The sequence below is a fragment of the Ferrovibrio sp. GW821-FHT12E11 genome (genome assembly GCF_058806975.1).
This window is the reverse complement of sequence record NZ_JBXAQG010000001.1, coordinates 3,003,646-3,060,198: the sequence shown is the minus strand read 5'-3', so window position 1 is coordinate 3,060,198 and position 56,553 is coordinate 3,003,646. Positions and strand designations below refer to the sequence as shown.

Sequence of the window (56,553 nt, the reverse complement as noted above, 5' to 3'; positions counted from 1 at the left end):
GGCGCCTTCACGCTGTTCGGGCTGCAGCTTGGCCTGAACCTCGGCTGGTCGGCGCTGTTCTTCGGGCTGCAGAAGCCGGGCCTGGCGCTGATCGAGATCGGCCTGCTGTGGCTGGCGATTGCCGCCACGATCCAGGCCTTCCGCTCGCATGAGCCGCGGGCGGCGTGGTGGCTGCTGCCCTATCTGGCCTGGGTCAGCTTCGCGGTCTACCTGAATGCCGGGATCTGGTGGCTTAATCGTTAAAGCGGCGCTGCATCGATTCAGGGCAGTCCGTACCCGTCCTGCCCGCGATGGATGCAGCGGCCCCGGCTTTTGCCGGTCTGTTCACGAGTCCGCGCCTTCGCCGCCATGGCACGAATCCTGCTGATCCTTCCCGTCAGTGACTGACAGAGGAGGATCTCGCCGTGAGCATCAAGCGTCCGCCTGTTTCCGCGACCCCGGCCGAAAAGACCGTTCGCGCCGCCAGCCGTTTCACCCGCCGCACCCTTTTGAAATCCACGGTTGCCGCCGGCGGCATCGCCGCCATGGGGCCGTGGTTCGTGCAGGATGCGCTGTCGTCGTCCGGCAGCCTGAGCCTGCTGCACTGGGATGACGAGCTGCCCGATCCGGTGATCCCGGATTTCGAGAAGAAGACCGGCATCAAGATCAACAAGACGCCCTTCTCGCAGAACGAAGAGCAGATCAACAAGCTGCAGGCCACCGCCGGCATGGGCTTCGATCTGTGCCAGCCGACGCGCGACCGCTCGCCGCAGTTCAAGGACCTTGGCCTGCTGCAGCCCTTCGACACCAACAAGCTGAAACTCGACGGGTTGCTGCCGGCGATGCTGGAAGGCTCGACCAGCGTCTGGACCTGGGACAGCAAGCTCTATCACGTGCCGCATTGCTGGGGCAGCGAGGCGATCTCGTGGCGCACCGACCTGGCCAAGCTGGATTACAAGACGCTGTCCTACGGCACGCTGTGGGACGACGAATACAAGGGCAAGGTGCAGGGCCGGCCGCATTCGCTGCTGCTCAGCATCGGCCTGTGGTGGGACCGCACCGGCAAGCTCCCCTCCAACCGCATGATGGACGCCTTCAAGGACGAGGCGAGCATGAAGAAGATCTACGACCAGATCCTGGTCTTCGCCATCAGCAAGAAGCCGTGGATCAAGCAGTTCTGGGATTCGGCCGACAACACCAAGTCGGGCTTCATGGAAAACGGCGTCGTCATCGGCCAGACCTGGGACGGCCCGGCGCTGTCGCTGAAGAAACAGGGCAAGCCGGTCTCCTATATGGCGCCGCAGGAAGGTGCGATTGCCTGGCTCGACGGCTGGGCCATGCCGACGGGCGCAAAAAACATCGCCCAGGCCTATGAGTGGATCAACTACCTGCATTCGGCCGAGGTCTCGGCCAAGGTGGCGGACGGCTCGGGCTACAACCCGGTGGCCAAGGGTGCCGATGCCCTGCTGTCGGATGTGGCGAAGAAGAACTTCACGGAAGCCTTCCCCGACGACGCCACCACCAAGCTGTGGCATCGCCCGCCGGAGCCCTCGTGGTTCGCCGAGCTGCGCACGCAGTATGCCGAGAAGTTCAAGGCAGCTTAAGTCCATGGCGCCGGCCGCAATGCCGGCGCCGCTTTTTTTCCGATTTGTGATCCGTCCCGCATGACCGCAGCCATAACCCTGGACCATGTCAGCGTCCGTTTCGGCGACTTCACCGCCGTCGATGACGCGTCGCTGGAGATCGCGCCGGGCGAATTCTTTTCCTTCCTCGGCCCGTCGGGCTGCGGCAAGACCACGCTGTTGCGCACCATTTCGGGCTTCGTCGATCCAAGCCAGGGCCGGGTGCTGCTGGACGGCCGCGACATGCAGGGCATCGGGCCCAACAAACGCCCGACCGCGCTGATCTTCCAGAACCTGGCGCTGTTCCCGATGATGAGCGTGGCCGACAACATCGCCTATGGCCTGCGCGTGCGCGGGCTCTCAAAGCGCGAGCGCACCAAGAAGGTCGACGCGCTGCTCGACCTGATCGCCCTGCCCGACCAGGGCAGGAAGCGCGTGGATGAACTGTCGGGCGGCCAGCGGCAGCGCGTGGCGATTGCCCGGGCGCTGGCGGTCGAACCCAAGGTGCTGCTGCTGGACGAGCCGCTCTCGGCGCTCGACCTCAAGCTGCGCCAGCATATGCGCAACGAGCTGCGCGCCATCCAGCGCCGCGTTGGCATCACCTTCATCTACATCACCCATGACCAGGGCGAGGCGCTGACCATGTCGGACCGCATCGCCGTGATGGATCGCGGCGTGATCCAGCAGGTCGGCGACGGCCGCAGCGTGTACGAGGCGCCGCGCACCGCCTTCGTGGCCAGCTTCGTCGGCGAGAACAACGCCTTCATCGGCAAGGTGGTCGCGCAAGAGTCCGGCATCGCCACGGTGGAAACGCCGCTGGGTCCGTTGCGCGGCCGCAATGCGCGCGGTCTGGTCAACGGGTCCGAGGCCGTGCTGTTCGTGCGGCCGGAGGTGCTGCGGCCCAATCCGCCGGCCGACCATCAGTGGATTCCCGGCCGCATCGCCGATATCGCCTATGAGGGCAACCTCACCCATGCGACAATGGCCGCCGGCGAGACGGCAAAAGTCGTGATGACCTTGGCGCGCGCCGATGCCAATGCGGTGCCGGCCATCGGCACCGAGGCCGCCATCGGCTACCGGCCGGAGGATGCGCTGGTGCTGCCGCGCGAAGGCTTCGGGGCCGCCTGACCATGCACGGCTCTCCTCATGCATAGCAGTGTCGGCCACAGCCTGATCCTGGCCCTGCCGCTGGTGGTCACGGCCGGCTTCGTGCTGCTGTCGATCCTGGAACGCCGGCGGCTCGGCGCGCTGGCGCCGGTATCCTTCTGGCGCCGCAACGGCATCGCCATTTCCAGCTACCTGGTGCTCGCCGTCGGCCTGTGGACCGTCATCATGATCGTGCTGCCGCAGCTCTACATGATCGATCTCTCCCTGCGCCCCAAGCTGCCGCCGGCGCAGACCGGCGGGCCGAAGGATGTCTACACGCTGGAGAATTACCGCTATTTCCTCTACGGCTCGACCACCTCGACGGCGAACTGGAACACCACGCATATCAAGGCATTTTTCCTCACCATCGGCGCCAGCACCGCGGTCACCATCCTCAACTTCATCATCTGCTATCCGCTCGCCTTCTACATGGCGCAGGTCAGCCCGAAGGCGCGCGTGCGGCTGTTCATGCTGCTGCTGATCACGCCCTACTGGGTGAATGAAGTGCTGCGCGCCTTTGCCTTCCGCGTGCTGCTGGGCAGCCAGGGCGCCATCAACATGGCGCTGCTGAAACTGGGCCTGATCGACCAGCCGATCGATTTCCTGGGGTTGGATGTCGGGCTCTATGCGGGCCTCGCCTATGCCTATCTGCTGATGATGATGTTCTCGCTCTACAATGCCATCGAGAGCCTGGACAAGAACCAGATCGAGGCCGCCCGCGATCTCGGCGCGCCCTGGTGGTATATCCACTGGTCGGTGGTGATGCCCCATGCCAAGCCGGGCATCGCATCGGGCGCCACGCTGGTCTTCATGCTGAATGCCGGCGCGCTGGCCGCCCCGCTGGTCCTTGGCGGTCCGCGCACCCTGTGGTTCACGCCGATCGTCTACGACCGCTTCTACCAGGCCTTCAACTGGCAGCAGGGCGCGGCTTACGCCTTCATCCTGCTGCTGGCCTGCGTGGTCTTCGTGCTGCTGGTGCTGCGCGTCTTCAAGGTCGGCCTGGGCGAGATCGCGCGATGAGCAGCCGCGGCATTATCAAGCTCTCTACTTGGCTCTACATCAGCCTGTTCTTCCTTTATCTGTTCGGCCCGCTGGCGGTGATGGGTGTCACCGCTTTCAACAGCTCGTCCTATCCGCAGATCTATCCCTTCGAGAGCTTCACGCTGAAATGGTTCGGTGGCCTGCTGAACGACGCCGACATCATGTACGGGCTGCGCAACTCGCTGTGGATCGGTTTTCTGGTGGTGCTGGTTTCCGTACCTGTGGGACTGGCCGGCGCCATCCTGATGACCCAGGTCTATGCCCGCGCGCGCTCGTTCTACTACCTGATCGTGGTGTCGCCGGTGCTGACGCCGGGCGTCATCATCGGCATTTCCACCGTGATCTTCTGGCGCGAGATGACCGGCGCCACCGGCACGCGCTTCCTCTATGACGGCACGCTGATGACCGTGGTGGCGCAGGCGAGCTTCATCTCGGCCTATACCATGCTGATCTTCCTGGCGCGGCTGCAGCGCTTCGACCGCGCGCAGGAGGAAGCAGCGCTGGATCTCGGCGCCAGCCATCCGCAGGTGTTCCTGCATATCCTGCTGCCCTTCATGCGGCCGGCGATCCTGTCGGCGGCGGCGCTCGCCTTCCTGTCGTCGTTCGAGAACTACAACACCACCACCTTCTCGATCCTGGCCGACAAGACGCTGACCACCGTGCTGGCCGGCCGGGTGCGCCAGGGCACCACCCCGGCGATCAGCGCGCTGGCGGTGCTGATCATCGCCGTCACCCTGCTGGGCGCCATCGCCTACGAGCTGGTGAAACGCCGGGAAGAGGCCGCCAAGGCCGCCCGCCTGCGGCTCGCCCAGCAGGAAGATGACCGCAGTCTGACCGGAAACCGGGCTTCCGCGGCGAACTGACCGGCAACACCGCCCGCCCGGCATTGACGCCGCCCCGGCAGGTTCTTAAGTCTGGTCCCATGATCCAGGAAATGAGCCAGCGCAGCCGCGACATCCTGCGGCTTGTGGTCGAGACCTATATGACGACCGGAGAGCCGGTCGGCTCGCGCTTCCTGTCGAAAAAGCTCGAACACCGGCTGTCGCCGGCCAGCATCCGCAACACCATGGCCGATCTGGAAGAGGCCGGGCTGCTCTACGCGCCGCATACTTCGGCCGGCCGCCTGCCGACCGAAAGCGGCCTGCGGCTGTTCGTCGACGGCCTGCTGCAGATGGGCGACCTGACACAGGACGAGCGCAGCTCCATCGAGGGCCGCGTCGCCGCCTCGAACCGCGGCTTCCAGGAAGTGCTGTCCGAGGCCACCGGCGTGCTGTCGGGCCTGTCGGGCCATGCCGGCCTGGTGGTGGCACCCAAGGTGGACACGCCGCTGCGCCATGTGGAATTCGTGCCACTGGGTCCGGGCAAGGCGCTGGTGGTGATGGTCTCCGACAACGGCCAGGTCGAGAACCGCATGCTGGATATCCCGAGCGGCTTCACGCCCGAAGCGCTGGCCGAAGCGGGGCAGTTCCTGTCGCAGCGCCTGAAAGGCCGCACCATCGGCACCGGGCGCAGCGAGATCCTGAACGAACTGGAGCAGCGCCGCGCCGAACTGGATCAGCTCTCGGCCCGCGTGGTGGAAGCCGGCCTCGCGGTCTGGGGCGGCGAGCCCGAGCGCGGCACCCTGATCGTGCGCGGCAGCGCCAACCTGCTGGACGACGTGGCGGCCATCGCCGATCTCGAGCGCATCCGCAATCTGATGGAAGAGCTGGAGAATACCGAGGAGATGCTGCGGCTGATCGAACTCACCCAGGGCGGCGAGGGCGTGCGCATCTTCATCGGCTCCGAAAACACCCTGTTCCGCCGCGCCGGCTGTTCGCTGATCGTGGCGCCGCTGCAGAACCAGCAGCAGCGCATCGTCGGCGCCATCGGCGTGATCGGGCCGACCCGGATGAATTATGCCCGCGTGGTACCCATGGTGGACTTCACCGCCCAGGTGGTCGGGCGACTTCTCGGTTAAAAAACGGCGGATTATACGCCCACCCCTTTTAAACCGGCCCAATCATCCGTATATCCGGGCCTTCGCATATGCAGGGGCCTCTAACGAGACGCCAAGATGAGCCAGAACGACAACGACCGTATCGAACCCACGCTGCACACCGGCCCCCAGTCCGGTGCCGCGCCGCAGAACACCGCTGCCGATTCCGCTGCCGCGCCCGACGACCAGCTCGCCAGGGTGCAGGCCGAGGCCGCCGAGCTGAAGGACCGCCTGCTGCGCCAGGCCGCCGATACGGAAAACCTGCGCAAGCGCCTGGACCGCGAGAAGGAAGATGCGATCAAGTTCGCCTCGGCCAAATTCGCCAAGGACATCCTGAGCGTGGCCGACAACCTGCGCCGCGCCCTGGAAAACGTGCCGAAAGCCGAAGCCGAGGCCAGCGAGCCGGTGCGCAACCTGGTGGCCGGCATCGAGGCAACCGAGCGCGAGCTGCTGAACGTGTTCGAGCGCCACGGCATCGCCCGCATCGATCCCAAGGGCCAGCGCTTCGATCCCAACCTGCATCAGGCGATGTTCGAGATCGAAGATCCGAGTGTGGCCAGCGGCACGGTGCTGCAGGTGATCGCCGCAGGTTACGTGCAGCAGGGCCGCCTGCTGCGCGCCGCCATGGTCGGCGTTTCCAAGGGCGGGCCGCAGCCCGATGCCCAGGCCGGCCAGACGGTCAACACGCAGGCGTAGTTCTTTCGCCGGCTTTTCCCGCACCCGCTGCTAACGATTGCGTCTGTCGTCACACCACTCGACAAATCGCGGCAAACATCCGCGATTGTCAAAAAAACGCAATCTGCCTGACCGATAGTCGCCCGGTGAAACCGGGGGACGGCAGTGGATATGTTCACATCCGAGGCGCTTGAGACGATCGGCACGGTTGCCGTGCCCTTGCCGCCTGTGTCGGCCACCATGCGCTGCGAGGATGTCGACCGCCGCTTCCAGGGCGATCCTGATCTCGGCGCGCTGGCGGTAGTGGATGGCACGCGGCCCGTCGGCCTCATCAACCGCTATGATCTGATCACGCAGCTCTCCCGCGATTACGGCCGCGCGCTCTATGCCAAGAAGCCGGTGGCCGACCTGATGGACCGCAATCCGCTGATCGTGGATGCCAGCATCAGCGTCGACAAGCTGGAGAGCCTGATCGCCGACGAGCATCAGAGCGCGCTTTTACGCGGCTTCATCGTCACCCGCAGCAACCGCTATTACGGCGTCGGCACGGCGCTGTCGCTGCTGCAGCTCGGCATGGCGCGCAGCGAGCGCCGCAACCGCGCGCTCGACCGCGCCCGCCAGCAGGCCGAGGAAGCGTCACTGAGCAAGACGCGTTTCCTGGCCAATATGAGCCACGAATTGCGCACGCCGCTGAATGCCATTATCGGTTTCGCCGAGATCATCCATAAGGAAATCTTCGGCCCGCTGGGCAACACCCGCTATGGCGAATACGTCAACGACATCCTGTCCAGCGGCCAGCATCTGCTGGGCCTGATCAACAACATCCTCGACATGTCAAAGATCGAAAGCGGTAGTTGGCGCATCCAGCCGGAAATGACCGATCCGGTGGAAATCATGGAAGCCTGCATCCGCACCTTCCGAGAACGCGCCGAAGGCCGCGGCGTGTTCATCTCCATGGCCGTCGATGCCCGGCTGTTCGAGGGCTTCGTCGACCGCCAGGCGCTGCGGCAGATCCTGCTCAACCTGATTTCCAATGCGGTGAAATTCACCCCGAGCGGCGGCCGCATCGAGGTCGGCGCGAAGCCGGCCGACACCGGCGGCTTCCATATCTGGGTCAGCGATACCGGCATCGGCATCGCGCCCGAGCATATCCCCACCGTGCTGGCGCCCTTTGGCCAGGTGGAAAACGACCTGACCCGGCAATACGAAGGCACCGGCCTCGGCGTGCCGCTGGTGAAATCCCTGATCGAGATGCATGGCGGGCGCTTCGAGATTCACTCCGTGCCGGGTGAAGGCACCACCATCCGCGCCCTGTTCCCGCCGCCGCCCGGCGAAGCGCAGGCCGGCGGCGTCATGGCGGCGCTGACGGGCGGGTCACCCGCCGCAAGGTGAGATTGATGCGGCCGCCGCCGGGCAGCAGGCGGCTGGTGCCCGGCATCACCCGGTCGATACCGTGATAGGCCAGCCGCGCGGCGCCGCCCAGCACCAGCACATCGCCCGATGCCAGCTTGAAGGATCGCGTTGGATCTTTCCGCGCCGTACCGCCGAGGCGGAACAGCGCATCGTCGCCCAGCGAGATCGACACCACGGGCGCCGTCATCGCCGCCTCGTCGCGATCCTGGTGCAGGCCCATCTTCGCCTGCCCGCCATAGCGGTTGATCAGGCAGCATTCCGGTGCATGGTCGTAATCGGCCACCGCCCACCAGATCGAGAGAATCTCGTCCGGGATCGCCGGCCAGGCCTGGCCGGTCTGCGGATGCTGCGGAATATAGCGGTAGCCGGCATCCTTGTCGGAATACCAGCCCAGGCTGCCGGCATTGCTCATCGCCACGCTCATCGCCTTGCCGGTTTTCGGCATCGTGGCGTGATAGGGCGGCGCGGCCTGCAGCAGCCCGAGCACGGCCTCGGTCAGCGCACGCTGGCGCGTCCGGTCAAGCAGACCGGGAAACAGGCGGAAACCATCAAGCGACTCGCGGGCGGGCATGCCCCTGAATCTGGCGCACGCCTGCCCGCTGTCTAGTCTCAGGCGAGGTCGGCCGACTGGATGCGCTTGACGCCGGCAGTCTTCATGGCGGTCCAGGATTTCGCCAGCGAGCCCTGGGCGTCGATGCCGCGGCAGGCATCCTCGATCACATAGGTCTCGAAGCCCTGCTTGCGCGCATCCATGGCCGTCCAGGCGACGCAGAAATCGGTGGCGAGGCCGACCACGAAGACGCGCTTGATGCCGCGATGCTTGAGATAGCCACCCAGCCCCGTCGTGGTCTTGCCATCGGCCTCCATGAACGCCGAGTAGCTGTCGACATCCTTGTGGTAGCCCTTGCGGATCACCAGCTGCGCATGCGGGATGGCGAGATCCTTCACCAGCGAGGCGCCTTCGGTGCCCTGCACGCAATGGTCGGGCCACAGCACCTGGCTGCCATAAGGCAGCTTCACGGCCTCGAAGGGCTTCTTGCCGGCATGCTGCGAGGCAAACGACACATGGTCGGCGGTATGCCAGTCCTGGGTCAGCACCACATTCTGGAAGCCCTTGGCGATCTTGTTGATCAGCGGCACGATCACATCGCCCTCCTTCACCGCCAGGCTGCCGCCCGGCACGAAGCAGTTCTGCACATCGACCACGATCAGCACGCTCTTGCCGCCAGCCGAAACCTTGCCGGCCGCAAAGGCCATGCCGCTCGATCCCAGCAGCCCGGCCGAGAGCGCCGCTCCACCCAGACCCATCATCATCTGACGCCGATTGACCATGACGCACCCCCGCGTTTGTTGCTTGGCTGGGCCTAGCAAACGCCGTTTGTATGTAGACGTCCAATGCTTTTTTCGCTGCCCGGTTTTTCGGCGGACTGCCCGCGGCGTCAGCCGTTTTTGCGCGCCATCCGCCAGGAATGCCCGCTGTAAACGAACAGCGCGCCCCAGATGCAGGCAAAGGCGACGGCATGCACCATGGTGAAGGCCTCGCCCCACAGCAGCACCGCCAGCAGGAACTGCAGACTCGGCGACAGATACTGCAGCAGGCTCATGGTGGCGACGCTGAGCCGCCGCCAGCCGGCCGCGAACAGCACCAGCGGCGCCGCCGTCACCGGACCGGCCAGCAGCAGCAGGACATGCGTCCAGCCATCGGCAACGCCAAACGTGCCGGTTCCTGCCGCGCCGAGCCAGAACAGGTAGCCCAGCGCCACGGGCAGCAGCACCATGGTCTCGACGGTCAGGCCGATCAGGCTGTCGACGGGGAAGCGCTTGCGCAGCAGGCCGTAGAACCCCCAGGTGGCGGCGATCATCAGCGACAGATAGATGGCCGAGTCGGCGGTGCCGACCAGCAGCACGGCGACGCCCAGGCCGGCCAGACCGAAGGCGCCCCACTGCACCCGGTCCATGCGCTCCTTCAGCACCACGCGGCCGAGCAGCACGGCGAACAGCGGATTGATGTAATAGCCCAGGCTGCAGGCCATCACCTGGTTGCGGTCGATCGCCCAGACGAAGATCAGCCAGTTGATCAGCAGGAACACCGCCGTGCCGGCCAGCACCAAGCGTAACTTTGGCGTAAACAGCACCCGCAGCCATTCGGCCCGTTTGCCAAAGGCCAGCACCAGCCCCAGGCAGAGCAGGCAGGACCACAAAACCCGATGGGCGTTGAGTTCCAGCGTGGGCACCCCGGCGGCACCGGCGGCCTTGAAATAAATGGGTGAAATTCCCCAGAGAAAATAACCACCTAGACCGCAGGCCACGCCGGCCCAGAGGCCAGGCGCGGCAGCCGGGGGCATGGCAGTGGTCGGGGGGACGGGCGGAATCGGCGCGGCGGTACTCTTGGACATCGGTTCCAGGGGTCTTTCAGGGTTTCCTCGGTCAGGGCCGGCGACCGGAAAACCCCGGCTGCGCCCTGTTTTTCTGGACATTTTTTCGGTCCACCCGTTGCGGGACGGGGGGGCTCCTCTTACATACCCCGCGAACGCTTGAACCAAAAGGGGTCCGCCCCGGCGCTTCCTGCCGAAGGCCGTCTCGGATCGCCGCATAAAGGAGTGAGACTATGGCCAAAGTCATTGGCATCGACCTGGGTACCACCAATTCCTGCATCGCCATCATGGATGGCAAAAATCCGAAAGTGATCGAGAACGCCGAAGGCGCGCGCACCACGCCGTCGATGGTTGCCTTCTCCAAGGACGGCGAGCGCCTTGTCGGCCAGCCGGCCAAGCGCCAGGCGGTCACCAATCCGGAAAACACGCTCTTCGCCGTGAAGCGCCTGATCGGTCGCGCCTACAGCGATGACGCGACCCGCCGCTTCACCGAAATGGTCCCCTACAAGGTGGCCAAGGGCGACAACGGCGACGCCTGGGTGGAAGTCCAGGACAAGAAATACAGCCCGAGCCAGGTCTCGGCCTTCATCCTGCAGAAGATGAAGGAAACCGCCGAGAGCTTCCTCGGCGAGACCGTCACCCAGGCCGTCATCACCGTGCCGGCCTACTTCAACGACGCCCAGCGCCAGGCGACGAAAGACGCCGGGCGTATCGCCGGCCTTGAAGTGCTGCGCATCATCAACGAGCCGACGGCCGCGGCGCTGGCCTATGGCCTCGACAAGACCAGCGATGGCAAGAAGATCGCCGTCTACGATCTTGGCGGCGGCACCTTCGACGTCTCGATCCTGGAGATCGGCGACGGCGTCTTCGAAGTGCGCTCGACCAACGGCGACACCTTCCTCGGCGGCGAAGACTTCGATCTGCGCATCGTCGACTATCTGGCGACCGAGTTCAAAAAAGAGCAGGGCATCGACCTGCGCAACGACCGTCTGGCGCTGCAGCGCCTGAAGGAAGCCGGCGAAAAGGCCAAGATCGAGCTGTCGTCGGCGACGCAGACCGAAATCAACCTGCCCTTCATCACCGCCGATGCCTCGGGTCCGAAGCATCTGGTGATGAAGCTGACCCGCGCCAAGCTGGAAGCCCTGGTCGATGACCTGATCCAGCGCACCGTCGAGCCCTGCAAGAAGGCTCTGAAAGACGCCGACCTGTCGGCCGGCGATATAGACGAAGTGGTGCTGGTCGGCGGCATGAGCCGCATGCCCAAGGTCATCGAGGTGGTGAAGCAGCTGTTCGGCCGCGAGCCGCACAAGGGCGTCAACCCGGATGAAGTGGTTGCCATCGGCGCTGCCATCCAGGCCGGCGTGCTGCAGGGCGACGTCAAGGACGTGCTGCTGCTCGACGTCACGCCCCTCTCGCTCGGCATCGAGACGCTGGGCGGCGTGTTCACCAAGCTGATCGAGCGCAACACCACGATCCCGACCAAGAAGAGCCAGGTCTTCTCCACCGCCGAGGACAACCAGGGCGCAGTGACGATCCGGGTCTTCCAGGGCGAGCGCGAGATGGCCGCCGACAACAAGATGCTGGGCCAGTTCGACCTGGTCGGCATCCCGTCGGCGCCGCGCGGCGTGCCGCAGATCGAGGTCACCTTCGACATCGACGCCAACGGCATCGTGCATGTCTCCGCCAAGGACAAGGGCACCGGCAAGGAACAGCAGATCCGCATCCAGGCCTCGGGCGGTCTCTCGGAAGACGACATCAAGAAGATGGTGCGTGACGCCGAGGAGAATGCCGCCGAGGACAAGAAGCGGCGCGAGGCTGTGGAAGTGAAGAACCAGGCCGAAGCCCTGATCCACACCACCGAGAAGACCATCGCCGATCTGGGCGACAAGGCTCCGGCCGCTGAAAAGACCGAAGCCGAAGCCGCCATCGTCGAGCTGAAGAAGGCGATCGAGGAAAACGACAGCGACGGCATCAAGGCCAAGGCGACAAGCCTGAGCCAGATCGCCATGAAGCTGGGCGAGGCCCTGTACAAGAGCCAGGAAACGGCCGGCGGCGATGCCGGTCAGCCTGGCAGCGAACAGCCGGCCGGCGCCTCGGCCGAACCGAAAAAGGAAGACGGCATCGTCGATGCCGACTTCGAAGAAGTGAAAGACGACAAGAAAAAGAAGTAACACCGGGCAACCGGAGAGCCGGGCGCCGCCAACCATGCGGCGCCCGGTTTCGCTTACGGGGCCATATGGCCTGTGGGGAATGGGCCTGAGCCCGGGACTGATTGAATGGCGAAGCGCGATTATTACGACGTCCTTGGCGTTGCGAAGACCGCCAATGCGGAAGACCTGAAAAAGGCTTTCCGCAAACTGGCGATGCGGCATCATCCCGACCGCAATCCGGGCGATGCCGAAGCCGAGCACAAGTTCAAGGAAGTCAGCGAAGCCTACGAAATCCTCAAGGACGACCAGAAGCGCGCGGCCTATGACCAGTATGGCCATGCCGCCTTTGAGGGCGGCCGTGGCGGCGGGCCGGGCGGCGGCGGCTTCGACTTCACCTCCTTCTCCGACATCTTCGACGACCTGTTCGGCGAGTTCATGGGCGGCGGCGGCCAGCGCGGCGGACGCGGCAATGCCAATCGCGGCTCCGACCTGCGCTACAATCTCGAAATCACCCTGGAAGACTGCTATCGCGGCAAGGCGGCCCAGATCCGCGTGCCCACCTCGATCTCCTGCGAGTCCTGCGACGGCTCGGGCGCCGAGGCCGGCGCGCAGCCGATCGCCTGCCCCACCTGCAAGGGCCATGGCAAGGTGCGCGCCCAGCAGGGCTTCTTCACCATCGAACGCGCCTGCCCCACCTGCGGCGGCGCCGGCCGCGTGATCGAAAAGCCCTGCAAGGTCTGCGGCGGCGCCGGCCGCGTGCACAAGGAAAAAACCTTAAGCGTCGACATCCCGCCGGGCGTGGACGAGGGCAACCGCATCCGCCTGTCCGGCGAGGGCGAGGCCGGCATCCGCGGCGGCGCGGCCGGCGACCTCTATGTCTTCCTGAGCGTGCAGCCGCACCGGCTGTTCCGCCGCGAGGGCCAGCATCTGCATTGCCGCGTGCCGGTCTCGATGACCACGGCAGCGCTGGGCGGCAGCGTGGAAGTGCCGACGCTGGACGGCGGCAAGGCCCGCATCACCATTCCCGAAGGCAGCCAGACCGGCAAGCAGTTCCGCCTGCGCGGCAAGGGCATGCCCTCGCTGCAGCAGTCGGGCTTCGGCGCCGGCCATGGCGACCTCTATATCCAGGTGATGGTGGAAACGCCGGTGAAGCTCTCCAAGAAGCAGCGCGAGTTGCTGGAGGAATTCGCCAAGCTGGACGGCGAGGAAAGCAGCCCGGAAAGCACCGGCTTCTTCGACAAGGTGAAGGAGATGCTCGGCGGCAAGGCCGAGTAAGCGGGGCCGAGTAGCCCCTCGCCTTTTGGCCTGCTAGACTGCCGGCCTGTTTCGCCAGTCTGCACGGGGAAGTCTCATGTCCGCAGTTCGCATCGGCATCGTCGGCATTGCCGGCCGCATGGGCCAGGCCATGGTGCGCGAGATCGCCAACACGCCGGGCGCCGAACTCGGCGGCGGCACCGAGCGCCCCGGTTCTGAATTCCTCGGCAAGGATCCCGGCCTGATCGCCGGCAGCGGCGCCACCGGCGTGGCCATCATCGACGATGCCGCCCAGATGTTCGGCACGGTGGATGCCGTGCTGGATTTCACCATCCCGGCGCTGCTGCCGCAGCATGCGGCTTTGGCGGCCCAGGGCAGGACCGGCTATATCGTCGGCACGACGGGACTGGAGCCCGAGCATTTCGAGGCGCTGAACAAGGCCTCGCATCACTGCGCCGTGGTGCAGAGCTACAACATGAGCCTGGGCGTCAACCTGCTGGCCGGCCTGACCCGGCAGGTGGCGGCCTCGCTCGGCGAGGACTGGGATATCGAGATCGTCGAGATGCATCACCGCATGAAGGTGGATGCGCCATCGGGCACCGCCATCATGCTGGGCGAGATGGCAGCCCTCGGCCGCGGCAAGCCGCTGGAACAGATCGCCGACCGCGGCCGCGACGGCATCACCGGCGCCCGCAAGAAGGGCGATATCGGTTTTGCGGCGCTGCGCGGCGGCAATGTCGCTGGCGAGCACAGCGTAATCTTTGCCGCCGACAACGAACGCATCGAGCTGACCCACAAGGCGACCGACCGTGGCATCTTCGCGCGTGGCGCGGTGCGCGCGGCGATGTGGACCAAGGGCAAGGCGCCGGGCTTCTACCGCATGGCCGACGTGCTGGGGCTTTAACGGCCGGACTGTTTGCGGCTTAGGCAGTTTCCAGCGGCCGCAATCCGGCATCAGGCGGCTGGCGCCAGCGCCACAGCGCCTCACGCAGCGCTTCCGCCAGCACCCGGCGTTCATGGGGGCTGAGGAACGCACCCAGCGTCAGCGCGCGGCCATGGCTCCAGACCCGCAGCTTGGCGCTGTCATCCTCGTCATCGCATTCGACCCGCAGCCAGTAGGGCTGCAGGCGCCAGATTTTCTCGCGGCCATGCAGGTCGGTGCGGCGGACCACCAGCGCCTCGCGTTCCAGCCGGATATATTCCCGCGCCCGGGCCTGGCGATAGCTGTATTTGAAAGCGAGCCAGACCAGCACGATATCGGCGCCGCAGAAGGCGAAGATCGGCCAGGCGCCGAGCAGCCAGAAGGCCAGGCCGGCGGCGAAATTCACCAGCGCGACAAAGGTGATGAGGATGATAAAGCCGCGCGGCCCGAGCGAGCGGTGCGGCTTCAGCATGATCTCGAAAACCGGCGGTTCGGCGGCCTGCGGCGTCTGCATGGGCCGCAGGCTAGCGCCAGCGGACCAATCCGCCAAGCGAAAGCCGAATGGATCGCCCGTGACCCTCGGGGCCGGGTCGATTATACTCGTGAAATCAACATCTTCAGGACCCTGCCCGCCATGACCAGCCTTGCCCCGACCGTTACGCTTGCCGATGTGCGCGCCGCCGCCGAGCGCATCCGCGGGGCCGTGGCGGAAACGCCCTGCCAGCATTCGCGCACGCTGTCGGACCTGACCGGGGCGCAGGTCTGGCTGAAATTCGAGAACCACCAGTTCACGGCGAGCTTCAAGGAGCGCGGCGCGCTGAACAAGCTGCTGCAGCTCTCCGAGGCCGAGCGCAAGCGCGGCGTGATTGCCATGTCGGCCGGCAACCATGCCCAGGGCGTGGCCTATCATGCGGGGCGTCTGGGGATTCCCGCCACCATCGTGATGCCGAAGATCACGCCCTTTGTGAAAATCCGCCATGTGCGCGCCTTCGGCGCCCAGGTGGTGCTGGAAGGCGAGACGCTGGCGGAATCCGCCGAGAAGGCCCATGCGCTGGCGGCCGAACAGAATCTGGTTTTCGTGCATCCCTATGACGATCCCGCCATCATCGCCGGCCAGGGCACGGCGGTGCTGGAGATGCTGCAACAGGCACCGAGCATCCAGGACCTGCTGGTGCCGGTCGGCGGCGGCGGGCTGATCGCCGGCATCGCCACCGCGGCGAAATCGCTGAAGCCCGATCTGCGCATCTTCGGCGTCGAGGGCGAGCTTTACACCGCGATGTACCAGCAGATGCACAACCTTCCCGTCAGTGTCGGCGGCATCTCGATTGCCGAGGGCATCAGCGTGCGCGATATCGGCCATGCGCCGATGGATGTGGCGCGCCGCCTGGTGGACGACGTGCTGATCGCGCGCGAGGCCGATATCGAACGCGCCATCGTGGCGCTGGTGGAGATCGAGAAGACCGTGGCCGAGGGCGCGGGTGCTGCCGGCCTTGCCGCGCTGATGACCCAGCCGGAACGGTTCCGCGACCGCCATGTGGGCGTGGTGATCACCGGCGGCAATATCGATACCCGTCTGCTGGCCAGCATCCTGATGCGCGGCCTGGTGCGCGACGGCCGGCTGGCCCGCATCATCGTCACCACCGACGACGCGCCAGGCCGGCTGGCGAAAGCCTCCGGCGTGATCGGGGCGGCGGGCGTGAATATCGTGGAGGTGGCGCATCAGCGCCTGTTCACCCTGGCCTCGGCCAAATCGACCGAGATCGAATTCGTGGTGGAAGCCCGCGACCGGGCGCATCTGGAAGACCTGCTGAAGGCGCTGGCCGCCGCCGACCTGCGCGCCAAGATCGCCGAGGCGGACTGACCTTTCCGTTAGGGCATATTTGCCCGCTCCCGCAAAACCCGGCTATCCTCCCGGCAAAGATAACAGGAGGAAGCCATGGCCCGCGTAGCCAACAAAGTCGCGCTGATCACCGGCGGTGCGTCCGGTCTGGGGAAAGCCACGGCCGAGCTGCTGGCGGCCGAAGGCGCGAAAGTCGCCATCGCCGACCGCAACCTGGATGGCGCCCGCGAAGTCGCCGACAAGATCGGCAAGAACGCCATCGCCATCAGCCTGGATGTCACCAGTGAGCAGCAGTGGATCGCGGCGCTGGATGTGGTGGACGCCGCGTTCGGCAAGCTGAACGTGATGGTGCATTCCGCCGGCGTCGGCGTGATGAAAAGCGTGGAAGACATCAGCGTCGAGGAATGGCATTTCGTCCATAATGTGAACCTGCACGGCCCCTTCCTCGGCATCAAGCACGGCCTGCCGCGCATGAAGGCCCATGCACCGGGCTCGATCATCATCATCTCGTCGGTCTCGGGGATCATCGCCGGCCATAACATGTCGGCCTACAACACCTCGAAGGCCGCAGCCCGCATGCTGGCCAAGACCACGGCGCTGCATTGCGCCAAGCGCAAATACGACATCCGCTGCAACTCGGTGCATCCCACCTTCATCGACACGCCGATGGTGCAGAGCATGATCTATGCCGGCGGCGACCCCGAGGAGCGCCGGCGCAAGCTGGAGGCGCAGGTGCCGCTCGGCCGTCTGGGCGAGCCGATCGACGTCGCCAACTGCATCCTCTATCTGGCCTCGGATGAATCGAAATTCGTCACCGGCACGGAATTCGTGCTGGATGGCGGCATTACCGCGCAGTAACTGTCCGAACCAACCGGGGTGACGGTGCCCTGTGGCCGCCGTCACGCAGAAGCATCTGGTCAGCGCTGGCGACGCGCGGCATAGTAAGACGCATGGATTCTGCCGCCCATCCTGAGTCGCCCGCCATCCTGGTGATCGTTCACCAGGAAAGCTCCGATCCGGGCCGCATCGGCGAGATGCTGCGCAGCCGCGGCTATCACCTCGACATCCGCCGGCCCTGCCTGGGCCAGGAGCTGCCCGGCAGCATGGACAACCATGCCGGCTGCGTGGTGTTCGGCGGGCCGATGTCGGCCAATGACGATCATCTGGATTTCATCCGCCGCGAGCTGGAGTTCATCCCCAAGGCGGTGGCGAGCGGCAAGCCCTATCTGGGCGTCTGCCTCGGCGCCCAGCTGCTGGCGCGCGCCGGCGGCGCCAAAGTGGCGCCGCATCCCGATGGCTGGCACGAGATCGGCTATTACCCGGTGAAGGCGACACCGAAAGGCCGCGCGCTGTTTCCCGAACAGCTGCATATCTTCCAGTGGCATGGCGAGGGTTTCGAGCTGCCGCGCGGCGCCGTGCGGCTGGCCGCCACCGGCTGGTTCCCCAACCAGGCCATGCGCATCGGCAACACCGCCTTCGGCCTGCAGTTCCACCCGGAAGTGACGCCGGTCGTGATGGAACGCTGGGCCAAGATGGCCGGCCATCGCCTGGTGCTGCCGGGCGCGCAGGCGCGCGACCTGCTGCGCGCCAACTGCGCCAAATACGATGCCGGCATCGCCGCCTGGCTGGACGGCTTCCTCACCCGCTGGCTGGATACCCGCTCAGGCGTCGCGCACAAGAACCGCGGCAAAGAAGCCGTCGGTGCCATGGCGGCCGGGTGACAGGCTGAGATAGGGCCCCGGCACCGGACAGGCACCGCCAATGGCCTCGGCCCAGGCCTGGGTCACCGACACGATCCTGAACTCCGGATGGCGCTTCATGAAGGCGTCGACCTGGTCCTCGTTCTCCGGCTTCAGCACCGAACAGGTGACATAGACCAGGCGGCCGCCGGGCTGCACCAGCCTGGCGGCGCGATCCAGAATCTCGGCCTGGCGCGGCACCAGCTCGTCGAGGTCGCGCTGCTCCAGCCGCCATTTGGCATCCGGTTTGCGCCGCCAGGTGCCGCTGCCGGTGCAGGGTGCATCGACCAGCACGCGGTCGGCCTTGCCGGCCTGGCGCTTGAGCCATTTGGTTTCCAGCTCGCGCGTCTCGGCATTGTGCACGCCGGCGCGACGCAGCCGCAGCTTGGCCTGGGTGAGGCGGCCGACATTCACATCCATTGCCACCAGGCGGCCGTTGTTCTTCATCGCCGCCGCCAGCACCAGCGTCTTGCCGCCGGCGCCGGCGCAGAAATCGACGACGAATTTCGCGTCTTTCGCATCGACCAACTGGGCGGCGAGCTGCGAGCCCTCGTCCTGCGGCTCGACCAGGCCATCGGCATAGCTTTGCGTGTTGTTGGCATAGGCGCGCGGCGACAGCCGCAGGCCCATCGGCGAGAAGGGCGTCGGCTGACTCTGCAGCCCTTCCGACTGCAGCCGGGCGCTGGCCGCCGGCCGCGTGGTCTTCAGGATATTGACGCGCAAATCCAGCGGCGCCGGGCGCAGCATCGCCGCCAGTTCCAGTTCCAGATCGGCGCCGAAACGCTGCTTGAGCAGCGGCATGATCCATTCGGGCACGCTGGCGCGCGCCGACTGCGGCATGTCGGGATGTTCCAGCGTATGGCCTTCCAGCCGGCGCAGCAGCGCCTCGATGGCGTCATCGGGCGGGAACAGCGGCAGCAGGCCATCGGTCTTGGCGCCCATCTGCAGGATGCGATAGGCGGCCAGCCGCAGATGATTGTCGGGCGGCAGCGCGGTTTTCCCCTGCGTGATCCACCAGTCGATGCGGCCGCGCAGGCGCAGCACATCCTCGCTCAGCTGGATCAGCGCATCGCGCTCGGCTTCGTCGAAGCCGCGATGATGCTCGCGCATCCATTTGTGGCGCACGCGGTCGGCCGGCTCGCGGCTGGACGAGATCGCGTCCAGCAGGGCGATGGCGCCCTCGGCCACCTTGCGGCTGCCCATCGGGCGCAGATTGCTGGTGCGGGCCGGTTTGCCGGCGCGCTCCGGACGATCCGGGCGGAAGGCCGAGCGCTCTTCCCAGCGACCCCGCTCTCCATGGCCCCGCTCTCCATGGCCACGGTCTCCATGGCCACGGTCTTCGCGGCCCCGGTCTTCGCGACGCGGACGCTCGTCGCGGGTCTCGCGTTCACCACGGCCATCATCGCGGGCGGGCTTGCCGCCGAAACTGCGGCCGCCCGGATGACGGTCGTCGGGATGGCGCGTATCGGGCTTGGGCCGTTTCTGCGGCCGGTCGGTGCGGTGGCCGTCGGTGCGCGGCTCTTCCACGGCACGCTGCGGCGCGGGTCGCTCCGGGCGGCGGTCGGGCTTCTGGCCCGGTTTGCCGCCGGGCTTGAAGCTGGCCGCTTTGGCGCCGGGCTTGAACCCGGCCTTGGCGCCAGGTTTTGCACCGGGCTTGCCGGGACGATCCTGGGCGGGCCGACCCTCGGCGGAACGGCTGGCGGACGGACGAGCAGAAGCCGGGCGAGCGGAAGCCGGGCGACCGGAGGACGGGCGGCTCGAAGACGGGCGGCCGGACGGAGGGCGACCAGAGGGCGGACGGGGCACGGCGAGGCTCTGTGTTGGGAAATTATGGCCCTGTCATAGGCCCCGGGCGGCCCCGCCACAAGCATCTATGCCGGCGGGCGCCCCATGCTAAGCTGGCGGCAACCTTTTCCCTTAACCCGTGTTCATCCCATCGTGACTGCCTCCCCTCGCCCGCGCAGCGGCTACCGCCTGGCCGACCTGACCTGGACCGAAGCCGCCGACCTGCTGGGCGACAATTTTCCGGTTGTGATCCCCATTGGCGCGGCGAGCCGGGCCCATGGGCCGCATCTGCCGCTGGGCACCGACCGGCTGGTGGCGGAGGCCGTGGCCGAGCGGCTGCTGGCCAGCCTGCCGGTGCTGGTGGCGCCCAATATCGGCCAGGGCTTCCATCCGGCCTTCATGGATTACCCGGGCAGCCAGCATATCGAGGCCGACACCTTCCAGGCGCTGGTGGTCGAGATCGTGGAAGGCTATCTGCGCCATGGCGCCGAACGCATCCTGATCCTCAACAACAGCATTGCCGCCGAAGCACCGCTGAAGCTGGCCGCCCAGACCATCCTGCAGCGCCACGGTATCCGCATCGCCACCGCCGACCTGCCGCGGCTGGGCAGCCAGATCGCCTCGACCGAGGACCTGGACGAGCGCGAGACCTCGCTGATGCTGGCGATTGCGCCGGCGCTGGTGCGGCTCGACCGCCTGGGCCAGACCGCGGACGAAGACGACGATGACGACGGCCTGGCCGAGGAACCGCAGCTGTTCAGCCTCCGGCTGCCGATGCGCTTCACGCCGGAAGAACGCCCCGGCGGCCTGCTGAACCGCACCGGCACGACCGGCGATGCGAGCACGGCCACGGCGGAAAAAGGCGAGCAGCTGCTCGCCGCCATCGTCGACGAGATCACCGTCGATATGCGCCAGCTCTGGCCGGACCTGTAATTTTAAGAATTCAGACGATGCGCAGGTTGCGCGCGTTGTTGCGCAGCTTCAGATCGTTGACCGCGACTTCCATCACATTGATGGCGCGCTTCACTTCATCGAGCTGCGCCTTCATCTCGGTGATGTCGCTCTTGATGTCGCTCAGCTCGCCATAGGTGAGCTGCGAGGCGCGTTCGTTCTCGGCGAAGAATTTGTTATAGGCGGCGAACTGCTTCTCGATGCCGCCCATGCGGGTTTCCAGCGTGATGCGGATCTGGCTGATGCGCTGTTCGAAATTGCCCAGATGCAGCAGCAGCCATGCGCCCAGCCAAAGCAGGATCACACCGCCACCCATCACATACAGCCAATCGTTCATGCATCACCTTCCGGTATCCGCGCTGCACCAGTATAGCTCCGGCGCGTTATCGCAGCGTAAACAGGATATAGGGTGAAAAGGTTTCCGCGCAATCGCGGGTTTTGCGTGGTTAACGGTCGCGCCGGGCCAGCGGCCGCCCGCCGAACACCACCTGGCGAATCGGATTGAGGCCGACCTGATAGGCCAGTGCCGCCGGGCGTTCGATATCCCAGACCACGAAATCCGCCATTTTCCCGGCTTCGAGCGTGCCGACCCGGTCGGCCATCCCGAGCGCCCGGGCCGCTAGGCGGGTGACACCGGCCAGCGCCTCGGCCGGGGTCAGGCGGAACAGCGTGCAGGCCATCGACAGCATCAGCAGGATGGAGGTCACCGGCGAGGTGCCGGGATTGCAGTCGGTGGAGATGGCGATGCCGACGCCATGGCGGCGCAAAAGCTCGATCGGCGGCAGCTTGGTTTCGCGCAGGATGTAATAGGCGCCGGGCAGCAGCACGGCGACCGTGCCGGCCTTTGCCATCGCCTGCACACCCGCTTCGTCCAGATGCTCCAGATGATCGGCGGACAGCGCCTGGAAGCCGGCAGCCAGCGCCGCGCCGTTCAGGTTGCTCAGCTGCTCCGCATGCAGCTTCACCGGCAGGCCGGCGGCTTTCGCCGCCTCGAAGACGCGTTTGGTCTGCGCCGGCGTGAAGCCGATGGTTTCGCAGAAGGCATCCACCGCATCGGCGAGGCCGGCCGCCTTCGCCGCCGGAATGATGGTACTGCAGACCAGATCGATATAGCCGTCGGCATCGTCGGCATATTCCGGCGGCAGCGCATGGGCGGCCAGCAGCGTGGTGGCGATGCGCACCGGATGCGTCTCGCCCATCCGGCGGGCGACACGCAGGCATTTCAGTTCATTGTCCAGATCGAGGCCGTAGCCGGACTTGATTTCCAGCGTGGTGACGCCTTCGGCCAGCAGGGCCCGCAGCCGCGGCAGGCTCTGGGCCAGCAGCGCGTCTTCGCTGGCACCGCGCGTGGCCGTGACGGTGGAGCGGATGCCGCCGCCGGCGCGCGCGATCTCTTCATAGGTGGCACCGTTCAGCCGCAGTTCGAATTCATGGGCGCGGTTGCCGCCATAGACCAGGTGGGTATGACAATCGATCAGCCCCGGCGTGATCCAGCCGCCACCAACATCATGCACGGCGGTATGGTGGCCGATGCCGGCACCAGGCAGATCGGCGGCCGGGCCGATCCAGGCGATACGGCCGTCCTTCAGCGCGATGGCACCGTTCCGGATGGTGCCGAACCTGTCGTCGCTGCCTGTCTCGGCCATGGTGGCGATGTCGGCACCGCGCCAGACGCTGTCCCAGGTTTCGGCCATCTGTCTCTCGTCCATCCTTGTGGGTCGCAGGCTACTCGTCACTGACCAGGGCCGCTACTTTGGCATTCAGCAGGCTGGCCAGGTCCGTTGGCCTGAGCCGAACCTGCAGACCGCGCTGACCGCCATTCAGGTAGACGAGGTCATGCACCAGCGCGGCTTCCTCGATCGCGGTGGGCGCGGTTTTCTTCTGACCGAAGGGGCTGATACCGCCGACGACATAGCCGGTCGCCCGCTCCGCGTCGACAGGCTTCATCATCTGCGCCGACTTGCCGCCGAACACGGCAGCCAGCTTTTTCATCGAGACCTCGCGATCGGACGGCACCGCCACGCAGACCGGCTTGCCATCGACCAGCGCCATCAGGGTTTTCAGCACCCGCTCAGGCCGCTCGCCCAGGGCTTCGGCGGCCTGGATGCCGACCTTGTCTGCGTCCGGGTCGTAGTCGTAGGTATGGACGGTGAACTGGGCACCCTTCTGTTTCAGGAACAGGGTTGCGCGGGTGGTCTTCGACACGTCAGCCTCTTGCGTCTTTCGGAACGCGGCGGTTTCTGCCAACTTATATATACAAGTTGGGAGACCCCGTCATGCCTCGCTTCCTGCTGCGTCAGGCCCTGCTGCCCGATGGCTGGCGCACCGATGTGCTGGTCACTGTGGATGCCGCCGGCCTGATCGCCAGCGCCGCCCCGGACTCGGCACCGGGCGATGCCGTCATCCTCGACGGTCCGGTGCTGCCGGGCCTGGCCAACCTGCACAGCCATGCCTTCCAGCGCGCCATGGCGGGCCTCGCCGAACGCGCCGGGCCGGATAATGACAGCTTCTGGACCTGGCGCGAGACCATGTATGGCTTCGCCGCGAAGCTGACGCCCGAGGATGTGGAAGTCATCGCCGGCCAGCTTTATGCCGAGATGCTGGAAGCCGGCTACACGGCGGTGGCGGAATTCCATTACCTGCATCATCAGCCGGACGGACAGCCCTACGCCGATCCGGCCGAACTGAGCCGCCGCGTGCTGGCTGCTGCCGATGCCAGCGGCATCGCGCTCACCCATCTGCCGGTGCTGTATCGCTATGGCGGCTTCGGCGCGAAGGACACACAGCCGCGCCAGAGGCGCTTCCTGCATGACAGCGATGCCTATGCCGGGCTGCTGCAGGCACTGGCGCCATACTTGCGCAACCGGACCGACCGGCGGCTGGGGATTGCACCGCATAGTCTGCGCGCCGTCTCGCCCGCGATGCTGCACGAAGCTGTCGCGGCGCTGAACCGCATCGATGCCGGCGCGCCGATCCATATCCATATCGCCGAACAGACGGCCGAAGTGGACGACTGCCTCGCCTGGTCGGGAAAACGCCCGGTGCAGTGGCTGCTGGACCAGGGCATGGTCGATGCCCGCTGGTGCCTGGTGCATGCCACCCATCTGGATGCCGATGAAACCCGGCGGCTGGCCATTTCGAAAGCCGTCGCCGGACTCTGCCCCACCACCGAAGCCAATCTGGGCGACGGGCTGTTTCCCGCCGTCGACTATCTGGCCGCCGGGGGCCGCATCGGCATCGGTTCGGACAGCCATATCAGCGTCGATGCGGCGGAAGAGCTGCGCCTGCTGGAATACGGCCAGCGACTTATCTCACGCAGCCGCAATGTGCTGGCGGGCGGGGCGGAGCGTTCGACCGGACGGCGGCTGTTCGATGCGGTCAGCGCCGGCGGCGCGCAAGCCATCGGCCAGCCGATGGGCGCGATCGCGCCGGGCCGCCGCGCGGATTTCCTGCAGCTCGACAGGGATGCGCCGGCCCTGATGGAAAAGCGCGGCGATGCCGTGCTGGATGCCTGGATCTTTGCCGGACAGCGGCGCGCAAGCATCAAAGACGTCTATGTCGCCGGCCGCCGCGTGGTGGAGAACGGTCGCCATATCCGTGCCGCGGATTTCGCGGCCGCTTACGCAAAGACGTTACGACGCCTGATCCAGGAATGAACGGCTGCCGGGTTCGCGGCAGAAGGCAATCAGGCGGCGCAGGAAGGCCTCGCCCTCGGCCACCTGGCTGAGTTCGATGAACTCGTCGGGTTTGTGCGCCTCGCGGATATTGCCCGGACCGCAGACCACGGCCGGCACGCCGCCGATATGGAAAATGCCCGCCTCGGTGCCGTAGGACACCGCATGGGTCTGGTTCTGGCCGGCCAGCTTGAGTGCCAGGGTCTCGGCCGGATTGCCCTCGGCCGGCAGCAGCGCCGGCGCATAGGCCACCATCTCGGTGTCGATGCCGGTATTGGGCTGGATGCGCTGCATCTTCGGCACCAGCTCGTCCGCCGCATAGCGTTTCACGCGGTCGAGGATGACGGTGTCATGCTCGGGCTTCACGCTGCGGATATCCCAGACCACCTTGCATTCTCGGGCCAGGATATTGCGCGCGGTGCCGCCGTGGATTTCGCCCACCGTGATGGTGGTGTAGGGCGGCTCGAAGCGGTCGTTACGATGTTCGGGCTGCTGGTATTCCACCTGGATGCGGTTCATCTCGGCGATCAGCTCGGCCGCCATCTGGATGGCGTTGACGCCCTGATGGGTGGCGGAGGAATGCGCCTCGAAGCCGCGCACCGTGGTGTTGCAGGCGCAGACGCTCTTATGGGCGTTGACCACCAGCATGTCGGTGGGTTCGCCGATGATGGCGAGCTTGGGTACCGGACCGCCGCGGTTGATGAATTCGACGATGCCGTGCACGCCGATGCAGCCGACTTCCTCATCGTAGGAAAAAGCGAAATGCAGCGGCACGCTGAGCGGCTTGGCCAGCATCTCGGGCAGCAGCGCCAGACAGAGCGCGATGAAGGTCTTCATATCCGAGGTGCCGCGACCGAACAGCCGGCCGTCTTTTTCGACGATCTTGAACGGATCGCTGGTCCAGGGCTGGCCGTCGACCGGCACCACGTCGGTATGGCCCGACAGCACGATGCCGCCGACATCTTTGGGACCAATCGTGGCGTAAAGGTTCGCCTTCTTGCCGGTGGCGTCGAAGATCTTGTCGCTGGCCACACCGTGCTGCGCCAGATAATCGGCGATGCAGTCGATCAGCTCCAGATTGGAGAGCCGGCTGGTGGTGTCGAAGCCGACCAGACGTGCGATCCAGTCGAGCGAGGCCTGTGAGGCGGGCGGTATCTGCGTCATGCTTCCGGTTTAGGGCCGGATGCCGGCGCGGTCAATCGTTGCCGCCACCCCGGCCGCCGCTGCCGATCATCGACAGGAATTCGTGCCGGGTGCGCGGGTCGTCGCGGAAGGCGCCCAGCATATGGCTGGTGACCATGGTAACGCCGTGTTTATGCACGCCGCGGGTGGTCATGCATTCATGGGCGGCCTCGATCACCACGGCCACGCCGCGCGGCTGCAGCACGGTCTGGAAGGTGTTGGCGATCTGGGCGGTCAGCTTCTCCTGGATCTGCAGGCGCTTGGCATAGACCTCGACCACGCGGGCGATCTTGGAGATGCCAACCACGCGCTTCTCGGGCAGATAGGCGACGTGGGCCTTGCCGATGATCGGGACCATATGATGCTCGCAATGGCTTTCCAGCCGAATGTCGCGCAGCACCACCATCTCGTCGTAGCCGTCGATTTCCTCGAAGGTGCGTTCCAGCAGCTTCACCGGATCTTCGCGATAGCCGCCGAAGAATTCCTCGTAGGAGCGCACCACGCGATCCGGCGTGCCGAGCAGGCCCTCGCGCTTCGGATCGTCGCCGGCCCAGCGGATCAACGTGCGTACCGCCTCTTCGGCCTGGGCGCGGGTCGGGCGATTGTCATCGTTGGCGCCGGCGGGCGGCTGTTTCGACAGACTGCTCACGATAAAACTCCTTGATGGGGACCGACCTGATACGCGGCCGACCCTGAACTGGATCAATACGGATGAAGGCCTGCGCGTCAGTTGACGCGCCGCGCCTCATGGGGGCTGTCGAGGGAGAAGGCCGGAATGGCGACATCGAACTGCTCGCCATTGTTGCTGACCATCTGGTAGGTGCCGACCATGAAACCGGACGGCGTCGGCAGCGGCGTGCCACTGGTATATTCGAAACTGTCGCCCGGCCCGAGCACCGGCTGCTCGCCGACCACGCCGGGCCCGCGCACCTCCTGCACGCGGCCGCGCGCATCGGTGATCTTCCAGTAGCGGCTGCGCAGCTGCACGGTGTCCTGGCCGCTATTCTCGATCTTCACGTTATAGGCCCAGACGTAATAGCTCTCTTCCGGCGAGGACTGCTCGTCGAGATAGATGGGCTGAACCGTGACCGAAATGTCGTGCGTTGTCTGATTGTACATGGCCTGCAATCCCGCGCCGGGGCAGGCGCCTTCCTGAAATATTAGGAGCGAGGGCCGGAATGTCCAGCCGGCAGGCGGTGTTTACAGCCCGGAAACAGCAACGGCCGCCCCTTGCGGGGCGGCCGTGCCGGTAATGCTAAACCGCTGCTTACTTGCGCAGATAGATCTGGGCGTTGCGGTTTTCATCGTTGCGGACGCCGTCAGCCGTGGGGACGCGCGGCTTCTCTTCGCCGTTCGCAACCGTCTGGATGGCGCTCTGGGGGATGCCCTTCGAGCTCAGGTAGGACGCAACCGAGCCGGCGCGACGCTGCGACAGACGCTGGTTGTAGTCGTTCTTGCCCGAGCGATCGGCATTGCCTTCGATCCGCACGTTGGTCGAACCGGTGGCGCGGTAATCGGCGATGGCGCGATCAAGCACCTGCGCCGCAACCGGGCTGATATCCGACTTATCGAACGCGAAGAAGACGATGTAGGTCTCAGGCGCACGCGGAGCCGGGGCCGGCGCCGGAGCGGCAGCCATCGGAGCGGGGGCCGGAGCCGGAGCCGGAGCGGCAGCAGCCGGCATCGGCTTCGCCGGAGCGCCGAACTTGTAGGTCAGGCCCAGCATGACGGTGTGGTTGGAGTTGCCCGGCTCGACCTTGGCAACGGTATTGGTCGAGAGGCTGGCATCGCCCGTGTACATGTAGCGGTAGTCAGCCGAGAGCTGCCAGTTGCTGTCCAGCGCGTACCACGCACCGGCGATGCCCTGCACGCCCCAGGTGTTGTCCTGGTCGTCGCTGATCACGCCGCTGCGGGTCAGGCCGTTGGCCGAATAGCGCACCATACCGACACCGGCGCCCAGGTAGGGGCTCCAGCTGCTGTTCGGCATGAAGTCATACACACCGTTCAGGAACAGGGTGTAGGCGCGGAGGTCGCCGCCCGCATTGTCGGCACCCCAGTTGCGCGCGCCCAGTTCGCCTTCAGCGCGCCAGCCGCCACCGAAATCATAACCACCCTTCACGAGGCCGGCATAACCGGTGTCGAATTCGATATCGGGGGTTGCGATGTTCTTCACATCTGCGTCTTCAATCCAGGTAGCGCCAAGGCCGGCACCAATATAGGGCTGTGCCATGGCCGGAGCCGAAGCCAAGCCCAGAAGGGCGGCGCCAGCCAGCAGAGCGACACGAATGTTCATCGAGAGTCTCCTCAAAGAAAGTACGATGGAGCCCGCAGAACACGGTCTCCGATACGCCTCAACCCGAGCGGACTATAGCAGCACCAGTGCCCGGGCGAAAAAGCCTCAGGTGCAGGACTCTTAAGAATCCCCGCCCCTGTGGCATTCCGGCAACAGATCAGCCCGCTTTTTCAAGGGCATGAGTCAGGTCTTCAATCAGGTCCAGCGGGTCTTCCAGGCCCACCGAGAGGCGCAGCAGGTCATCGCCGATGCCCAGCCTGGCCCGCTCCTCGGCACTCAACCTCTGGTGCGTCGTGGTGGCTGGATGGGTGATGAGGCTTTTGGAGTCGCCGAGATTATTCGAGATATCCACCAATTTCAGGGCGTTCAAAAACCGGAAGGCCCCAGGCTTGCCGCCGCCGACCCGCAGGGCCAGCATGTTGCCACCGGCACTCATCTGCTTACGGACGAGCGCGGCCTGGGGGTGGTCAGCCCGGCCGGGATACAGCAGGGCCGGGATGTTGGTGGGGGCGGCCAGGCCGGGGTGTCCCGCCAGGGCATCGGCCAGTCTGGCAGCCGAATCGGTCATGCGGCCCACCCGCAGGTCGAGAGTTTCCAGCCCCTTCAGCATCACCCAGGCGTTGAACGGGCTCAAAGCCGGGCCGGTATGACGCAGATAGGGGGTCAGCTCGTTGGTGACGAAGTCCTCCGATCCGAGGATCACGCCGCCCAGGCAGCGACCCTGGCCGTCGATATGCTTGGTGGCGGAATAGACCACGATATCTGCACCAAGCTGCAGCGGCTTCTGCAGCACCGGGGTGGCGAAGACATTGTCGACCACCACGCGGGCACCGTGCTGATGCGCAATCGCCGCCACCGCTGCCAGATCGACCACTTCCAGGGTCGGGTTGGCCGGGGTTTCCAGGAAGACGATGCGGGTCTTCGGCGTGATGGCGCGCTCCCAGGCGGTGATATCCGTGCCGTCGACCAGATGGGTGACGACGCCGAAGCGCGGCAGCAGCTCTTCCATGATGTAGCGGATCGAGCCGAACACGGCGCGCGCCGACACCACCTCGTCGCCCGATTTAAGCTGGCACATCAGCGCGGCATTTACCGCCGCCATGCCGGTGGCGGTGGCGCGCGCGGCTTCGGCGCCTTCCAGCAGCGCCATGCGCTGTTCGAACATTTCCACGGTGGGATTGCCGAACCGGCTGTAGACGAAGCCCGGCTCCTCGTTCCGGAAGCGGCGCTCGGCGGCTTCAGCGCTGTCATAGCGGAAGCCCGAGGTCATGAAGATCGGCTCTGAGGTTTCGCCAAAGCCGGTCCGCATCAGGCCGCCGCGCACCATCTGGGTGGCCGGCCGCCAGGACTTCTCACGCTCGTTCTTGCTCATCGCACCGCTCTCTCTTCCCCGCCTGCATTCCGTACAGGCAACAAAAAACCCCGGCACCAAGAAGGTCCGGGGTTTTTTGTAAAACCGCCCGACCTCTTTAGCGGTTTGTTTTACGTGGTCCGCAAGCCGGTCGGCTCCAAATCACCACGACGCCGATGGACCGGCGTGGCAAGCGTGATACGGCGGACAGCCGGACCCGTCAAGCCCGAAACATGCCGGGGTACAATCCCGCCCGCCGGTAAACGGCCGCAAGTCTTTGAAGAAATAGCGATTCCGCCCCTATTCCTTGAACTCTTCCTTCTTGGGAATGCGGTTGAAGGCGATCTTGGCGCCCATGAAATCGGATTTGTGTTTCGGCAGCGGGCCGATGCGCACCGTGTCCTTTTTCTCGTATTTCTGGTTCAGCTTATCCATCGCCTGCCAGAGCTTCGCGCGCTTCGCCGCCGCTTCGGCATCGTCCTGCTCCAGCCCGGACGCGCCGCCGAACAGATCAAGCGTCACCTCGTCCTGCCGCACCAGGCCCCCGAGCCACATGCCGACCTTCATGTAGCGGCCGCGCGGCTTTTTCGTCTCGGCCAGCATCTGCTGCCAGAGGCGCGCGATGGCATCAAGGATGACGAAATTGTCCTGGGTCTGGGTGAGGCGGAAATCCGTGGCCCAGCGGGCGCCATCGTCGAAGCGCACCTTGATGCCGAGCGTGCCGGCGACAAAGCCTAAGCGCCGCAGCCGCGCCCCGCCCTTCACCCCCAGGCGCCGCAGGATCAGATAGGCGGATTCCACATCGCGATTCTGCGGCGGCAGCACATGCTCGTGGCTGAGGCTGCGCGTGGCATTCGACTGCTCGTAATCGCCGATGCCGCGGATGCGCTGGATGAAGGCCGGGCCTTCCTTGCTGCCCCAGATGCGGCGCGCGTCTTCGGCTTTCAGCTCCCAGAGTTCGGCGATGGTGCTGATGCCGGCGTCATTCAGGCGCTGTTCCATATTGGGGCCGATACCCGGCAGGTCGCGCAGTTTGAGCGGCAGGATCCGCTCGGGCAGTTCATGCTTTTCGATGATGGTGAGCCCGTCGGGCTTCTGCATGTCGGAGGCGAGCTTGGCCAGGAACTGGTTCGGCGCGATGCCGATGGAGCATCGGATGCATTCGCCAAGGTCCTTGTTCTCGCGCAGGCCGGCGCGGATGCGGTGCGCCAGCGCAATGGCATTGTCCTTCAGGCGCTGCGGCCCCATCAGCTCGCAGGAGGCCTCGTCGATCGACCAGGTGTGGAAGATCGGGATATGGCGGTCGATCTCTTCCTCGATCAGGTCATGGACCTCGACATAGCGGTCGTGCCGCGCATTGACGATGGCGATGCCGGGATATTTTTCCTTCGCCTCCCAGACCGGCGTGCCGGTCTTGATGCCGAAGGTCTTGGCCTCGATGGAGGCGGCGATGGCCGAGGTCGTGTCGCTCATCACCGGCACGACGATGATCGGCTTGCCGCGCAGGTCCGGATTGTCCTGCTGCTCGACGCTGGCGAAGAAGCTGTTCAGGTCGACATAGAGAAAGCGCAGCGAGGACGCATCCCAGGCGGCGCGCTGGGCGATATCGGCATCTGAACGGGGCGGCAGGGGCATGATGCCCGCAGTTTAACCCGCCCCGGATGAATACGAAATAGGAACATGATCGTGGATGATGCGGCGTCAGGCGCCGCAGCGGGACCACGGCCCAATATCCCAGTGGAAGCTCTTGGCATGGGCGGAATCGGCATTGGGGCCGAGCACGACCGCGAAATAGCGGCAGGCAGCGCGATTGATCTCGCGCAGATACTGGCCTTCCCGGCCGCGGCTGCGGAAATGCTGGTCGACCGAAATACGGGTGCCGTCGCGCAGTAGGAAACCCCAGACATCCAGCGCGCGGCCATGGCCATGCTCGCTGATACGGCTGGAATTACCGGTCATGCGCTTACAGGTGAAGGCGCCGGCGTGATTGATCTGGCCGAGCGGCTGGCCGAAGACGCGCTGCGCCTCGGGCATCAGAACCTCTTTCTCGAACTGCATCAGGCGCAGCGCCATCGGGCAGGTCATTTCCGCCGGTTTCACCAACTCGACATTGGTGCTGATGAGACGCACGCCGTTCTGCAGCGTGCAGCCGTCCTTGCCGGCCTCGGCCTGGGCGATCAGCTCGAATTTCGCCCCCGTCACCACCAGGTCGTTCAGGCAGGCGGCCTGGATCACATCGCGGCCGATCCATTGCTGGCTCTGCTGCGGCTGGGTCGGCGCCGGCAGCGGCGGCGCGGCCACACGTGGCTCGCGCGCACAGGCGGCGGCCAGCAGGGCGAGCGCCGAAGCGGCGATTATTCGGACGCTGTTCATTCGGAAACCGGCAACCACAGCACCTCCTCGATCCGGCTGGCGCCGGTCAGCAGCATGACCAGCCGGTCGATCCCCAGCGCGATGCCGGCGCAATCGGGCAGACCGTGTTCCAGTGCCGCCAGGAAATCCGCATCGATCGGATAGTCGTAGCCGTAGAGCCGCTTTTTCAGCGCCATATCGGCCTCGAACCGGCGGCGCTGTTCGGCCGCATCGGTCAGTTCGGAAAAGGCATTGGCCAGTTCCATGCCGCAGGCATAGAGCTCGAAGCGTTCGGCCAGATGCGGCGCGTCTTTCTTCGGCCGGCTGAGCGCCGCCATATGGATCGGGTAGTCATACAGAATACAGGGCGCATCGAGGCCGAGGTTGGGCTCGACCTTTTCCAGCGCCGTGCGGAAATACAGATCGTCCCAGCTGTCGCCGGCATCGACGCGGATGCCGGTGCGCGAACAGGCTTCGCGCATCAGCGCGAGGTCGGGCTTCAGCGGATCGGCGCCGATACAGGCCGGCAGATCGAGCCGCGCATGCCGGGCGAAGGCCTCGGTCACCGTCAGATACTGCCAGGGCTGCATCAGATCCGCAGCGTGACCGTTCCAGCGCAGCATCGTCCGTCCGGTGACGGCAGCGACATGGCGCAGCAGGGTTTCGCAATCCTGCATGATGGCGCGGTAGTCAGCCGGTTTTCCCTCTGGTGTCTGGGCGCGGTACCATTCCAGCATCAGGAAGGCCGGGTGATGCGTCGCCGCGCGCTCGCCGTTGCGGAAGACCGGGGCGAACTGGAACAGCTGCCGCTCGCCGGCCACCAGCAGCTTCTTCATGGCGAATTCGGGCGAGGTATGCAGATAGAGCGGCCGGCTGCGGCCGTCGGGATGCTCCAGGGTGGTCCCGAAGGCCTTCAGATGCGGCTCCAGCCCGGGCGAGACCTGCAGGGCCGGGGTCTCGACCTCGACGAAATCCAGCCCGGTGAAGGCCTCCCGCAGCGCACGCAGAACCGCCTGGCGGACCAGCAGATTGGGCCGGCGCCGGGCATAAAGCGCCGGATGCCACCAGTTCGGAGCGGAAGATGGAGCCTGTTCGTCCACGGGGCCTGTTGTTCCAAAGCTTTCTGAAGGGCGACTTTTCGCGGCGACTCGGGTTGAGAAGGGGGTCTCAACCTGATAGTTTCCGCGCGGTTTTTTCGCAAGCGGGTCCTTATGCTGGGGCCCGCTGTTCGTTTCTGGAGATACGCTTCCATGCCCAAGGTAAATGCCAACCAGCTCCGCAAGGGCAACGTGGTCGAGATCAACGGCAAGCTGCTGGCCGTGATCACCGCGCAGAACATCCAGCCCGGCAAGGGCACCCCGGTGATGCAGCTCGACCTGCGCGACCTGTCGACCGGCATCAAGACCACCGAGCGCTACCGCACCACGGAATCGGTCGAGCGTGTCTTCATCGACACCCGCGAATTCAGCTACCTCTTCTCCGAAGGCGACATGTACACCTTCATGGATGTCGAGAATTACGAGCAGGTCGGCGTGCCGGCCGAAGTGGTGGGCGAACAGGCCGTCTGGCTGCAGGAAGGCATGAAGGTCGATATCGCGCTGTATGACGGCAAGCCGGTATCGGTGTCGCTGCCGCAGACCGTGATCATGGAGATCACCGAGACCGAGCCGACCGTGAAGGGTCAGACCGCGTCGTCGTCCTACAAGCCGGCCATCGTCGAGAACGGCCAGCGCGTGATGGTGCCGCCGCATGTCTCGTCGGGCGTGCGCATCGTCATCAACATCAGCGAAGGCGCCACCTATATGGAACGCGCCAAGGACTGATCGTCCGGCGCATTGCTGCAGTTCGAAAAACCCGCCGGTGCAAACCGGCGGGTTTTTTGCGGCCTAAAGCGGCGCGAGCGGACCGAAGAAGCCGGTGACGCGCCGCAGCCGCCCGCCCTCGCCCAGATCGCAGATATCGACACCCTCGCGCATCACGCTGCCATCGGCCGCCAGGCGCACGAAGCCGAAGCGCAGACCGCCCGGATGGCTGTCGATGGCGCTGGTGCGACGGATCAGGCTGCCGGGGAATTTCTCGAGCAGCGTCCCGATATGGGCGACCAGTGCGGCGCGATCGAGGTCCTGCACCAGCGGATCGCTGTAGCGGCAATCCGCCGTACAGGCCACACGCAGCAGCCGGTTGCGCTCGGCCGCATCGCCGGCATTCCAGGCCGCGCAATAGGTATCGATCACGTCATCCAGAGCCATCATGGGGCGCCTCCCATCATTTTGCGCCAGCATACTCAAACTGTGACCGCAGACACAGGCCTGTTGCGCCGCAACACCGGCTGTGACCGGCGGCACAGCGATCCGACCAAACCGCTGGCTTGATGGCCGCAACAAAAAAAATCCCGCCCTCCCAGTCGAACACACAGTTTCCGCTACCAGTCCGCCGCCGCTGCAATCCCGCAGGGGGCCGCATGAAGGGGAGTGACGTGTCATGTCCTGTCCGGAAGAACTGAACGCCCTCGAAGCATTCTGGCATGCGAAGCGCGGCGAGCGCGCCCTGCCCAGCCGCTGCGATTTCACCCCGCATGACCTGCGGCCCTGGCTCGGCAATATCGCCATCGTCGTGGTCGAACGCCCCGCCGCGGGCGCAGACCAGATGCGCTTCCGCGTCGCGTTGTCCGGCACCCAGCTCGACGATTATCGCGGCCACAGCATTACCGGGCTGTATATCGACGAAATCCCCTACAATGTCTGCGGTACCGCGAAGTATTTTCTGGCCTGCGTGGATCAGCGCGCGCCGACGTATTACCTGCACGACAATTCGTCCAACAGTGCCATCTACACGGATATGGGCAAACTGCTGCTGCCACTGAGCGAGGACGGCGTCACCGTCGACCGCATCCTGGTGGCGATCTATCCGTTGTCGGCCAGCGCCCGGGTCGCGGCATAAGCCAGGCGCGCCGACTAAAACCTCAGTCCGGGCATGGCGCGCCGGCGCGCAGCCACTCGGCCATCGCCACCACCAGATGATCGCGCGGCAGCGCCGGACTGCTGCGGCCCGCACCGGGCGCCCAGGCCCAGCCGATCAGCTGGTCTTCGGCGAAATGCTGCCCCAGCTTTTCCGGCTCCAGCCCGCCGTTGCGCTGCGGATCGCGCAGAGTCCGGCAGAGCGACGCCGCGTCGCGGTTGCGGAAGATCGCCTCGCCCGCTTTGGGCATGCGCCAGTCCGGCGCACCGGGCGCCGTGGCGGTATTGCGGTCCTTGTGACAGGTCGTACAGGCCAGCTTGCCCACACCCTTGCCCTCCACCCCGCGCTGTACCGGCGGCTGGTGCGGCCGGCCGTCGCGTTGCAGCGGCGCCGCCGTATCGGTGTGGCAGTTGGAACAGCGCGGATGCTGGGTGACAGTGAAGACCGGCGCGAACAGATCGGCCTGCGCCCAGGCAGGCAGCGGCAGCACGATCAGTAGCAGCAGGCCGAGCCTAGTCATCCTTCTGCGGCTTGCCCTGTGCATCGAAGCTGCGGCGGGCGGTATCCACCGTTTCGCCGTGGCGAATCGCCCATTCCCAGACACCACAGAGCGCCTCGCTCAGCTCGATGCCGGCCGGCGTGAGTTCGTAATCGACGCGCGGCGGCACCTCGGCATAGACGCGGCGCGTGACCACGCCATCGCGTTCGAGCTGGCGCAGGGTCTGGGTCAGCATCTTCTGGCTGACACCGGCGAGCCGCTCGCGCAGGCGGGAAAACCGCGTGGCGCCGCGTTCGTAGAGCTCGTCCATCACCAAGAGGCTCCACTTGTCGCCGAAGCGCACCATCAGGTCGCGCACCAGATCTTCGGTTTCCTTGGTGAAGGTGCAGGTCTCGATGCAGTTCACGGCTGCCGGTGCGGTCGCCGGCATGGTTTCCGCCGAGTGCCTATCGGTTGCCACAGGTGCCTTATTGCTCATCGGAAGCGAGGTTTTATATGCTTGCGTCATGCAGCCAGTAAATCGCAGGGACGCCGGCAAGACCAATGGTTTTTTGTCAGCATTCCTGTCATTTCCGGTCTGCTGTCACAAACACCGGTGAAATTCTCCAGACGGGTTTCCATCGGCCTGAGGTATACTGATTGCGCTGACCAGCAAGGGGGCCGCCCGAATGCCCCCAGAGATTTTCGATCCCTAGATTCATCGCAGCGGACCTGACGGTCTGCCGTTTTTCGTCTTCACCGCCCCAGTGGAGGACCACACATGGCTATCAATTTCACCCTGAACGGAAAACCCGTGAGCTTGGATGTCGACCCCGACATGCCGTTGCTCTGGGCCGTGCGCGACGAGGTCGGCCTGACCGGCAGCAAGTTCGGCTGCGGCATGGCGCAATGCGGCGCCTGCACCATGCATGTGGAAGGCCAGCCGGTGCGCGCCTGCTCCACCCCGCTGTCGGCCATCGAAGGCCAGAAGGTCACCACCATCGAAGGCATCAAGGGCAAGGTCGCCCAGGCGGTGCAGAATGCCTGGGTCAAGCATGAGGTCGCACAATGCGGCTACTGCCAGTCCGGCCAGGTGATGTCGGCGGTCGCATTGCTGACCGAGACGCCGAAGCCGAGCGATGCGCAGATCGACGAGGCGATGCAGGGCAACATCTGCCGCTGCGCCACCTATGTGCGCATCCGCGCCGCCATCCATGACGCCGCCAAGACCGTGAGGGCCTGATCATGACGGACCAGACACAGATCAAACTTCCCGTTGCTTCGCGTCGCCGTTTCCTGCAGGGCGCAGGCGCGGCCAGCATCGGCCTCGTGGTCGGTTTCCACTGGCTGCCCGGCAAGGCGCTGGCCCAGGCGAAAGCCGGGACCGAACCGACGATGATGAATGCCTTCATCCAGATCGCGCCCGATAACACCGTCACGGTGCTGTCGAAGCATCTGGAAATGGGCCAGGGCACTTATACCGGCCTGGCCACCATCGTGGCCGAGGAACTGGATGCCGACTGGAGCCAGATGCGCGCCACCGGCGCGCCCGCCGATGCCAAGCTCTATGCCAATCTTGCCTTCGGCATGCAGGGCACCGGTGGCAGCACGGCGATGGCCAATTCCTGGGACCAGCTGCGCAAGGCCGGCGCCACCGCCCGCGCCATGCTGGTGGCCGCCGCCGCCGAGCAATGGAAAGTGCCGGCGAAGGAGATCACCGTCTCCAAGGGCGTGATCAGCCACGCGTCCGGCAAGAAGGCCACATTCGGCCAGCTTGCCGCCAAGGCCAGCACGATGACGCCGCCGGCCGAAGTCACGCTGAAGGATCCGTCGAAGTTCGGCCTGATCGGCAAGAAAGCGCCGCGTCTGGATGCGAAAGCCAAGAGCAACGGCACCGCGCTGTACACCATCGACGTCAAGCTGCCGGGCATGGTCACCGCTGTGCTGCAACGCGCGCCGGTCTTCGGTGCGACGGTGAAAAGCTTCGATGCGGCCAAGGCGAAGGCTGTGCCGGGTGTGCTGGATGTGGTGCAGATCGACAGCGGCGTGGCAGTCGTGGCCAAGAATTTCTGGGCTGCCAAGCTGGGCCGCGAGGCGTTGGAGATTCAGTGGGATGACAGCAAAGCCGAGAAGCGCGGCACCGATGCGATCATGGCCGAGTACAAGGACCTGGCGAAGCAGCCTGGCAAGGTCGCCCGCAAGGACGGCGATGTCGAGGCGGCGCTGACCCGGCCCGGCGTCAAACTGATCCAGGCGACCTATGACTTCCCTTATCTGGTCCATGCCCCGATGGAGCCGCTGGACTGCGTGGTGAAGTTCGATGGTCAGGGTTGTGAAATCTGGGCCGGCGACCAGTTCCAGACCGTCGACCAGGGTAATGCGGCCGGCGTGTTCGGCATCAAGCCGGAGAATGTGAAGATCAACACGCTCTATGCCGGCGGCAGCTTCGGCCGTCGCGCCAATATGGCGTCGGACTTCATCGTTGAAAACGCAAAGATCGCCAAGGCCTATGGCAAGGCGGTGCCGGTCAAGCTGATGTGGACCCGCGAGGACGATATCCGCGGCGGCTATTACCGCCCGATGTATCACCACGCGCTGGCCGCCGCCGTCGATGCGCAGGGCAATATCCTGGCCTGGCGCCATCGCATCGTCGGCCAGTCGATCATGGCCGGCACGGCGTTCGAGCAGTTCATGGTCAAGGACGGCGTCGATATCACCTCGGTGGAAGGCGCCGCCAACCTGCCGTATGCCATCCCCAACCTGCAGGTCGAACTGCACACCACCAAGACCGGCGTGCCGGTGCTGTGGTGGCGGTCGGTGGGCAGCACGCATACCGCCTTCGCCACCGAAGTGTTCCTCGACGAGATCGCCCAGGCAACCGGTCAGGACCCTCTTGGCCTGCGGCGCAAGCTGCTGACCAAGCATCCGCGTCATCTGGGCGTGCTGAACCTTGCCGCCGAGAAGGCCGGTTGGGGCAAGCCGCTGCCGGCCGGCCGCTATCGCGGCATCGCGGTGCATGAGTCCTTCTCCTCCTATGTTGCCGAGGTTGCCGAGATTTCCTACAAGGCGGATGGCGGCTGGAAGGTGGAGAAAATCACCGCTGCCGTCGACTGTGGTCAGCCGATCAACCCGGACATCATCCGGGCCCAGGTGGAAAGCGGCATCGGCTTCGGCCTGACGCCGCTGCTGAAGGGCGGCATCGTGATGAAGGACGGCGTCGTCGAGCAATCGAACTTCCACGATTACGAAGTGCTGCGCATCCACGAGATGCCGAAGGTGGAGGTGCATATCGTGCCGTCGACGGAAAAGCCGACCGGCATCGGTGAACCCGGCACGCCGCCGGTGGCGCCGGCCGTGGCCAATGCCCTGATGGTGGCCAGCAAGCAGACCTTCCGGGCCATGCCGCTGCCGGAGGCCGCCGCGAAGTCCGCATAAGCCTTACTTTTAGTATTGTTCTAAAAAGCCCGCGGTTCGCCGCGGGCTTTTCTTTGCCTGCAACAAATTTCCGTCAGCGAAACAACATGTCTTGACGTTACGGGCGGTTTGGGGGAAATAGGCCTAAGTCTGATAATAATAATGAGTCTCACTATGAACTTGCACTTCAGGGGAACCGCCACCGCCCAGGGACTGACCTTGGGCCTGCTGCTGGCTCTGCCGGCTTTCACCTCTGCCCGCGCCCAGGACAGCCAGCCCGTGCTGCTGCAAAGCATCACCGTCAACGCCGCCGGCGACTGGCTCGGCGAGGCCGATCCGGAAGTGGTGCGCACCCATGCGGGCGGCCGCAGCGTGGTCCGCCAGGACCAGTTCGAGCAGAGCGGCGCCGCCACGGTGACCGACGCGATCCGCGCCATCCCCGGCGTGCAGACCCCGCCGCCCAACGGCAGCGGCGGCGGCGACTACGCCCTCAATATCGGCATCCGCGGCATGACCTCGCGGCTGAGCGCCGGCTCCACCATCCTGATGGATGGCGTGCCGCTGGCCAATGCGCTGTACGGCCAGCCGGAAACCTCGCTGGGCGCGGTGTCGCTCGGCATGCTGCAGGCCATCGACGTGGTCAAGGGCGGCGGTTCCGTGCGCTACGGGCCCGGCACCTCGGGCGGCGTGGTCAACTTCGTCACCAAGGACATTCCCACCGCCGCCTATGGCGGCGAGATCAGCCTGCGCGGCGACAGCACCGCCAGCGACCGCAGCGGCACCCGCATGGTCGGCAAGTCCGACCTGATGTTCGGCGGTTCGCTGGAGAATGGCAGCGGCCTGGCCGTCTTCTATTCGGGCAACCACGGGGAAGGCTATCGCAACAACGCCGCCCATGACATCGACGATTTCATGCTGAAGGGCCGCCTCGCGCTGACCGAGAACAGCCGGCTGGAGACCCGCCTGCGTCATTACAGTGCCGACGCCAACACGCCCGGCCCGCTGACCCAGGCGGCCTACAGTGCCAATCCCTACCAGTCGACGCATTCCCATGAACGGTTTGTCGGCGAGCGCGACGAGTATGTGCTGAAATACGTGAACGAGTTCAACGGTAACTACCGCCTGGAAACCACCGGTTTCTACACCCAAGCCTTCCGCGAACTCACGATCGCTTCAGCCCCGGCAGCATCCGTGAACGGCGGCAGCAACCAGTCACTGACCATCCTCGACCGACTGCCGCGCAATTACAGCGTCTATGGCTTCGAGCCGCGCTTCACGGCGCTGGCCGAAACCGGCGCGATCAAGCATGCCGCCTCGATCGGCTATCGCTACATGACGGAGTCGACGGACGAGATGCGGTTCCGCCGCACCGGTTTCGGCGCTGGCGGCAATCCCTTCTCGGTGAATGAGGCACGCAACCGTTACACCGATGGCTCGACCGAAGCCCATGCCGTCTATGTCGACGACGCCATGAAGCTCGGCGCTGTCACGGTGACGCCGGGCATCCGCTTCGAGAAGGTGGAAGTCGACCGCACCAACATGCTCACCGGGTATCGCGATACCCAGAAGTACAACGAACCCCTGCCCTCGCTGAGCCTCGGCTGGGAAGTCACCAAGGAGCTGTTCGGCTATGCCAACTACTCCACTTCGTTCAACCCGGTGACCCATCTGGCGCTGGGCGAGACGGCGGCTGGCGGTGCCAGCAGTCTGAACCCGGAACGCGCCAAGACCTATGAACTCGGCGCGCGCTACAAGGCCGGGCCGCTGTCGCTGGAAGGCGGACTGTTCTGGATCGATTTCGAAGACCAGATCGAGTCGGTCAACAGCGTCAACATCAACACCGGCGCAACCCGCCATCGCGGTTTCGAGACGGCAGCCGAATATGACCTTGGCGCGCTGAATGCCGCGATGAAGGGTCTCAGCATCTATGGCACCTATGCGTTCACCAAGGCCGAACGCATGCAGGGCGCCACCAAGGGCAATGACCTTCAGCTCTATTCGCCGCATGTCGCCACGCTGGGCACGCGCTACCGCGTCCAGGAATGGACCTTCAACCTGAATGCCTATGGCCAGTCGCAGCAGAATTCTGACGACGCAAATACTGCGCTCGCCAGCGCCAACGGCAAGGCCGGCTATATTCCCGGCTATGTCCTCTGGAACGGCCAGGTCGCCTACGACTTCGCCAAGGGCCCGACCGTCGCCTTCGGCGTGACCAATATCTTCGATCAGCCCTACTACACCCGGGCCTCGATCGAGGCGAACGGCGGCATCTTTGCCGGCGCGCCGCGGACCGCCTATATTCAGACCAAGTTCGTGTTCTGATATAGGACGTTAAAGATATGGGACGGCGCCAGTGACCTTGCGACAACTCTGGCGCCGCCTGCATCTCTGGATCGGGCTGGCGGGCGGCGTGCTGTTCGTGCTGCTCGGCCTGACCGGCAGCCTCCTGGTCTACCAGGACGAACTTCTCGATCTTCTCTATCCGCGTGAAATGCAGGTGACGGTCGGCCCCGCAGCGGCGCCGCCATCCCGCCTCGTCGCCGCCGCTCAGGCCGTCCTGCCCGGCGCACGGGTCAACACGCTGCGCTATCCCGAGGCCGCTGACCGCCCGGTGCAGGCAGTGATGGTTAAGCCCGGCGGGGCTCGCGAGACCCTGCTGGTCGATCCCTATTCCGGCGTCCTGATCGGCCCGCTGCCCGGCGACTGGCTGCCCGTCATCGCCGACCTGCACAGCCGCCTGCTGCTGGCAGCTGCAGGACGCGACATTGTCGGCTGGCTCGGCGTGTTATTCGCGGTCAGCGCCATCACCGGGATCATCCTGTGGTGGCCGCGCCCCCGCATGTGGCGGCAGGCCTTCACCCTGCGCTGGCGCAACATGTCGTGGTTCCGCCGCAGCTTCGACCTGCACAAGGTGGGCGGTGGCGTGATTGCCATACCGCTGCTGCTGCTTTCCGTCAGCGGCAGCATGATTTCCTTCCGTGAAGCCCTGCTGCCGACGATGGCGCTGTTCGGCGGCACACCGCAGAAGCGCCCGGCCGCCACGGCGCCGGCAGGACCGGTCCGGTCGCTCGACGCGTTGGCAGACGACGCACTGCGGCTGATGCCCGGATCCCGGCTGGTCTTCATCCTGCCGCCGGCGCGGGCCGACGGACCGACCCGCATCCGCCTGCGCGAACCGGGCGAAATCCACCAGAACGGCCGCAGCTATGTGCTGTTCGACGCCAGCGGCAAGGTGCTGGATATGCAACGCGTATCGGAACTGCCGAAGGCCAACCTGATCTTCGACCAGCTGCCCTACCCGCTGCATACCGGCTACGTGGCCGGCGAAATCGGCCGGCTGATCGTGTTCATCGCCGGGATCCTGCCGGCCCTGCTGTTCGCCACCGGGCTGGTGATATGGCTGAAGAAGCGGGTGCCTAAACCGGCGTGAAGAGGATACGGTCGCGCCGGCGCCACAGCAGCAGCGCGAAGAATCCGCCAAGCAGCGATAACGGCACCATCGCCAGATAGGTCAGCCCGTCGGCATACGGAAACAGCGGGCCGATCAGCAGCGTGACGCTGGCCAACACCGAGGCATTCGCCGCCGTATACAGACTCTGCGCCGAGGCCGAGGCCTGCGGATCGGTGCCGTCCGACAGCAGCCGCATGGCGCCGAGATGGGCGCAGCCGAACGTGGCAGCATGCAACAGGTTCAGTGCGACCAGCAGCGTGAAATCGCCGGTCAGGCCGGTGAGACTCCAGCGGATCACGCCACCGATGCAGGCGAGCCAGAGCAGGCCGACACCGCCAAGCCGCAGCGCCATGCGCTGTCCCACCGCGAACAGAATCACTTCAGCGAGGACGCCCTCCGCCCACAGAAAGCCGATCTGTGCGTCAGACAGGCCCGCATTGCGCCATTGCAGCGTGCCGAAGGTGTAAAGCATGGCATGCGTCGCCTGCAGGCAGGCGCCGGCGCCCAGGAAGGCGAGGAAGAATTTGTTGCGCAACAGCCGCAGCGCCGGCGCGCCGGTCAGCTTCGGTCGATCCAGCGGCAGGCGCAGATCGGGCAGCAAATGACTGCCCAGCGCCAGGATCAACAGACCGACCAGCAGCATCGCGTAAATCCAGTCGCCGTCGCGGCCCTTCAGCCACAGGCCGGCGAGATAGGCGGTGACCAGGAAGCTCAAGGAACCCCAGAGCCGCAGGCGGCCGTATTGCAGACTGTAGCGGCCGGCAGCCAGCAGCGCGACATTTTCGCTGAAGGGCGTGATCGGCGACCACAGGATGGCGTGCGCGAGGCTGAGCAGGAAGATGGCCCAGAAGCCATGGGTCCACCAGAAGGCACTGAACAGCACGAAGCTTGCCCAGGCCAGCAGGATGATGGCCTGGCGGCGCGCGCCGCTGCGATCCACCAGATGCGCAGCCACCGGACCGGCGAACAGGCGAATCCAGATGCCAGCCGCGATCACGATGGAAATTTCCGGTGCGCTCAGGCCCCGCGACTCGAGCCAGACCGACCAGAAGGGCAGATGCACGCCCGGCACCACGAACAAGGCCGCGAAATACAGACTGATGCGCCAGGCGATGGCGCGGCGTTCCTCGCGCGCAAGACCGGCGCTGGCGTCGCTCATGAAATGCTCCGATTGCCCGGGAATCGGGCAGGCGATAAATGTTTACAATTCCGCAGCAACAGTGTTTACAATTCCTTTATGTGCGGTGCACGCATCACCGCAACGAGGGGATAAATCCGACAGGATTTTGCAGGGGGACCGATCGCAGATGAACGCGATAATAATCTTATGCGGCCGCGTGTCCGAGCGCCGGCCGGCACCGGAGCTGGCGTGATGCAGGGCCCGGCTTTCGTCAAGATCAACGCGGTCAGCCTCACCTATCAGCAGGCGGAAGAACAGACCCTGGCGGTCCAGGACCTCAATATCGACATCCAGGAAGGCGAGTTTGTCGCCGTGGTCGGACCTTCGGGTTGCGGCAAGTCCACCCTGATGAAACTGGTGACCGGTCTGCTCGGCTGCACCCAGGGCAGCATCACCATCGGCGGCAAGCCAGTAAACGGACCCATCCAGGGCGTGGGCATGGCGTTCCAGAACTCCACCCTGCTGCCCTGGCGCACCACGCTGGACAACGTGATGCTGCCGCTCGAGATCGTCGAGCCGCACAAGCGCCGCCTGCGCAAGGAAAAGAAAGCCTATATCGAGCAGGCCATGGCCCTGCTCAAGACCGTGGGCCTGGCCGATTTCGCCGACAAATTCCCTTGGCAGCTGTCGGGCGGCATGCAGCAGCGCGCCAATGTCTGCCGCTCGATCATCCACAATCCCCGCCTGCTGATGCTGGACGAACCGTTCGGCGCGCTGGATGCCTTCACCCGCGAGGAATTGTGGGGCGTGATGCAGAAGCTGTGGATGGAAAAGCGCTTCACCGCGATCCTGATCACCCATGACCTGCGCGAAGCGACCTATCTGGCCGACCGCGTCTTCGTCATGAGCAAACGCCCGGGCAGGATCATTCTGTCCAAGGAAATCGACATTCCGCGCCCGCGCACGCTGGACACCACCTTCGAGCCGCATTTCGGTTCGATCGTGCATGAGCTGCGCGAGCATATCCATTCGGTGAGGGAATCGTGATGAACGAGAAAAACCTCGTCAGGGCTATGCCCTGGATGGTCACCATCGGCCTGTTCGTGCTGTGGGAGGTCGTCTGCGTGGTCACCCGCGTGGAAACCTTCATCCTGCCGCGCCCCAGCGTTGTGTTCGAAGCGATGGTCAAGTTCGCGCCGCAGATCACCCATCATGCCCTGCAGACCCTGTTCACCACCACCGCCGGCTTCGTTCTCGGCGTGATCGGCGGCGGCCTGCTCGGCGTCTTCATCGGCGCCTCGCGGCTGGTCTATGTCGGGCTCTATCCCGTGCTGGTCGGTTTCAACTCGATCCCGAAAGTGGCCCTGGTGCCGGTGCTGGTGATCTGGTTCGGCATCGGTACCGTGCCGGCGATCATCACTGCCTTCGTGATTTCCTTCTTCCCCATCGTGGTGAACGTGGCCACCGGCCTCGCCACCATCGAGCCGGAGCTGCGCGATGTGCTGCGCAGCCTGGGTGCGACCAAGACCGAAATCCTCACCAAAATCGGCCTGCCGCGCGCCATGCCCTATTTGTTCGCGTCGCTGAAAATCGCCATTACCCTGGCCTTTGTCGGCTCGGTGATCGCGGAAACCGTCGCGTCCAACGAGGGCATCGGATACCTGATGCTCTCGGCATCTTCGAGCTATAATGTGCCGCTGGTCTTCGCCGGCTTGATCGTCGTGGCCGCCATGGGCGTGGTCATGTATGCGGTCGCGGTCTGGTTTGAGCGGCGCATGACTGGCTGGGCGTTCCGCGGCAGCGATCTGATGAGCTGACGCGGGCCCTTTCACGGGGCTTCAGGGAGCGGAAGTGATGTCCGAACCGGCAAGGTTCGTCTCGCGTGGCGAGGTGGTGACGGTGGAACCCGATGTTCCCCACACCATGACGGTGCTGGAGTATCTGCGCACCCGCCTGCGCCGCACCGGATCGAAGGAAGGCTGCGCCGAAGGCGACTGCGGCGCCTGCACCGTGGTGGTGGCCGAAGCCGGACCGGACGGCAGCCTGCAACATCGCGCCGTCAATGCCTGCATCCTGTTCGTACACCAGCTGGACGGCAAGGCGCTGTTCACCGTCGACGATCTGGCGGATGGCAAACATCTGCATCCGGTGCAGCAGGCCATGGTCGATGCCCATGGCTCGCAATGCGGCTTCTGCACGCCCGGCTTCGTCATGTCGCTGTTCGGGTATTACAAGACCCATGACAAAGCCGATGACAGCAGCCTGAAGGATGCCCTGGCCGGCAACCTGTGCCGCTGCACCGGCTATCGCCCGATCCTGGAAGCCGGGCAGCGCATGTATGATTCCGGCACGGATGACCGCTTCGCGCCGCAGGAAGCGGCACTGCTGCAACAGCTCGCAGCGCTTAAACGCGACCGCATGCTGAATCATGCGACGCCGCAGGGCAGTTTCCTGGCGCCGCGCAGCACTGCAGAACTGGCCGACAGCCTGAGCACCCTGTCCGATGGCGAAAGCTGGATGCTGGCCGGCGGCACCGATGTGGGCCTGTGGGTGACGAAGCAGCATCGCCAGCCGCGCAATATCGTCTATCTCGGCCGCGTGGCCGAGCTGAAGCGGCTGGTCGATCATGGCGACCGCATCGAGATCGGCGCCGGCGTCACCTATACCGATGCCTTTGCCGCCATCGAGAGCCTGCATCCGGATTTCGCCCGCATGGTGCGCCGGCTGGGTTCGACCCAGATCCGCAATTCCGGGACGATTGGCGGTAATATCGCCAATGGCAGCCCGATCGGCGACAGCATGCCGGCGCTGATCGCGCTTGGTGCGACCCTGACCCTGCAGAGCAAGGCGTCGGGCAGCCGCAGCCTGCCGCTGGAGGATTTCTTCCTCGCCTACCGCAAGACCGCCTTGCAGCCAGGCGAGTTCGTCGCGGGCGTGACCGTGCAGAAACCCGGATCGCAGAGCCGCTTCGGCGTCTACAAGCTGTCAAAACGCTTCGACCAGGATATTTCCGCCGTACTGGCGGCATTTCACGTCACACTGCAAGGCGATGTGGTGCAGAGCGCCCGCATTGCCTATGGCGGCATGGCCGGCACGCCAGCGCGGGCGAACAAAACCGAGGCCGCACTCCTGGGGAAGCGGTTTGTACCGGCCGAGATCGAACCGGCGGTGATGGCGCTCGCCGAGGATTACCAGCCGATGAGCGACATGCGCGCCTCGGCCGCCTATCGCCTGCTGGCAGCACAGAACCTCCTGCGCAAATTCTGCCTGGAGGTCAGTCGCGGCGAAAAGATCAGCGTGGAGGCGGCGGAATGACGGCCGTCGTCCACAAGCCGGTCAAGCATGACAGTGCGCCCAAGCATGTCAGCGGTATGGCGCGCTATATCGACGACCTGCCCGAGCCTGAAGGCCTGCTGCATGCCGCGCTGCACCTGAGCGACCGCACACATGCGAAAATCCTCAAGGTCGATGTCAGCCGCGCGCTGGCCCTGCCCGGCGTGCTGGCGGCCATCACGGTGGCCGATGTGCCGGGCAATGCCGATATCGCACCCGTCAAAGGCCCTGAACCCATGCTGGCCGACGGCGTGGTGGAATTCCACGGTCATCCGGTGGCGGCGATTGCGGCTGTCGATCTCGCGACCGCGCGGCGAGCGGCAAAACTGGTACGGGTGGAGTATGAGGACCTGCCAGCGATCCTCAGCATCGAGGACGCGGTCGAAAAACAATCCTTCCTGCTGCCGCCGCTGGGCCTGAAACGCGGCGATGCCACGGCGGCGATTGCAAAAGCGCCGCACCGCCTGAAGGGCGAACTGCATCTGGGTGGCCAGGATCATTTCTATCTCGAAGGCCAGGTCAGCCAGGCGGAACCGCGCGAGGACGGCGATGTGATCGTGCGTTGCTCGACGCAACACCCCTCCGAAGTGCAGAAGCTGTTGGCGCGCGTGCTGGACTGCCCGCTGCACGCCGTCACCGTGGAATGCCGGCGCATGGGCGGCGGCTTCGGCGGCAAGGAAACCCAGGCGGCGCAATTCGCCTGCATCGCCGCCGTGCTGGCGCAGAAAACGGCGCGGCCGGTCAAGCTGCGGCTCGACCGCGACGAGGATATGGCGATCACCGGCAAGCGCCATGATTTCTGGAACCGTTACGATGTCGGCTTCGATGATGAGGGCCGCATCCTCGGGTACGAGGCCGTGCTGGCCGGACGCGGCGGCTGGACCACCGATCTGACCGGCGCCGTGGTCGACCGCGCCGTCTTCCATGCCGATTCCAGCTACTGGCTGCCAGACGTCACCATCACCGGGCTGTGCTGCAAGACCAATACGGTATCGAACACGGCGTTTCGCGGCTTTGGCGGCCCGCAGGGCATGGCGACGACGGAATATGTGATCGACGAGATTGCGCGCTATCTGAAGCGCGATCCGCTGGCGGTGCGACTGGCCAATCTCTACGGCAAGACGGAGAACAACGTCACGCCGTATTTCCAGACCATCAAGGACAACATCCTGCCCGAGCTGCTGGATGAACTGCTGGCCAGCAGCGACTACAGGCGCCGCCGGCAGGAGATCGAGGCCTTCAACGCACAGAGCCCCTATGTGAAGAAGGGCCTGGCGCTCAATCCGGTGAAATTCGGCATCTCGTTCACCACCACCTTCCTCAACCAAGCCGGCGCGCTGGTGCTGGTCTATGAGGATGGTTCGGTGCAGCTCAATCACGGCGGTACCGAGATGGGCCAGGGGCTGTATATCAAGGTGGCGCAGGTGGTGGCCGAAACCTTCGGCATCGGCCTGGACAATATCCGCATCATGGCAACGCGCACCGACAAGGTGCCCAACACCTCGGCCACGGCGGCTTCCGCCGGCGCCGACCTGAACGGCAAGGCGGCGGAGAATGCCGCCCTGGAGATTCGCGGTCGCCTGGCCGAAGTGGCGGCGCCGCTGCTGGGCGTGTCGCCGGATCAGGTGGTGTTCGCCAATGACCAAGTGCGTGGCGGCGGCAAGTCCCTGAGCTTTGCCGAGGTCGCGCACAAGGCCTGGATGGCGCGGGTGCAGCTTTCAGCTTCGGGCTTCTATGCCACACCCGATATCCATTTCGACCGCGCCACCGGGCGCGGCCAGCCCTTCTACTATTTCGCCTATGGCGCCGCCGTCACCGAAGTGCTGCTCGATACGCTGACCGGAGAATACCGATTCACCCGCGCCGACCTGCTGCACGATTGCGGCAGCTCGCTCAATCCCGCCATCGATCTCGGTCAGGTGGAAGGCGCTTACATTCAGGGCCTGGGCTGGCTGACCATGGAAGAACTGTGGTGGGACGATAAGGGCCGCCTGCGCACCCATGCACCCAGCACCTACAAGATTCCCACGGCGCGCGACCTGCCGGAAGATTTCCGGGTGCAACTGGTCTCCGGGCGCGCCAATCCGGCGAACACGGTCTTCCGCTCGAAAGCCGTGGGCGAGCCGCCCTTCATGCTGGGCATCTCCGGCTGGCTGGCTCTGAAAGATGCAGCCATTGCCGCCGCCGGCACGCATCATCTGCAGCTGGATGCACCGGCGACGCCCGAACGCCTGCTGCTGGCGATCCATGCCGCGCGCCACCAGACTACCGCAGCCGACAGCATGGCTGCGAAATGAACTGGCTGAATGCCCTGAGCGACCTGGAGCAGCGCGGCATTCCCGCCGTGCTGGTCACTGTGGCAGCGACCGATGGTTCGGCGCCGCGCGAGGCCGGCACCAAGATGGTGGTGACGCCGGACGATATCGTGGGCACCATCGGCGGCGGCACCTTGGAATTCCGCGCCATCGAGATCGCGCGCCAAATGCTGGTCGCCAGGCGCGGCCCGGACTTGCGCAAGTTCCCGCTCGGGCCTTCGCTGGGGCAATGCTGCGGCGGCACCATGACGCTGTTGTTCGAGCCGCAGCGACCGGACCTGTTCACCGTGGCGCTGTTCGGTGCCGGCCATGTCGGCAAGGCCATCGTTCAGGTTCTCAGCGCCCTGCCCTGCAAGATCCGTTGGTTCGATCCGCGACCCGACGAATTCCCCGACCATGTGCCGCCGGGCGTGAGCGTGGAAGTGACCAATGCGCCGGAGCGCGAGATCGCCGGCCTGCCCGACGATGCCTGGCTGCTGGTGATGAGTCACAGCCATGCCCTCGATCTCGGGATCGTGGCAAAAGCCCTGCTGGAAGACCGCTTTTCCTATATCGGCCTGATCGGCTCGGAGACCAAACGCGCCCGCTTCGTCAAACGCTTCCGCGAGCTGGGCCTGAGCGAACAGCAGATCGCCAGACTGACCTGCCCGATCGGCGTCGAGGGCGTATCGGGCAAACATCCGGGCGAGATCGCCATTGCGACCGCAGCCCAGCTGCTGCAGCTGCGCGAGGCACGGAAACAGACGCTTCGCGTGGTCGACGACAGCGCGGCTTAAAGGCCGAGAATCTTGAGCTGCTCTTCCAGCTCGGCCTTGCTCATCGGATAGTCGCTGCCGTTGCGGGCATTCAGCATCATGCGCGGCGGCACGCGCGCGAGGTCGCGCTGCACCATCACAGCCGTCCGCATGCTGAACTGCGCACGCCAGACCAGTGCGGTAATCAGCCGGCCGTTACGCGCATCGAGGGCCTTCTGGATCACCGACAGCGGAATCCGGCCGTTCTGGATCAGGGCCTGCAGCACGAAATTTCGATCGTTGCGCTCGATCGCATCCTGCACGGCGTCGCTGTCGAGCTTCTTGGCCTTGATCAGTTTCTTGATCTTGACCTCGGCCTCGGCCATCGGCGTATGGCCGTCGCCTTCGTCATCGGCAGCCTTCTCCGGCTCTTCTTCGAGCTTTACATCCAGGCGCTTTTCCATCACCTGCCGCACGGCGGCCAGGGCGTCGGCCGGCAGGTCCTTGCGGCTGGCCAGCAGGCTGAGCAGCGAAGACGCAACGAAGCCGGCGATGCGCTTGGCCGCACCGCCGGGCAGATTGGGACGCTGCACCAGCGGCTCGTGCCAGGCTTCCACGTTGGGCGCGGCATCGAGGATGAGGTCCAGCGTCTCCTCGCGGATCTGGGCCGAATCATTGGCCAGCAACGCCGTCACGGCCGAGACGTCGCGGGTGGCGGCAATCACATCCGACACGCCGGCCGACAGGCCTATACGCTGCGCGATGGCGGTCAGTGCTCCGGACTGCGCCGAGGAGGCGACGATCTCGCGCAGGTCATCATCGGTCAGCAGCGGCGAGAATTGCAGCACCGGGGCCGAGACGATCAGCTCGACATCCTGCGCCAACTGCCTGATCAGATGATGCGGCACATTGGTGGCCGACTTCAGCGCATCCGACAGTGCGGCGCGGATGCGGGCCAGTTCGTCCTGCGCCAGCAGCTCAAGCGTCTGGATTGCCAGTTCTCGCGCCTTGCCGGCTTCATCGGCCGGCATATCGGGCAGCAGACGGGCGACCTTGGCGGCCAGACGGCGGCGTACTTCCTCGGAGGTGTCGTTGGCCAGCAGCAGATGCGCCTGGGCCGGCGTCGCCTCGTTATCGGCGATGGCGCGACGCACGGCCTCAGCCTCGTCGATGGCCAGGTAATACAGAATCTCGGGCTGCGTATCGGCGCGCTGCGCCAGCTTCAGGCGCTCGGCTGCATTGCTGGAGGCCGCCAGCAGCTTGGCCTTGTCGTATTCGATCCCCTTGCCGCTCACGCCGAGACTCCGCTGTCGTTATCCGGCAGGGGCGCGATGAAACTACGCCCCTTGCCGCCTTTCTTGGCGACATACATCGCCTCGTCGGCTCTTGCGATCAAGGCTTCCGCGGTTTCCGGCCCGTCGAGGCGGGAGAATACCGCGCCAATGGAAAAGCCCAGCGGGAAGCCTTCCACGCCATAATCCCGGTCCAGATCGTGGGTTGCCTCGTGCAGGCGGGCCGCGATCGGTTCGGCGGTGGCGCGATCCACCTCTTCGAGCCAGAGCAGGAATTCATCGCCGCCGATCCGCGAGGCAAGGTCGACGCCGCGCAGAATCCGGCGGGTGATTTCAGCCACGGTGCGCAAGACATCGTCGCCGGCCTGATGGCCACGCACGTCGTTCACCTTCTTGAAATTATCGAGATCGAAATAGATCAGGGTACCCCGCTTGGCATTGCGCAGATGGCGGCCGAGCCGTTTGTCCAGCTCGGCCAGGAAGGCGCGGCGATTGAGCATGCCGGTGAGGCCATCGGTGCTGGCCAGCTTGTCGAGTTGCTTATGGGCGCGCCGCAGGGCCTCGACGCGTTCGCGCGCCTCGGTGACATCGCGGGCCACACCACGCACGCCAGTCCAGCCGCCCTTGGCATCGTGCACCGGCAGGCAGGAAACCTCGAAACAACCAACGCTGCCATCCTTGCGCTGCAGGAACACCTCGGCGGCATCCATCGCCTCCTGCGCCTCGAACGGCCAGACGGACGGCCGCGGCGTGAGCGGCGCATCTTTGGCAGCGAAGTCACTGGCCGGGCGACCATCCAGCTCGCGCGCACTGTAGCCCAACGCGCCACGCGGCGAGACAAAGCTGAATCTGCCATCCGCCTTGGTCTCCCAGGCGAAATCGGTGGAACAGGTGACCAGGTCCTTGAACAGCTGGCGCGACTGCATCAGCGCCTGGATCAGGTTGCGCTCCAGGGTGGCATCACGACCGAGCAGCAGCAGCCGGCGCGTATCCGGCGTGCCATAGGGAATGAGAGTCACCTGCAGGGCACTGCCGCCACGCGGGCCCGGCACATCGGCGCGGTCCTGGCGCATGTGGCCGTCGCGCAGCACGGCATCGATCAGCGTGGCGAGATTGGGCAACTGTCCCTCGGCCAGCGCCATGAGCAAGGGGGCCGCGGCATCATTGGCCTGCTGCACGCCGCCGTCGCCATCGAACAGCACCGCAGGCCCGGGAAACTGCGGCACCAGGGCTTCGGGTGCCAGACCAGCATTCGCATCGAATCCGGAACCGTCCATCGTTGCGCTGTTTCCGCCCACTGCGGCACCTCTCCCTGTCCGCGCCGGAGACTGAGGGCGGCGACGGATACTCGCCATTCTAGCCAGAACCCCTTATGGTGCGAAACCGTGATCTCCCCTGCTGCAAAACCCCTGCCCACCCCCTCTGCCGGCCTGCCGCTGTCGGGTGCCGCGCTGCATGGCGCCGCCACCTGGGTCTTCGATCTGGACAACACGCTTTACCCTGCGCACTGCAACCTGTTCGACCAGGTTTCGCGCCGTATGGGCGAGTTCATCGCCACCACCTTTGCCGTCGACCTGGCCGAGGCCAAACGGCGCCAGAAGGGCTTTTTCCATAGCCACGGCACCACACTTCGCGGCCTGATGGTGGAACATGGCATCGCGCCCAAGGCGTTCCTGGATTACGTGCATGACATCGACCTGACTGCGGTGGCCGCCATGCCCGATCTGGGTGCGGCGCTGGACCGCCTGCCCGGCCGCAAGCTGGTCTACACCAACGGCACCGTGGCCCATGCCGACCGCATCCTGCGCCGGCTTGGCATCCATGACCGCTTCGAGGCCGTGTTCGATATCGTCGCATCCGAGTATCTGCCCAAACCCGAGATCGCACCCTATCGCGTGATGCTGCAACGCCATGGCGTCGATCCGACCCAGGCCGTGATGGTGGAAGACATGGCCCGCAACCTGAAGCCGGCAGCGGATCTGGGCATGACCACGGTCTGGGTGCCGACGGCGGAAGCCTGGTCGCAGCCCGATCCGGACGGCCGCGATCATATCCACCATACCGCCCCGGACCTGACCGCCTTCCTGGCCGGCCTGCCCCGGGAATAGGCCGTTCGCCCTGCCCCGCCGGGTTGACTCGGCAGGCTCGGCGGCTATTGTCTCGCCGTTCCGCCAGACCGCCTTATTTTCGAGGAATTCTCCATGTCCGACGCAGCCCTCGCCAAGCAGCTTCAGCCCGTGATCGATGCCGCCTGGGAGGCGCGCGACCAGGTCAATCTGCAGACCAAGGGCGAAGTGCGCAACGCCGTCGAGGCGACGCTGAACGCACTGGACGAGGGCAAGCTGCGCGTGGCCGAGAAGATCGGTGGCCAGTGGACCGTGCACCAGTGGGCCAAGAAGGCCGTGCTGCTGAGCTTCCGACTCACCGACAACATGCTGATCAGCGATGCGCCGGGTGGCGCCCACTGGTTCGACAAGGTGCCGTCGAAGTTTGCCGGCTGGAGCGAGCAGCGTTTCCGCGGCGCCGGTTTCCGCGCGGTGCCGGGTTCGGTGGTGCGCAAGGCCGCCTATATCGCACCGAACGTCATCCTGATGCCGAGCTTCGTCAACCTCGGCGCCTATGTCGACAGCGGCACCATGGTGGACACCTGGGTCACCGTCGGTTCCTGCGCGCAGATCGGCAAGAACGTGCATCTCTCGGGCGGCGTCGGCATCGGCGGCGTGCTCGAGCCGCTGCAGGCCAATCCGGTCATCATCGAAGACAACTGCTTCATCGGTGCGCGCTCGGAAGTGGTTGAGGGCGTGATCGTCGAGGAAGGTGCCGTCCTGTCGATGGGCGTCTATCTCAGCGCCACCACCAAGATCATCGACCGCGCCACCGGCGAGATTTTCGTCGGCCGCGTGCCGGCCTATTCGGTGGTGGTCTCGGGCAACATCCCGGGCAAGCCGCTGCCCGATGGCACACCGGGCCCGTCGCTCTACTGCGCCGTGATCGTCAAGCGCGTGGATGCCCAGACCCGTTCCAAGACCTCCATCAATGAACTCCTGCGCGACTAGCCGCGCAGGTGGCATTACCGGGCTGCCGGGCGGCTGGTGCTAGCGCGCAGGTGGCAATGCGCCGTCTGCGAGCCATGATGCGTGGCCTGAAAACCATTCCTTAACGCTCTGCGGCGAGGCTCTAGACTCCTGTTTTCCCGAGTCAGGCCATGTCAGAGCTTCTTGCTGCCAAATCGCGTCGCATCGACCCCAGCACCTTCCGCCGGGCCACCATCCTGGTGGCCGAGGGTGACCGTGCCTTCCGTCGCACGCTGCGCGATGTGTTGCTGGGCATGGGCTTTCCCAGCATCGTGGTCGCCGGCACTGCCGGCGAGGCCATGCGCCATATCATCGAGCAGCGGCCGAGCGTGATCCTGCTCGACGCCAAACTGCCCGGCAGTGACGGCATCAAGCTGACCCGCCGGCTGCGCAGGGATGGCGACAACCTGCCCGTCATCCTGATGGTGCAGGCTCCAGATGCCACCCTGGTGACCGCCGCACGCGATGCCGGCGTCAACGAAATGGTGATCAAGCCGGTGTCGATGGAAGCCCTAGTGCTGCGGCTGATGCATGTGCTGCAGGTACCGCGCACCTTCATCCGCAGCCCGGGCTATCTCGGTCCGGATCGCCGTCGCCTGCCGGACCGACGCCGCATTGCCGAACGCCGCACGCATCCGCTGCTGCAATCCGATACCGAGCGTCGCCAGAAGCCGGGCCGGCGCAGCGGCGACGAACGCCGGCAGCGCAAAGCGTCCTGATACAGATCCCGGAAAAAAGAAGGCCGGCCGAGGCGGGGACATCGGGCCGGCCGGGCGCGGCGAATCGCGCCTGAGGTTCTATCACGCTAGCCTGCCGCCATGACGCTGGCGTGACGGCCACCGGACTGCTGTAATCCAGACACACAGCTGGCGGACCCGAAATTAGTCCGCTTGCATTACTGTCACGTCCCGCTACAATCCGGCCCCAATATGGCCCGGCAGATCATGGCCGGCCAACAGCCAGTCTGGGAGGACGGCATCTTGGCGATCAGCGCGGCGCGCATCGGCATAAAAAGCGAGCGTCGCAACACGCCGGCACCGCGCATCGATTACGGCACCCTGCCCAACCATGTCGGCTATCTGCTTCGCCTCGCCCAGTTGCGGGTCTGGGAGGATTTCTACGGCCGACTGGCAGAGACCGGCATCAGCCCGGCGCTGTTTTCCGCCCTGATGCTGATCGAACGCAATGCCGGACTCCAGCAGAGCCGGCTGGGCGAAGCGCTCGGCGTCGCCCGCTCCGGCGCCATGACCATGGTGGACCGCCTGGAACAGCTCGGCCTGGTGGAACGCCGGGCCGATCCGCATGACCGGCGCGCCTATGGCCTGTTTCTGACCACCAGCGGCGCGCGGCGCGTGGAAGACCTGATCGCCCGCGTGCAGATGCATGACAAGCTGATCAATGCGGTGCTCTCAGCCGACGAGCATCGCATGCTGATGCAGCTGCTGCGCAAATTCATTTCCGTACCGGCGCCCATCGCCACCGAGGCCCGCGCCGCTGAAACCGCAGCCGCAGCATCTTCTGAACCGAAAACCGCTTCTGTATCATCGCGTACCAAACGGGCCGCCCAGGGTGGGCGACGCCCCAATAACCTGTCTTAACCGGAGGAACCATCATGAGCGTCAAGATCACACGCCGCCAGTTCGCCGCCTCGGCCGCCGCCGGCGCGGCCCTGGCCGCCGGCACCGCCCCCTTCAACATTGTGAAGGCCCAGAGCAACACCCTGAAAATCGGCTCGATCCATCCGCGTTCGGGCTTCCAGGCCCAGCTCGGTATCGCCTGCCAGCGCGGCATCGACCTCGCCCCGCGGGTGCTGAAGAGCATGGGCATCGACGCCAATGTCGAGATCATGAATGCCGATACCGAATCCAACGTCGACGTGGCGCGCAGCCGCGCCGAGAAACTGATCAACGACGGCGCCCATGTGCTGATCGGCGCCTTCGACAGCGGCCAGTCGGCCGCCATCGCCCAGGTCGCCGAGCAGAAGGGCGTGCCCTATATCATCAATATCGCCGCCGCGCCGCAGATCACCGAGCAGGGCTACAAGTTCGTGTTCCGCAACTTCCCCACCGCCCCGATGCTGGTCGGCGATGGCCTCAACCTGATGAAGGGCGTGTTCGAGAAGAGCGGCATCACGCCGAAGACCGCCGTCTTCATGCATGTGAACGATACGTTCGGTCAGTCGATGAACGGTGCGATCAAGGCGATGGCCCCGCGCTTCAACCTGCCATTCCAGATTGTCGACACCATCGCCTACGATCCGCAGGCCAAGGACCTTTCGGTGGAAATCGCCAAGGCCAAGGCCACCGGCGCTGACATGCTGATGCCGGTGACCCGCCTGAACGACGCGATCCTGATGGTGCGCGAGATGGTGAAACAGCGCTGGGAGCCGCAGATCGTAATGAGCCCCGGCGCGCCGGGCTTCTACGAAGGCCAGTTCTACAAAGCACTGGGCAAGTTCTCGAATTACCTGCTCACCAACAACCCGTGGTACAATCCGCGCTCGGGCATTACCCAGAAGCTGCTGGACGAGTTCACCAAGACCTACAAGGGCGAGATGTTCGAACTCAACGTCGGCTTCTCGTTCGAGGCGGTGATGATTGCGGTGAGTGCGTTCAACAGTGCCAAGTCCACCGCCGGCGTGGCGCTGGCCGACGCGATCCGCAAG

Annotated in this window: 54 protein-coding genes and 1 riboswitch (2 of these 55 cut by a window edge); of the genes, 32 read left to right on the top strand and 22 right to left on the bottom strand. The window is 65.4% G+C overall.

Annotated elements, in window-relative coordinates; translation table 11 throughout:
* The 8 genes from AC1ROT_RS15205 to AC1ROT_RS15170 all read left to right on the top strand — a co-directional run.
* A protein-coding gene (locus AC1ROT_RS15205; RefSeq protein WP_493000006.1) for a TspO/MBR family protein crosses the window boundary here: on the top strand, positions 1–243 show its end. 261 nt of this gene lie to the left of the window's left edge; 243 of the gene's 504 nt are visible here — the last part of the coding sequence; its start codon lies off the left edge, out of view; it ends in the stop codon at positions 241–243.
* 161 nt (positions 244–404) lie between these two features.
* A complete protein-coding gene (locus tag AC1ROT_RS15200; protein WP_493000004.1) occupies positions 405–1,583 on the top strand; it encodes an extracellular solute-binding protein in 1,179 nt (392 codons plus the stop codon).
* Positions 1,584–1,643: 60 nt separating this feature from the next.
* On the top strand, positions 1,644–2,729 hold the full coding sequence (locus AC1ROT_RS15195; protein WP_493000002.1) for an ABC transporter ATP-binding protein: 1,086 nt from the start codon (positions 1,644–1,646) through the stop codon (positions 2,727–2,729).
* An 18-nt stretch (positions 2,730–2,747) separates the two neighbouring features.
* On the top strand, positions 2,748–3,767 hold the full coding sequence (locus AC1ROT_RS15190; protein ID WP_493000000.1) for an ABC transporter permease: 1,020 nt from the start codon (positions 2,748–2,750) through the stop codon (positions 3,765–3,767).
* Positions 3,764–4,651 (top strand): ABC transporter permease, encoded by an 888-nt coding sequence (locus tag AC1ROT_RS15185; protein ID WP_492999998.1) that lies wholly within the window; start codon positions 3,764–3,766, stop codon positions 4,649–4,651. Before AC1ROT_RS15190 ends, AC1ROT_RS15185 begins: the two co-directional genes overlap by 4 nt.
* Positions 4,652–4,710: 59 nt before the next feature.
* Positions 4,711–5,745: a heat-inducible transcriptional repressor HrcA gene (gene hrcA / locus AC1ROT_RS15180; protein WP_492971736.1), complete on the top strand. Its 1,035-nt coding sequence runs from the start codon at positions 4,711–4,713 to the stop codon at positions 5,743–5,745.
* Positions 5,746–5,841: 96 nt separating this feature from the next.
* Positions 5,842–6,459, top strand: coding sequence for a nucleotide exchange factor GrpE (gene grpE, locus AC1ROT_RS15175; protein WP_492999996.1), 618 nt, complete (start codon positions 5,842–5,844; stop codon positions 6,457–6,459).
* Between the two features lie 150 nt (positions 6,460–6,609).
* Entirely contained in the window at positions 6,610–7,830 is a 1,221-nt protein-coding gene (locus AC1ROT_RS15170) for a sensor histidine kinase (protein ID WP_492972208.1), read from the top strand.
* On the opposite strand, the gene AC1ROT_RS15165 is transcribed toward AC1ROT_RS15170, so the two are convergent.
* From AC1ROT_RS15165 to rarD, 3 genes are all read right to left on the bottom strand, one after another.
* Positions 7,790–8,422, bottom strand: coding sequence for an alpha-ketoglutarate-dependent dioxygenase AlkB family protein (locus AC1ROT_RS15165; protein WP_492999994.1), 633 nt, complete (start codon positions 8,420–8,422; stop codon positions 7,790–7,792). The two genes, AC1ROT_RS15170 and AC1ROT_RS15165, sit on opposite strands and share 41 nt — an antisense overlap.
* Before the next feature lie 38 nt (positions 8,423–8,460).
* Complete coding sequence (gene pncA / locus AC1ROT_RS15160) at positions 8,461–9,183, bottom strand: bifunctional nicotinamidase/pyrazinamidase (protein WP_492999993.1); 723 nt, start codon at positions 9,181–9,183, stop codon at positions 8,461–8,463.
* A gap of 107 nt (positions 9,184–9,290) precedes the next feature.
* The gene (gene rarD / locus AC1ROT_RS15155; protein ID WP_492999991.1) at positions 9,291–10,196 is read right to left on the bottom strand and encodes an EamA family transporter RarD; all 906 of its coding nucleotides are present in this window, start codon (positions 10,194–10,196) and stop codon (positions 9,291–9,293) included.
* A 263-nt stretch (positions 10,197–10,459) separates the two neighbouring features.
* On the opposite strand from rarD, the gene dnaK reads away from it, so the two are divergent.
* From dnaK to dapB, 3 genes are all read left to right on the top strand, one after another.
* Positions 10,460–12,397 carry a molecular chaperone DnaK gene (dnaK, locus tag AC1ROT_RS15150; RefSeq protein ID WP_492999989.1) on the top strand — a complete coding sequence of 646 codons (1,938 nt, stop codon included), beginning with the start codon at positions 10,460–10,462 and terminating at the stop codon, positions 12,395–12,397.
* 105 nt (positions 12,398–12,502) lie between these two features.
* Entirely contained in the window at positions 12,503–13,651 is a 1,149-nt protein-coding gene (gene dnaJ / locus AC1ROT_RS15145; protein ID WP_492999987.1) for a molecular chaperone DnaJ, read from the top strand.
* 76 nt (positions 13,652–13,727) lie between these two features.
* Entirely contained in the window at positions 13,728–14,534 is an 807-nt protein-coding gene (dapB, locus tag AC1ROT_RS15140; protein WP_492999985.1) for a 4-hydroxy-tetrahydrodipicolinate reductase, read from the top strand.
* A 19-nt stretch (positions 14,535–14,553) separates the two neighbouring features.
* On the opposite strand, the gene AC1ROT_RS15135 is transcribed toward dapB, so the two are convergent.
* Positions 14,554–15,066, bottom strand: coding sequence for a DUF2244 domain-containing protein (locus AC1ROT_RS15135; RefSeq protein WP_492999983.1), 513 nt, complete (start codon positions 15,064–15,066; stop codon positions 14,554–14,556).
* Between the two features lie 120 nt (positions 15,067–15,186).
* Between AC1ROT_RS15135 and AC1ROT_RS15130 the strand changes: the two genes are divergently transcribed.
* The 3 genes from AC1ROT_RS15130 to AC1ROT_RS15120 all read left to right on the top strand — a co-directional run bounded on the left by AC1ROT_RS15130 (position 15,187) and on the right by AC1ROT_RS15120 (position 18,113).
* Positions 15,187–16,413 (top strand): threonine ammonia-lyase, encoded by a 1,227-nt coding sequence (locus AC1ROT_RS15130; RefSeq protein WP_492971745.1) that lies wholly within the window; start codon positions 15,187–15,189, stop codon positions 16,411–16,413.
* 75 nt (positions 16,414–16,488) lie between these two features.
* A complete protein-coding gene (locus tag AC1ROT_RS15125) occupies positions 16,489–17,250 on the top strand; it encodes a glucose 1-dehydrogenase (RefSeq protein ID WP_492971746.1) in 762 nt (253 codons plus the stop codon).
* Between the two features lie 92 nt (positions 17,251–17,342).
* Positions 17,343–18,113, top strand: a complete 771-nt coding sequence (locus AC1ROT_RS15120; RefSeq protein WP_492999981.1) for a glutamine amidotransferase-related protein — start codon at positions 17,343–17,345, stop codon at positions 18,111–18,113.
* Here AC1ROT_RS15120 and AC1ROT_RS15115 read toward each other — a convergent pair.
* Positions 18,054–19,937 carry an RsmB/NOP family class I SAM-dependent RNA methyltransferase gene (locus AC1ROT_RS15115; protein WP_492999979.1) on the bottom strand — a complete coding sequence of 628 codons (1,884 nt, stop codon included), beginning with the start codon at positions 19,935–19,937 and terminating at the stop codon, positions 18,054–18,056. The two genes, AC1ROT_RS15120 and AC1ROT_RS15115, sit on opposite strands and share 60 nt — an antisense overlap.
* Positions 19,938–20,069: 132 nt before the next feature.
* Here AC1ROT_RS15115 and AC1ROT_RS15110 point away from each other — a divergent pair, with 132 nt between their 5' ends.
* A complete protein-coding gene (locus AC1ROT_RS15110) occupies positions 20,070–20,849 on the top strand; it encodes a creatininase family protein (protein WP_492999978.1) in 780 nt (259 codons plus the stop codon).
* Between the two features lie 10 nt (positions 20,850–20,859).
* Here AC1ROT_RS15110 and AC1ROT_RS15105 read toward each other — a convergent pair whose 3' ends face one another.
* From AC1ROT_RS15105 to ybaK, 3 genes are all read right to left on the bottom strand, one after another.
* Positions 20,860–21,204 (bottom strand): hypothetical protein, encoded by a 345-nt coding sequence (locus tag AC1ROT_RS15105; RefSeq protein ID WP_492971750.1) that lies wholly within the window; start codon positions 21,202–21,204, stop codon positions 20,860–20,862.
* A gap of 109 nt (positions 21,205–21,313) precedes the next feature.
* Entirely contained in the window at positions 21,314–22,561 is a 1,248-nt protein-coding gene (gene hutI, locus AC1ROT_RS15100) for an imidazolonepropionase (protein ID WP_492999977.1), read from the bottom strand.
* A 31-nt stretch (positions 22,562–22,592) separates the two neighbouring features.
* Positions 22,593–23,072 carry a Cys-tRNA(Pro) deacylase gene (gene ybaK, locus AC1ROT_RS15095; RefSeq protein WP_492999975.1) on the bottom strand — a complete coding sequence of 160 codons (480 nt, stop codon included), beginning with the start codon at positions 23,070–23,072 and terminating at the stop codon, positions 22,593–22,595.
* Positions 23,073–23,143: 71 nt separating this feature from the next.
* Here ybaK and AC1ROT_RS15090 point away from each other — a divergent pair, with 71 nt between their 5' ends.
* Positions 23,144–24,523: a formimidoylglutamate deiminase gene (locus AC1ROT_RS15090; protein WP_492999973.1), complete on the top strand. Its 1,380-nt coding sequence runs from the start codon at positions 23,144–23,146 to the stop codon at positions 24,521–24,523.
* Here AC1ROT_RS15090 and argE read toward each other — a convergent pair.
* The 8 genes from argE to epmA form a co-directional block, all read right to left on the bottom strand.
* Positions 24,500–25,705 (bottom strand): acetylornithine deacetylase, encoded by a 1,206-nt coding sequence (argE, locus tag AC1ROT_RS15085; RefSeq protein WP_492999971.1) that lies wholly within the window; start codon positions 25,703–25,705, stop codon positions 24,500–24,502. The genes AC1ROT_RS15090 and argE overlap by 24 nt on opposite strands.
* A gap of 31 nt (positions 25,706–25,736) precedes the next feature.
* Positions 25,737–26,372: a GTP cyclohydrolase I FolE gene (gene folE, locus AC1ROT_RS15080; protein WP_492971755.1), complete on the bottom strand. Its 636-nt coding sequence runs from the start codon at positions 26,370–26,372 to the stop codon at positions 25,737–25,739.
* A gap of 77 nt (positions 26,373–26,449) precedes the next feature.
* A complete protein-coding gene (gene apaG / locus AC1ROT_RS15075; RefSeq protein WP_492971756.1) occupies positions 26,450–26,842 on the bottom strand; it encodes a Co2+/Mg2+ efflux protein ApaG in 393 nt (130 codons plus the stop codon).
* A gap of 148 nt (positions 26,843–26,990) precedes the next feature.
* Entirely contained in the window at positions 26,991–28,016 is a 1,026-nt protein-coding gene (locus tag AC1ROT_RS15070) for an OmpA family protein (protein WP_492971757.1), read from the bottom strand.
* Positions 28,017–28,173: 157 nt separating this feature from the next.
* Positions 28,174–29,388 (bottom strand): O-succinylhomoserine sulfhydrylase, encoded by a 1,215-nt coding sequence (gene metZ, locus AC1ROT_RS15065; protein WP_492999970.1) that lies wholly within the window; start codon positions 29,386–29,388, stop codon positions 28,174–28,176.
* 76 nt (positions 29,389–29,464) lie between these two features.
* Positions 29,465–29,546: riboswitch (SAM riboswitch) on the bottom strand.
* A 121-nt stretch (positions 29,547–29,667) separates the two neighbouring features.
* Positions 29,668–31,002, bottom strand: a complete 1,335-nt coding sequence (locus tag AC1ROT_RS15060) for a DNA polymerase Y family protein (RefSeq protein ID WP_492999969.1) — start codon at positions 31,000–31,002, stop codon at positions 29,668–29,670.
* Between the two features lie 66 nt (positions 31,003–31,068).
* Positions 31,069–31,740, bottom strand: a complete 672-nt coding sequence (locus tag AC1ROT_RS15055; protein ID WP_492999967.1) for an extensin-like domain-containing protein — start codon at positions 31,738–31,740, stop codon at positions 31,069–31,071.
* Entirely contained in the window at positions 31,737–32,819 is a 1,083-nt protein-coding gene (gene epmA / locus AC1ROT_RS15050) for an EF-P lysine aminoacylase EpmA (RefSeq protein WP_492999965.1), read from the bottom strand. The genes AC1ROT_RS15055 and epmA overlap by 4 nt, the downstream gene beginning before the upstream one ends.
* Positions 32,820–32,969: 150 nt before the next feature.
* On the opposite strand from epmA, the gene efp reads away from it, so the two are divergent.
* Positions 32,970–33,542, top strand: a complete 573-nt coding sequence (efp, locus tag AC1ROT_RS15045; RefSeq protein ID WP_492971762.1) for an elongation factor P — start codon at positions 32,970–32,972, stop codon at positions 33,540–33,542.
* Between the two features lie 63 nt (positions 33,543–33,605).
* On the opposite strand, the gene AC1ROT_RS15040 is transcribed toward efp, so the two are convergent.
* Positions 33,606–33,971, bottom strand: coding sequence for a hypothetical protein (locus AC1ROT_RS15040; protein WP_492999964.1), 366 nt, complete (start codon positions 33,969–33,971; stop codon positions 33,606–33,608).
* Positions 33,972–34,200: 229 nt separating this feature from the next.
* Between AC1ROT_RS15040 and AC1ROT_RS15035 the strand changes: the two genes are divergently transcribed.
* Complete coding sequence (locus AC1ROT_RS15035; protein WP_492999962.1) at positions 34,201–34,659, top strand: PAS domain-containing protein; 459 nt, start codon at positions 34,201–34,203, stop codon at positions 34,657–34,659.
* Positions 34,660–34,681: 22 nt separating this feature from the next.
* Here the strand turns inward: AC1ROT_RS15035 and AC1ROT_RS15030 are convergent, their stop codons facing one another.
* Positions 34,682–35,197, bottom strand: a complete 516-nt coding sequence (locus AC1ROT_RS15030) for a hypothetical protein (RefSeq protein ID WP_492999961.1) — start codon at positions 35,195–35,197, stop codon at positions 34,682–34,684.
* Positions 35,190–35,606 carry a winged helix-turn-helix transcriptional regulator gene (locus AC1ROT_RS15025; RefSeq protein WP_492971766.1) on the bottom strand — a complete coding sequence of 139 codons (417 nt, stop codon included), beginning with the start codon at positions 35,604–35,606 and terminating at the stop codon, positions 35,190–35,192. Before AC1ROT_RS15025 ends, AC1ROT_RS15030 begins: the two co-directional genes overlap by 8 nt.
* Before the next feature lie 330 nt (positions 35,607–35,936).
* Here AC1ROT_RS15025 and AC1ROT_RS15020 point away from each other — a divergent pair, with 330 nt between their 5' ends.
* From AC1ROT_RS15020 to AC1ROT_RS15005, 4 genes are all read left to right on the top strand, one after another.
* Positions 35,937–36,398, top strand: a complete 462-nt coding sequence (locus AC1ROT_RS15020; RefSeq protein ID WP_492999959.1) for a (2Fe-2S)-binding protein — start codon at positions 35,937–35,939, stop codon at positions 36,396–36,398.
* A 2-nt stretch (positions 36,399–36,400) separates the two neighbouring features.
* Complete coding sequence (locus AC1ROT_RS15015) at positions 36,401–38,590, top strand: xanthine dehydrogenase family protein molybdopterin-binding subunit (RefSeq protein ID WP_492999957.1); 2,190 nt, start codon at positions 36,401–36,403, stop codon at positions 38,588–38,590.
* Positions 38,591–38,743: 153 nt separating this feature from the next.
* On the top strand, positions 38,744–40,891 hold the full coding sequence (locus AC1ROT_RS15010; protein ID WP_492999955.1) for a TonB-dependent receptor family protein: 2,148 nt from the start codon (positions 38,744–38,746) through the stop codon (positions 40,889–40,891).
* A 31-nt stretch (positions 40,892–40,922) separates the two neighbouring features.
* The gene (locus tag AC1ROT_RS15005) at positions 40,923–41,999 is read left to right on the top strand and encodes a PepSY-associated TM helix domain-containing protein (RefSeq protein ID WP_492999954.1); all 1,077 of its coding nucleotides are present in this window, start codon (positions 40,923–40,925) and stop codon (positions 41,997–41,999) included.
* Here AC1ROT_RS15005 and AC1ROT_RS15000 read toward each other — a convergent pair.
* Complete coding sequence (locus AC1ROT_RS15000) at positions 41,986–43,179, bottom strand: MFS transporter (protein ID WP_492999953.1); 1,194 nt, start codon at positions 43,177–43,179, stop codon at positions 41,986–41,988. The two genes, AC1ROT_RS15005 and AC1ROT_RS15000, sit on opposite strands and share 14 nt — an antisense overlap.
* Positions 43,180–43,392: 213 nt before the next feature.
* Here AC1ROT_RS15000 and AC1ROT_RS14995 point away from each other — a divergent pair, with 213 nt between their 5' ends.
* Genes AC1ROT_RS14995 through xdhC form a run of 5 tightly spaced genes read left to right on the top strand, consistent with a single transcriptional unit; the run spans position 43,393 to position 49,564 of the window.
* Positions 43,393–44,187, top strand: coding sequence for an ABC transporter ATP-binding protein (locus tag AC1ROT_RS14995; protein WP_492971772.1), 795 nt, complete (start codon positions 43,393–43,395; stop codon positions 44,185–44,187).
* Positions 44,187–44,957, top strand: a complete 771-nt coding sequence (locus AC1ROT_RS14990) for an ABC transporter permease (protein WP_492971773.1) — start codon at positions 44,187–44,189, stop codon at positions 44,955–44,957. The genes AC1ROT_RS14995 and AC1ROT_RS14990 overlap by 1 nt, the downstream gene beginning before the upstream one ends.
* Positions 44,958–44,994: 37 nt before the next feature.
* On the top strand, positions 44,995–46,455 hold the full coding sequence (gene xdhA, locus AC1ROT_RS14985; RefSeq protein WP_492999952.1) for a xanthine dehydrogenase small subunit: 1,461 nt from the start codon (positions 44,995–44,997) through the stop codon (positions 46,453–46,455).
* Positions 46,452–48,770 carry a xanthine dehydrogenase molybdopterin binding subunit gene (gene xdhB / locus AC1ROT_RS14980; protein WP_492999951.1) on the top strand — a complete coding sequence of 773 codons (2,319 nt, stop codon included), beginning with the start codon at positions 46,452–46,454 and terminating at the stop codon, positions 48,768–48,770. The genes xdhA and xdhB overlap by 4 nt, the downstream gene beginning before the upstream one ends.
* On the top strand, positions 48,767–49,564 hold the full coding sequence (gene xdhC / locus AC1ROT_RS14975) for a xanthine dehydrogenase accessory protein XdhC (protein ID WP_492999950.1): 798 nt from the start codon (positions 48,767–48,769) through the stop codon (positions 49,562–49,564). The genes xdhB and xdhC overlap by 4 nt, the downstream gene beginning before the upstream one ends.
* Here xdhC and AC1ROT_RS14970 read toward each other — a convergent pair.
* Positions 49,561–50,817 carry a DUF2336 domain-containing protein gene (locus AC1ROT_RS14970; RefSeq protein ID WP_492999948.1) on the bottom strand — a complete coding sequence of 419 codons (1,257 nt, stop codon included), beginning with the start codon at positions 50,815–50,817 and terminating at the stop codon, positions 49,561–49,563. The two genes, xdhC and AC1ROT_RS14970, sit on opposite strands and share 4 nt — an antisense overlap.
* Positions 50,814–52,091: a sensor domain-containing diguanylate cyclase gene (locus tag AC1ROT_RS14965; protein ID WP_492999946.1), complete on the bottom strand. Its 1,278-nt coding sequence runs from the start codon at positions 52,089–52,091 to the stop codon at positions 50,814–50,816. Before AC1ROT_RS14965 ends, AC1ROT_RS14970 begins: the two co-directional genes overlap by 4 nt.
* A 108-nt stretch (positions 52,092–52,199) precedes the next feature.
* Between AC1ROT_RS14965 and AC1ROT_RS14960 the strand changes: the two genes are divergently transcribed.
* From AC1ROT_RS14960 to AC1ROT_RS14940, 5 genes are all read left to right on the top strand, one after another.
* Positions 52,200–52,922 (top strand): pyrimidine 5'-nucleotidase, encoded by a 723-nt coding sequence (locus tag AC1ROT_RS14960; RefSeq protein WP_492999944.1) that lies wholly within the window; start codon positions 52,200–52,202, stop codon positions 52,920–52,922.
* 93 nt (positions 52,923–53,015) lie between these two features.
* Positions 53,016–53,870, top strand: coding sequence for a 2,3,4,5-tetrahydropyridine-2,6-dicarboxylate N-succinyltransferase (gene dapD, locus AC1ROT_RS14955; RefSeq protein ID WP_492999943.1), 855 nt, complete (start codon positions 53,016–53,018; stop codon positions 53,868–53,870).
* Positions 53,871–54,019: 149 nt separating this feature from the next.
* A complete protein-coding gene (locus tag AC1ROT_RS14950) occupies positions 54,020–54,607 on the top strand; it encodes a response regulator (RefSeq protein WP_492971781.1) in 588 nt (195 codons plus the stop codon).
* 261 nt (positions 54,608–54,868) lie between these two features.
* Positions 54,869–55,486, top strand: a complete 618-nt coding sequence (locus AC1ROT_RS14945) for a MarR family winged helix-turn-helix transcriptional regulator (RefSeq protein WP_492999942.1) — start codon at positions 54,869–54,871, stop codon at positions 55,484–55,486.
* A gap of 14 nt (positions 55,487–55,500) precedes the next feature.
* Positions 55,501–56,553, top strand: the 5' portion of a protein-coding gene (locus AC1ROT_RS14940; RefSeq protein ID WP_492999940.1) for an ABC transporter substrate-binding protein. It continues 180 nt past the right edge of the window; the window shows 1,053 of its 1,233 coding nt (coding positions 1–1,053); the start codon lies at positions 55,501–55,503; its stop codon lies beyond the right edge, outside the window.

Excerpts from the sequence above, each read along its gene's own strand:
- AC1ROT_RS15195 (WP_493000002.1), top strand. The coding sequence starts at position 1,644 with ATGACCGCAGCCATAACCCTGGACCATGTCAGCGTCCGTTTCGGCGAC.
- AC1ROT_RS14950 (WP_492971781.1), top strand. The coding sequence starts at position 54,020 with ATGTCAGAGCTTCTTGCTGCCAAATCGCGTCGCATCGACCCCAGCACC.
- AC1ROT_RS15030 (WP_492999961.1), bottom strand. The coding sequence starts at position 35,197 with ATGACTAGGCTCGGCCTGCTGCTACTGATCGTGCTGCCGCTGCCTGCC.
- rarD (WP_492999991.1), bottom strand. The coding sequence starts at position 10,196 with ATGCCCCCGGCTGCCGCGCCTGGCCTCTGGGCCGGCGTGGCCTGCGGT.
- AC1ROT_RS15020 (WP_492999959.1), top strand. The coding sequence starts at position 35,937 with ATGGCTATCAATTTCACCCTGAACGGAAAACCCGTGAGCTTGGATGTC.
- dnaK (WP_492999989.1), top strand. The coding sequence starts at position 10,460 with ATGGCCAAAGTCATTGGCATCGACCTGGGTACCACCAATTCCTGCATC.
- AC1ROT_RS15055 (WP_492999967.1), bottom strand. The coding sequence starts at position 31,740 with ATGAACAGCGTCCGAATAATCGCCGCTTCGGCGCTCGCCCTGCTGGCC.
- apaG (WP_492971756.1), bottom strand. The coding sequence starts at position 26,842 with ATGTACAATCAGACAACGCACGACATTTCGGTCACGGTTCAGCCCATC.
- xdhC (WP_492999950.1), top strand. The coding sequence starts at position 48,767 with ATGAACTGGCTGAATGCCCTGAGCGACCTGGAGCAGCGCGGCATTCCC.
- dnaJ (WP_492999987.1), top strand. The coding sequence starts at position 12,503 with ATGGCGAAGCGCGATTATTACGACGTCCTTGGCGTTGCGAAGACCGCC.
- AC1ROT_RS14990 (WP_492971773.1), top strand. The coding sequence starts at position 44,187 with ATGAACGAGAAAAACCTCGTCAGGGCTATGCCCTGGATGGTCACCATC.
- AC1ROT_RS15120 (WP_492999981.1), top strand. The coding sequence starts at position 17,343 with ATGGATTCTGCCGCCCATCCTGAGTCGCCCGCCATCCTGGTGATCGTT.
- AC1ROT_RS15130 (WP_492971745.1), top strand. The coding sequence starts at position 15,187 with ATGACCAGCCTTGCCCCGACCGTTACGCTTGCCGATGTGCGCGCCGCC.
- AC1ROT_RS15170 (WP_492972208.1), top strand. The coding sequence starts at position 6,610 with ATGTTCACATCCGAGGCGCTTGAGACGATCGGCACGGTTGCCGTGCCC.
- dapD (WP_492999943.1), top strand. The coding sequence starts at position 53,016 with ATGTCCGACGCAGCCCTCGCCAAGCAGCTTCAGCCCGTGATCGATGCC.
- efp (WP_492971762.1), top strand. The coding sequence starts at position 32,970 with ATGCCCAAGGTAAATGCCAACCAGCTCCGCAAGGGCAACGTGGTCGAG.
- AC1ROT_RS15035 (WP_492999962.1), top strand. The coding sequence starts at position 34,201 with ATGTCCTGTCCGGAAGAACTGAACGCCCTCGAAGCATTCTGGCATGCG.
- AC1ROT_RS15040 (WP_492999964.1), bottom strand. The coding sequence starts at position 33,971 with ATGATGGCTCTGGATGACGTGATCGATACCTATTGCGCGGCCTGGAAT.
- AC1ROT_RS15090 (WP_492999973.1), top strand. The coding sequence starts at position 23,144 with ATGCCTCGCTTCCTGCTGCGTCAGGCCCTGCTGCCCGATGGCTGGCGC.
- hutI (WP_492999977.1), bottom strand. The coding sequence starts at position 22,561 with ATGGCCGAAACCTGGGACAGCGTCTGGCGCGGTGCCGACATCGCCACC.
- AC1ROT_RS15105 (WP_492971750.1), bottom strand. The coding sequence starts at position 21,204 with ATGAACGATTGGCTGTATGTGATGGGTGGCGGTGTGATCCTGCTTTGG.
- AC1ROT_RS15000 (WP_492999953.1), bottom strand. The coding sequence starts at position 43,179 with ATGAGCGACGCCAGCGCCGGTCTTGCGCGCGAGGAACGCCGCGCCATC.
- AC1ROT_RS15165 (WP_492999994.1), bottom strand. The coding sequence starts at position 8,422 with ATGCCCGCCCGCGAGTCGCTTGATGGTTTCCGCCTGTTTCCCGGTCTG.
- AC1ROT_RS15025 (WP_492971766.1), bottom strand. The coding sequence starts at position 35,606 with ATGCCGGCGACCGCACCGGCAGCCGTGAACTGCATCGAGACCTGCACC.
- AC1ROT_RS15125 (WP_492971746.1), top strand. The coding sequence starts at position 16,489 with ATGGCCCGCGTAGCCAACAAAGTCGCGCTGATCACCGGCGGTGCGTCC.
- grpE (WP_492999996.1), top strand. The coding sequence starts at position 5,842 with ATGAGCCAGAACGACAACGACCGTATCGAACCCACGCTGCACACCGGC.
- AC1ROT_RS15010 (WP_492999955.1), top strand. The coding sequence starts at position 38,744 with ATGAACTTGCACTTCAGGGGAACCGCCACCGCCCAGGGACTGACCTTG.
- AC1ROT_RS15185 (WP_492999998.1), top strand. The coding sequence starts at position 3,764 with ATGAGCAGCCGCGGCATTATCAAGCTCTCTACTTGGCTCTACATCAGC.
- hrcA (WP_492971736.1), top strand. The coding sequence starts at position 4,711 with ATGATCCAGGAAATGAGCCAGCGCAGCCGCGACATCCTGCGGCTTGTG.
- xdhB (WP_492999951.1), top strand. The coding sequence starts at position 46,452 with ATGACGGCCGTCGTCCACAAGCCGGTCAAGCATGACAGTGCGCCCAAG.
- dapB (WP_492999985.1), top strand. The coding sequence starts at position 13,728 with ATGTCCGCAGTTCGCATCGGCATCGTCGGCATTGCCGGCCGCATGGGC.
- xdhA (WP_492999952.1), top strand. The coding sequence starts at position 44,995 with ATGTCCGAACCGGCAAGGTTCGTCTCGCGTGGCGAGGTGGTGACGGTG.
- AC1ROT_RS14995 (WP_492971772.1), top strand. The coding sequence starts at position 43,393 with ATGCAGGGCCCGGCTTTCGTCAAGATCAACGCGGTCAGCCTCACCTAT.
- AC1ROT_RS15015 (WP_492999957.1), top strand. The coding sequence starts at position 36,401 with ATGACGGACCAGACACAGATCAAACTTCCCGTTGCTTCGCGTCGCCGT.
- AC1ROT_RS15060 (WP_492999969.1), bottom strand. The coding sequence starts at position 31,002 with ATGCCCCTGCCGCCCCGTTCAGATGCCGATATCGCCCAGCGCGCCGCC.
- AC1ROT_RS15135 (WP_492999983.1), bottom strand. The coding sequence starts at position 15,066 with ATGCAGACGCCGCAGGCCGCCGAACCGCCGGTTTTCGAGATCATGCTG.
- AC1ROT_RS15190 (WP_493000000.1), top strand. The coding sequence starts at position 2,748 with ATGCATAGCAGTGTCGGCCACAGCCTGATCCTGGCCCTGCCGCTGGTG.
- AC1ROT_RS15070 (WP_492971757.1), bottom strand. The coding sequence starts at position 28,016 with ATGAACATTCGTGTCGCTCTGCTGGCTGGCGCCGCCCTTCTGGGCTTG.
- metZ (WP_492999970.1), bottom strand. The coding sequence starts at position 29,388 with ATGAGCAAGAACGAGCGTGAGAAGTCCTGGCGGCCGGCCACCCAGATG.
- AC1ROT_RS14965 (WP_492999946.1), bottom strand. The coding sequence starts at position 52,091 with ATGGACGGTTCCGGATTCGATGCGAATGCTGGTCTGGCACCCGAAGCC.
- argE (WP_492999971.1), bottom strand. The coding sequence starts at position 25,705 with ATGACGCAGATACCGCCCGCCTCACAGGCCTCGCTCGACTGGATCGCA.
- pncA (WP_492999993.1), bottom strand. The coding sequence starts at position 9,183 with ATGGTCAATCGGCGTCAGATGATGATGGGTCTGGGTGGAGCGGCGCTC.